Annotated in this window: 50 protein-coding genes and 1 pseudogene (1 of these 51 running past the window's edge); 38 read left to right on the top strand and 13 right to left on the bottom strand. The window is 59.2% G+C overall.

All coding sequences use genetic code 11. From position 1 onward, the window contains the following. The 31 genes from ACKWJN_RS13515 to ACKWJN_RS13365 all read left to right on the top strand — a co-directional run. Positions 1 to 1346 carry part of the coding region annotated (locus ACKWJN_RS13515) for an Ig-like domain-containing protein (protein ID WP_408597708.1) on the top strand (this coding region is incomplete at its 5' end). Its footprint begins 663 nt before the window's first position, so 1346 of the 2009 annotated nt are shown. Next, on the top strand, positions 1339 to 1806 hold the full coding sequence (locus ACKWJN_RS13510; RefSeq protein WP_408597706.1) for a CsgE family curli-type amyloid fiber assembly protein: 468 nt from the start codon (positions 1339 to 1341) through the stop codon (positions 1804 to 1806). The genes ACKWJN_RS13515 and ACKWJN_RS13510, both read left to right, overlap by 8 nt. Positions 1807 to 1819: 13 nt before the next feature. Further along, on the top strand, positions 1820 to 2254 hold the full coding sequence (locus ACKWJN_RS13505) for a curli assembly protein CsgF (protein WP_408597705.1): 435 nt from the start codon (positions 1820 to 1822) through the stop codon (positions 2252 to 2254). A gap of 34 nt (positions 2255 to 2288) precedes the next feature. Then, a complete protein-coding gene (locus ACKWJN_RS13500) occupies positions 2289 to 3557 on the top strand; it encodes a CsgG/HfaB family protein (protein ID WP_408597704.1) in 1269 nt (422 codons plus the stop codon). Positions 3558 to 3715: 158 nt separating this feature from the next. Continuing rightward, positions 3716 to 4036, top strand: a complete 321-nt coding sequence (locus tag ACKWJN_RS13495) for a hypothetical protein (protein WP_408597703.1) — start codon at positions 3716 to 3718, stop codon at positions 4034 to 4036. Between the two features lie 103 nt (positions 4037 to 4139). Further along, positions 4140 to 4676 carry a hypothetical protein gene (locus tag ACKWJN_RS13490; protein ID WP_408597702.1) on the top strand — a complete coding sequence of 179 codons (537 nt, stop codon included), beginning with the start codon at positions 4140 to 4142 and terminating at the stop codon, positions 4674 to 4676. Then, complete coding sequence (locus tag ACKWJN_RS13485; RefSeq protein ID WP_408597701.1) at positions 4673 to 5020, top strand: tetratricopeptide repeat protein; 348 nt, start codon at positions 4673 to 4675, stop codon at positions 5018 to 5020. Before ACKWJN_RS13490 ends, ACKWJN_RS13485 begins: the two co-directional genes overlap by 4 nt. 168 nt (positions 5021 to 5188) lie before the next feature. Further along, a complete protein-coding gene (locus tag ACKWJN_RS13480; protein WP_408597699.1) occupies positions 5189 to 5917 on the top strand; it encodes a response regulator in 729 nt (242 codons plus the stop codon). Further along, positions 5914 to 6663, top strand: a complete 750-nt coding sequence (locus ACKWJN_RS13475) for a helix-turn-helix transcriptional regulator (protein WP_408597698.1) — start codon at positions 5914 to 5916, stop codon at positions 6661 to 6663. The genes ACKWJN_RS13480 and ACKWJN_RS13475 overlap by 4 nt, the downstream gene beginning before the upstream one ends. Positions 6664 to 7011: 348 nt before the next feature. Next, entirely contained in the window at positions 7012 to 8427 is a 1416-nt protein-coding gene (locus ACKWJN_RS13470) for a hypothetical protein (protein WP_408597696.1), read from the top strand. Between the two features lie 366 nt (positions 8428 to 8793). Continuing rightward, the gene (locus ACKWJN_RS13465; protein ID WP_408597694.1) at positions 8794 to 10353 is read left to right on the top strand and encodes a hypothetical protein; all 1560 of its coding nucleotides are present in this window, start codon (positions 8794 to 8796) and stop codon (positions 10351 to 10353) included. Between the two features lie 171 nt (positions 10354 to 10524). Next, positions 10525 to 12135 carry a ShlB/FhaC/HecB family hemolysin secretion/activation protein gene (locus ACKWJN_RS13460; protein WP_408597693.1) on the top strand — a complete coding sequence of 537 codons (1611 nt, stop codon included), beginning with the start codon at positions 10525 to 10527 and terminating at the stop codon, positions 12133 to 12135. Positions 12136 to 12137: 2 nt separating this feature from the next. After that, positions 12138 to 22535 (top strand): filamentous haemagglutinin family protein, encoded by a 10398-nt coding sequence (locus ACKWJN_RS13455; RefSeq protein ID WP_408597692.1) that lies wholly within the window; start codon positions 12138 to 12140, stop codon positions 22533 to 22535. A gap of 50 nt (positions 22536 to 22585) precedes the next feature. Beyond that, positions 22586 to 24319 carry a DUF2341 domain-containing protein gene (locus ACKWJN_RS13450; RefSeq protein WP_408597691.1) on the top strand — a complete coding sequence of 578 codons (1734 nt, stop codon included), beginning with the start codon at positions 22586 to 22588 and terminating at the stop codon, positions 24317 to 24319. Between the two features lie 19 nt (positions 24320 to 24338). Further along, complete coding sequence (locus ACKWJN_RS13445; RefSeq protein ID WP_408597689.1) at positions 24339 to 24740, top strand: ExbD/TolR family protein; 402 nt, start codon at positions 24339 to 24341, stop codon at positions 24738 to 24740. Between the two features lie 15 nt (positions 24741 to 24755). Further along, on the top strand, positions 24756 to 25160 hold the full coding sequence (locus tag ACKWJN_RS13440; protein WP_408597687.1) for an ExbD/TolR family protein: 405 nt from the start codon (positions 24756 to 24758) through the stop codon (positions 25158 to 25160). A gap of 1 nt (position 25161) precedes the next feature. Continuing rightward, positions 25162 to 25812: a TonB family protein gene (locus ACKWJN_RS13435; protein ID WP_408597685.1), complete on the top strand. Its 651-nt coding sequence runs from the start codon at positions 25162 to 25164 to the stop codon at positions 25810 to 25812. Positions 25813 to 25858: 46 nt separating this feature from the next. Further along, positions 25859 to 27517: a putative porin gene (locus ACKWJN_RS13430; RefSeq protein ID WP_408597684.1), complete on the top strand. Its 1659-nt coding sequence runs from the start codon at positions 25859 to 25861 to the stop codon at positions 27515 to 27517. A 12-nt stretch (positions 27518 to 27529) separates the two neighbouring features. Then, complete coding sequence (locus ACKWJN_RS13425) at positions 27530 to 28159, top strand: hypothetical protein (protein WP_408597682.1); 630 nt, start codon at positions 27530 to 27532, stop codon at positions 28157 to 28159. A 112-nt stretch (positions 28160 to 28271) separates the two neighbouring features. Then, a complete protein-coding gene (gspG, locus tag ACKWJN_RS13420; RefSeq protein ID WP_408597681.1) occupies positions 28272 to 28694 on the top strand; it encodes a type II secretion system major pseudopilin GspG in 423 nt (140 codons plus the stop codon). An 8-nt stretch (positions 28695 to 28702) separates the two neighbouring features. Continuing rightward, on the top strand, positions 28703 to 29902 hold the full coding sequence (locus ACKWJN_RS13415) for a type II secretion system F family protein (protein WP_408597679.1): 1200 nt from the start codon (positions 28703 to 28705) through the stop codon (positions 29900 to 29902). Beyond that, a complete protein-coding gene (locus ACKWJN_RS13410; RefSeq protein ID WP_408597677.1) occupies positions 29902 to 31497 on the top strand; it encodes a GspE/PulE family protein in 1596 nt (531 codons plus the stop codon). Before ACKWJN_RS13415 ends, ACKWJN_RS13410 begins: the two co-directional genes overlap by 1 nt. Next, a complete protein-coding gene (locus ACKWJN_RS13405) occupies positions 31490 to 32263 on the top strand; it encodes a hypothetical protein (protein WP_408597676.1) in 774 nt (257 codons plus the stop codon). Before ACKWJN_RS13410 ends, ACKWJN_RS13405 begins: the two co-directional genes overlap by 8 nt. Beyond that, on the top strand, positions 32260 to 32811 hold the full coding sequence (locus ACKWJN_RS13400; protein ID WP_408597675.1) for a hypothetical protein: 552 nt from the start codon (positions 32260 to 32262) through the stop codon (positions 32809 to 32811). The genes ACKWJN_RS13405 and ACKWJN_RS13400 overlap by 4 nt, the downstream gene beginning before the upstream one ends. Beyond that, positions 32808 to 33404 carry a hypothetical protein gene (locus tag ACKWJN_RS13395; protein WP_408597673.1) on the top strand — a complete coding sequence of 199 codons (597 nt, stop codon included), beginning with the start codon at positions 32808 to 32810 and terminating at the stop codon, positions 33402 to 33404. Before ACKWJN_RS13400 ends, ACKWJN_RS13395 begins: the two co-directional genes overlap by 4 nt. After that, on the top strand, positions 33401 to 33952 hold the full coding sequence (locus tag ACKWJN_RS13390) for a hypothetical protein (protein WP_408597672.1): 552 nt from the start codon (positions 33401 to 33403) through the stop codon (positions 33950 to 33952). Before ACKWJN_RS13395 ends, ACKWJN_RS13390 begins: the two co-directional genes overlap by 4 nt. Then, on the top strand, positions 33949 to 35907 hold the full coding sequence (locus tag ACKWJN_RS13385; protein WP_408597670.1) for a secretin N-terminal domain-containing protein: 1959 nt from the start codon (positions 33949 to 33951) through the stop codon (positions 35905 to 35907). Before ACKWJN_RS13390 ends, ACKWJN_RS13385 begins: the two co-directional genes overlap by 4 nt. Next, positions 35897 to 36379, top strand: coding sequence for a type II secretion system protein (locus ACKWJN_RS13380; protein WP_408597668.1), 483 nt, complete (start codon positions 35897 to 35899; stop codon positions 36377 to 36379). The genes ACKWJN_RS13385 and ACKWJN_RS13380 overlap by 11 nt, the downstream gene beginning before the upstream one ends. A gap of 6 nt (positions 36380 to 36385) precedes the next feature. Next, positions 36386 to 36781 (top strand): type II secretion system protein, encoded by a 396-nt coding sequence (locus ACKWJN_RS13375; RefSeq protein WP_408597667.1) that lies wholly within the window; start codon positions 36386 to 36388, stop codon positions 36779 to 36781. Continuing rightward, positions 36778 to 37236 (top strand): type II secretion system protein, encoded by a 459-nt coding sequence (locus ACKWJN_RS13370; RefSeq protein ID WP_408597665.1) that lies wholly within the window; start codon positions 36778 to 36780, stop codon positions 37234 to 37236. Before ACKWJN_RS13375 ends, ACKWJN_RS13370 begins: the two co-directional genes overlap by 4 nt. Positions 37237 to 37568: 332 nt before the next feature. Then, on the top strand, positions 37569 to 37817 hold the full coding sequence (locus tag ACKWJN_RS13365; RefSeq protein ID WP_408597664.1) for a hypothetical protein: 249 nt from the start codon (positions 37569 to 37571) through the stop codon (positions 37815 to 37817). Between the two features lie 8 nt (positions 37818 to 37825). Here ACKWJN_RS13365 and ACKWJN_RS13360 read toward each other — a convergent pair whose 3' ends face one another. Next, positions 37826 to 38212: a diacylglycerol kinase gene (locus ACKWJN_RS13360; RefSeq protein WP_408597663.1), complete on the bottom strand. Its 387-nt coding sequence runs from the start codon at positions 38210 to 38212 to the stop codon at positions 37826 to 37828. Between the two features lie 131 nt (positions 38213 to 38343). On the opposite strand from ACKWJN_RS13360, the gene lplT reads away from it, so the two are divergent. After that, on the top strand, positions 38344 to 39606 hold the full coding sequence (lplT, locus tag ACKWJN_RS13355) for a lysophospholipid transporter LplT (RefSeq protein ID WP_408597662.1): 1263 nt from the start codon (positions 38344 to 38346) through the stop codon (positions 39604 to 39606). On the opposite strand, the gene ACKWJN_RS13350 is transcribed toward lplT, so the two are convergent. Next, positions 39603 to 40721, bottom strand: a complete 1119-nt coding sequence (locus ACKWJN_RS13350) for a glycosyltransferase family 4 protein (protein WP_408597661.1) — start codon at positions 40719 to 40721, stop codon at positions 39603 to 39605. The genes lplT and ACKWJN_RS13350 overlap by 4 nt on opposite strands. 217 nt (positions 40722 to 40938) lie before the next feature. Here ACKWJN_RS13350 and ACKWJN_RS13345 point away from each other — a divergent pair, with 217 nt between their 5' ends. Then, positions 40939 to 41547 carry a hypothetical protein gene (locus ACKWJN_RS13345; protein ID WP_408597659.1) on the top strand — a complete coding sequence of 203 codons (609 nt, stop codon included), beginning with the start codon at positions 40939 to 40941 and terminating at the stop codon, positions 41545 to 41547. Between the two features lie 58 nt (positions 41548 to 41605). On the opposite strand, the gene ACKWJN_RS13340 is transcribed toward ACKWJN_RS13345, so the two are convergent. Next, on the bottom strand, positions 41606 to 43126 hold the full coding sequence (locus tag ACKWJN_RS13340; protein WP_408597658.1) for an aminotransferase class III-fold pyridoxal phosphate-dependent enzyme: 1521 nt from the start codon (positions 43124 to 43126) through the stop codon (positions 41606 to 41608). Between the two features lie 167 nt (positions 43127 to 43293). Here ACKWJN_RS13340 and asd point away from each other — a divergent pair, with 167 nt between their 5' ends. The 3 genes from asd to ACKWJN_RS13325 all read left to right on the top strand — a co-directional run bounded on the left by asd (position 43294) and on the right by ACKWJN_RS13325 (position 45600). Next, on the top strand, positions 43294 to 44175 hold the full coding sequence (gene asd / locus ACKWJN_RS13335; RefSeq protein WP_408597656.1) for an archaetidylserine decarboxylase: 882 nt from the start codon (positions 43294 to 43296) through the stop codon (positions 44173 to 44175). Between the two features lie 8 nt (positions 44176 to 44183). Then, a complete protein-coding gene (locus tag ACKWJN_RS13330; RefSeq protein ID WP_408597654.1) occupies positions 44184 to 44477 on the top strand; it encodes a hypothetical protein in 294 nt (97 codons plus the stop codon). A 130-nt stretch (positions 44478 to 44607) separates the two neighbouring features. Further along, positions 44608 to 45600 carry a hypothetical protein gene (locus tag ACKWJN_RS13325; protein WP_408597652.1) on the top strand — a complete coding sequence of 331 codons (993 nt, stop codon included), beginning with the start codon at positions 44608 to 44610 and terminating at the stop codon, positions 45598 to 45600. A gap of 179 nt (positions 45601 to 45779) precedes the next feature. Here the strand turns inward: ACKWJN_RS13325 and arsB are convergent, their stop codons facing one another. The 10 genes from arsB to ACKWJN_RS13275 all read right to left on the bottom strand — a co-directional run bounded on the left by arsB (position 45780) and on the right by ACKWJN_RS13275 (position 56124). Further along, entirely contained in the window at positions 45780 to 46799 is a 1020-nt protein-coding gene (arsB, locus tag ACKWJN_RS13320; protein WP_408597650.1) for an ACR3 family arsenite efflux transporter, read from the bottom strand. Further along, on the bottom strand, positions 46796 to 47302 hold the full coding sequence (locus ACKWJN_RS13315) for an arsenate reductase ArsC (protein ID WP_408597649.1): 507 nt from the start codon (positions 47300 to 47302) through the stop codon (positions 46796 to 46798). Before ACKWJN_RS13315 ends, arsB begins: the two co-directional genes overlap by 4 nt. A gap of 82 nt (positions 47303 to 47384) precedes the next feature. Continuing rightward, complete coding sequence (locus ACKWJN_RS13310; protein ID WP_408597647.1) at positions 47385 to 48632, bottom strand: TolC family protein; 1248 nt, start codon at positions 48630 to 48632, stop codon at positions 47385 to 47387. Next, complete coding sequence (locus tag ACKWJN_RS13305) at positions 48629 to 51766, bottom strand: efflux RND transporter permease subunit (protein ID WP_408597646.1); 3138 nt, start codon at positions 51764 to 51766, stop codon at positions 48629 to 48631. Before ACKWJN_RS13305 ends, ACKWJN_RS13310 begins: the two co-directional genes overlap by 4 nt. Next, positions 51766 to 52890, bottom strand: coding sequence for an efflux RND transporter periplasmic adaptor subunit (locus ACKWJN_RS13300; RefSeq protein WP_408597644.1), 1125 nt, complete (start codon positions 52888 to 52890; stop codon positions 51766 to 51768). The genes ACKWJN_RS13305 and ACKWJN_RS13300 overlap by 1 nt, the downstream gene beginning before the upstream one ends. Before the next feature lie 103 nt (positions 52891 to 52993). Beyond that, a complete protein-coding gene (locus ACKWJN_RS13295) occupies positions 52994 to 53422 on the bottom strand; it encodes a hypothetical protein (RefSeq protein WP_408597643.1) in 429 nt (142 codons plus the stop codon). 39 nt (positions 53423 to 53461) lie between these two features. Beyond that, positions 53462 to 53797 carry a helix-turn-helix domain-containing protein gene (locus ACKWJN_RS13290; protein WP_408597642.1) on the bottom strand — a complete coding sequence of 112 codons (336 nt, stop codon included), beginning with the start codon at positions 53795 to 53797 and terminating at the stop codon, positions 53462 to 53464. Next, the gene (locus tag ACKWJN_RS13285) at positions 53794 to 54156 is read right to left on the bottom strand and encodes a type II toxin-antitoxin system RelE/ParE family toxin (RefSeq protein WP_408597640.1); all 363 of its coding nucleotides are present in this window, start codon (positions 54154 to 54156) and stop codon (positions 53794 to 53796) included. Before ACKWJN_RS13285 ends, ACKWJN_RS13290 begins: the two co-directional genes overlap by 4 nt. 48 nt (positions 54157 to 54204) lie before the next feature. After that, on the bottom strand, positions 54205 to 55206 hold the full coding sequence (locus tag ACKWJN_RS13280; RefSeq protein ID WP_408597638.1) for a Bug family tripartite tricarboxylate transporter substrate binding protein: 1002 nt from the start codon (positions 55204 to 55206) through the stop codon (positions 54205 to 54207). Positions 55207 to 55251: 45 nt separating this feature from the next. Beyond that, on the bottom strand, positions 55252 to 56124 hold the full coding sequence (locus tag ACKWJN_RS13275) for a dioxygenase (RefSeq protein ID WP_408597636.1): 873 nt from the start codon (positions 56122 to 56124) through the stop codon (positions 55252 to 55254). Positions 56125 to 56315: 191 nt separating this feature from the next. Here ACKWJN_RS13275 and ACKWJN_RS13270 point away from each other — a divergent pair, with 191 nt between their 5' ends. Continuing rightward, complete coding sequence (locus ACKWJN_RS13270) at positions 56316 to 57530, top strand: CaiB/BaiF CoA transferase family protein (protein ID WP_408597634.1); 1215 nt, start codon at positions 56316 to 56318, stop codon at positions 57528 to 57530. Beyond that, positions 57527 to 57671 (top strand): annotated as a pseudogene (locus ACKWJN_RS13265) (hydroxymethylglutaryl-CoA lyase); the annotation flags it as partial. The gene ACKWJN_RS13270 and the pseudogene ACKWJN_RS13265, both read left to right, overlap by 4 nt.

Below are 57671 nucleotides of genomic sequence, written 5' to 3'. Positions count from 1 at the left end.
ACGGCACGGTCATCGAGACCGATGCTGCCGACGATGGAACCTGGAGCGTCACCGCCGACAGCCTAGCCGACGGCACCTACACCCCTATGATCACCGTCACCGACATGGCCGGCAACGTGAGCGACCCGATCGAAGGCACGCCCTTCACTGTGGACACGGTTGCACCCACTCAAGCCACGGCCCATGTGGTGCACGACGCCGAGAACGACACGGGTTTGTATGCCGACGACAGCGTCACCAAAAACCCAGCACCCATGCTGGAAGGCATCACCGAAGCCCTCGCCACTGTGAGCGTGCTGGTGGCAGACGGTATCGATCCCTACACCACGCAAGCCGATGAAAACGGCTATTGGTCTGTCCAAGTCGACACCTTGGAAGATGGCTTGTACACGCCGATGATCACCGTGACTGATGTGGCAGGCAACATGAGCGAGCCCATCGAAGGCACGGCCTTCAGAGTGGCCACGGTCTCCACCCTGACCTTGCCTGAAATCTCAGATCCCTTGCTCTACACCAAAGGCCAAGCGGTCAACCTGAGCCTGTTTGATGCAGGCCATGTGTTGCAAGACGGGGAGGGCTGGGCAGACTATTCGGGTGCCCTGCCTGCAGGGTTGGTGTTGGCCAACAACAAACTTTCTGGCACCCCCACGGCCGCTGGCAGCACTTGGTTGGCTGAGACGCAGGCCGATGTGGCGGGCAACACCTCCACCACCTACCACCAGCTCGTGGTCACGGCGTCCAGCAAAACGCCTGCGGCGTCGATCACGCTCCTCAACTCAGATGCCACCAAGGCCGCCACTTATTACGGGACGTCGGGTGATGATGCCAATTTGAATTTGTTGAAGTCCATTGGCGATGTGGTCTTTGGCATGGCGGGCAACGACACCTTTAAGTTGTCCAGCGCCGACAGTCAAAATTTTGCCTACATTGATGGCGGCACGGGCATTGACCAACTGCGGTTCAGTTTGGCTGGACTGGCCTTGGATTTGGCAAATTTCAACAACCACGACGTCAACGGGCAAGTCGTGCAGCATGTGGAAGACATTTATGTCTCAGGCGTGGGTGCTTCGGTTGCGGTCAGTGCCAAAGACATTTACAACATCCACAGCGATTTGAAGGATGCCGTCAAAGGGTACGACACCCTCAAAATCACAGGCCTGACGGGTCGCGAAGTGAGCATTGACGGGTTGGAGCAGGTGGGTGCCCTCAACGGCTTCACCGACACCGGGGCCGTCAACAGTGGCACTACCAACTTGTTCAGCAAGTTCCAAGGTGCTTACACCGACGACTATGGCACTGACCATTGGGTGACCTTGCTGGTGCAAAAGGGGTTGACGATTGTTTGAGGTTGTTACCGGCCGCACACACAGCAAGGCCTGGGCTCAGGCACTGCTGTGCGCCTGCCTGTGTCTGGGTCTGACGGCGCAGGCCCAAACCGAGGACAGCTCAGAGCCCGCCTTGACCTCCCTCAAGCCCGAGCCCGAGTACGGCGGTGTGGTCACGCGCGAGGTGTTGACCACCATGGGGCAAAACTTCCATGCCAAGTTCACCGAGCTGTGGCAGACCAAAGACAACTTTGAAAAGTTCAATCTGCTCATCAAAGAGCGGCCATTCAAGCGCGGCGGCACCGAAATATTGGTGGTCTACACCGACCTGGTGATTTTTCGCCGTCAGGTGCCGCGTGATTTTTTAACGCTCGCGCGCATCAGCCAAGAGGCGGTTGATACGGCGGTGCAAAAAGTATCTGAAATCGACCTGCAAGCGACCTTGTTCAAAGACGTCGATCTGGCAGAGTCGGGCATTTAAGCAGAGGGTTTTCATGAAGCAATCTATTTTTGCCGGGTGGCTCTCGGTCGCCCTGTGTGCCGTGTTGGCAGCGCCTGTGCATGGCGGCGAACTGCGGTATGCCCCGGTCAACCCTCTGTTTGGCGGCAATCCGCTCAACGCCTCGGGCCTGCTGGCCATTGCCAACGCCAACAACGATTTCACGGCGCCCAAAACGCCCGATCCAACGCCCTTGGAAAAGTTCACCAACGCCATCGAGTCGGCCATTGCCAGCAAGTTGCAGTCTCAGGTGATCACCAGTTTGTTCGACGCCAAGGGCAACTTTTCACCGTCAGGCACTGAAACAGCCGTCGGTAATTTTGTGATCTCTATCAAGCCGGGTTCGGACGGCAACCTGTCCATCGTCACCAAAGACAAAACAACCGGGCAGAGCACAGAAATCAGCATCGGCAACATCTTGAACCAGTGACATGTTGAATCCAGAACATCCTCCAAGATGGCGTTTGTGTTGGCGGTCCCTCGCATGGGTGGCTGTGGCCCTGTTGTCGGCATGCAGCCAGTTGCCCATCTCCGCGCCGCGCACGGTCTCACCGGCCAATGCCCGCGAAGACGCGGTGCTCACCCCTGGCACCCGCGTCAGCCGCGAGTTGTTGCGCCTGCCTGCGCCCGAGTACCGCATCCCAGTGGGGGTGTACGCTTTTCGTGACCAGACGGGCCAGTTCAAGCCCCAGCCCGACAGCAACCTGTCGACCGCCGTCACCCAAGGTGCCGCGTCTTTATTGGTCAAAACCTTACTGGAGACAGGCTGGTTCATCCCCGTCGAACGCGAAGGCCTGCAAAACCTCTTGACCGAACGGCGGGTTGCCCGTGCGGTGGAGTTGCCGGGTGACCGGGGCCGTCCCGGCTCGAGTTTTCCGCAACTGCTGGCTGCCAACTACCTCATCGAAGGTGGCATCGTGGGCTACGAACAAAACGTGCGCACCGGCGGCGAAGGCGCCAACTACCTGGGCGTGGGGGGCGACGTCAAGTACCTGGTTGACCAAGTCACCATCAACTTGCGCTCGGTCGACGTGCGAACCAGCCAGGTGCTCTCCAGTGTGTCCATCACCAAGACCATTTACTCCCACTCCGTGAGCGGCAGCATCAACAAATACGTGGCTTGGAAAACGTTGCTGCAAACCGAGGGCGGCTTCACCAGCAACGAGCCCGGGCAGTTGGCCATCAAACAAGCCATCGAGTCGGGCGTGGTCCATTTGATTTTGCAAGGCCTGCGCTACGGTGCCTGGAACTTGCAGCAACCCCAAGACTGGTTCAACCCCGTCTTGCAAGCCTATGCCCGCGAGGCAGAGGCCCAACAAACCGGCTTCGACCTGCCTGCCCAGGCCGTGGTGCCCATGCCCAGAACTCTGGCCGACGCCATGGTGCTGCCGGCGCAAAAGCCCCAGCACCTGCTGGTCCCCTACAAAACCACAGAGCCTGCGGCCGTGCCGGCACCGCCTGCGCCACAGCCACAGCCTCAGCCACAGCCACAGCCACAGCCACAGCCACAGCCTGACTCCCAGCCACAGCCACAGCCTCAGCCTGATAACCTGCCCACACCGGTGGCGCCCACCCTGCAGAGTGGTACGCCCCGCGGCAATGCTTCAGGCATGACCGGCCTCAACACACCGCCACCAGAGGCAGCCAGTCCAATGCCTGGGGCTGCGCCAGCCACAGCCACCAAGGCGGTGGGGCCCGCTTTGACCCTGGGTGGCTCATCGACATCGCTGTGAAGCCGCAAGTGTGGCAGTTTTGCGGTATCAAACAGCCCATTCGGACTATTTCAAATCCCCAGTACTGTCAAAACTGATTCCTAAACTAATACCTGTCTAGTCGATCAAACCTTCAAGGATTGGCTGGCAATCAAACTAACTTCTTCAAAGGAATGATCATGAACTTCAAGAAAATCGCCCTCGTGGCCGCTATGTTGGCTGCAACTTCTTCTTTCGCTGCAACCGACTTCGACACCACCACTGCTGCTGATACCGACAGCGTGGTCGCATTGGCTGCAGCAGAATTTGCTGCCATTGGTACTTTGGCTGCTGACGGCAACGTGGCTTTGATCGCACAAGTTGGCGACACCAACATTGCTTCTATCGAGCAAAACGGCGCCACCAACTTCGCTGCAATCGCCCAAGCTGACTCTGGCGCCATCGCTGTGATCGTTCAGACTGGCTCGTCTAACCGCGCTGCAATCTACCAACACCAGTAATCTGTACTGAGGTTTGCGCATGGCAGAATGAGTTCTCTCAGGACTTGTTCTGCTTTTTTCATAGAACCCACAGACTCATGTCGCCCCTTTTTGGATTTTGAACATGAAACTTTTTTCAAGCACTCTGTTGGCAATTGCTTTGCTGTGGAGTACCGCCTTGCAAGCGGCTGATTTGTCCATGCTGACCGACTTCGGCGTGCCCGATATCCAGACCGAAACCATGGGTTTGGACGCGGCCTCGGGTGGCAACACAGCGGCCATTTTCCAGGCGGGTGACACCAACTTGGCCTCCATCGAGCAAACGGGTGGCGTCGACAACATTGCCCAAATCTGGCAGATCGGCAACGAAAACTCGGCCACCATCATCCAGGTGGGCGACACCAACCAAGCTCGCCTGTACCAGTCGGGCGATGGGCACATTGCCACCGTCTACCAAGAAGGTTCTGGCAACCAATTGGCCGTGGCGATGATGGAAGGTGCAGCCACCTTGTCTGCTTCGCAAATCGGCAACTACAACAAAATTGCCACCGTCTTGTATGGTGGTTCGAGTTTGTCGATTGAACAAGTGGGCGACTCAAACACGTTTTCTGCCACCTTGACCGCTGGCGCCAAAATGACCGTCAAGCAAACCGCGCAATGACGTCTCCCTCGCTGCTGATCACTGGCGCGCGCATGGTCGCACTCAGTGCGGCGCTCTGGGCCTTGCCACCTGTGGCACTCGCAGTTCAAACCCAGCAGCCCGACTTTCAAGCCGGACTGCAAGCGGTACAAGGGGCTGACCCTGTATCGGCTTTGTTTCATTTCCAAGTGCTCGCGGCCCAAGGCCATGCCGCTGCACAGTACAACTTGGCCCTGATGTATGCACACGGTCTCGGTGTGCCACGCAACCCAGCGCTGGCCACCACCTGGGCTCAGAAGTCGGCCGATGCTGGCTATGCCTTGGCCAAAGACTGGCTGCACAGCCCACAAGCACCCAAGCACTGATCATCCGGTGACTGACCGGCGAGCCGCCGATGCGCTTGCGCTGGTCGGCGCTGCTTGTGTGAAAAAACAATTTCAATAACTTTGTTGTTTTTGTCGTTTTTGTCATTTAGCTTTCGCAATTCTTGGTCATAGTTCGCGCCAACGCCTTTGGTGCATGCACAGGAACTCATGAACGTTGCCCGGAAAATTCTGATTGTTGAAGACGATCCCGCTTTGCAAGAGTTGTTGCGACTCAACCTGTCGCGTGCAGGCTACGAACCCCTGATGGCCTTGGGCCGTGACATGGCCATGACCTTGTTGGCCCAGTGGCGGCCGCAGTTGGTGCTGCTGGATTGGAACCTGCCAGACCACTCCGGCTTGGACCTGGTCAAGCGCATCCGCAAACTCTATGGCAACGATGTGTACCTGATCATGCTGACCGCCCGAGACGACGAACACGCCAAAATTCAGGCCTTTGATGCGGGCGTGGACGACTACCTGACCAAGCCTTTTCGCGTGCGTGAATTGCTGGCGCGCATCAACGGCAAAATGCGCCGGCTGGAGATGGACCAATCCCAGTCGCGGCTGGAAGTCAATGGCGTCATCATGGACTTGGCCACCGGCTTGACCGCCATTGGCGGCGAGCGCATGGACCTGTCCGTGCCTGAACACATGCTGTTGCGCACACTCATGAGCAAACCCATGCAAGTGTTCAGCCGCGCTGTCTTGCTGGAGTTGATCTATGCCGACGATGACGAAGCCACGGACAAACAGATCGACGAATTGGTGTCGCGCCTGCGCTTGAAAATGGACCGCCTTGGCCACCCCCGTTGCATTGAAACCATCCGCTCGGTGGGCTTTCGCATGCTCGACGGGCAAGAGCAACCCAAGGCCAAAACCAAGGCGGCTCAGGCATGAGCCGGGGGCAATGGCCGCAAGCCGAGGTGACCGACTACTTGTTGGCGGCCCTCGAATCGGCCCGCGATGTGCACAGCCTGTCGCAACTCTTCATGTGGGTGCGGGGTGCCTTGTGGGCCGTCTACCCCCACGAAGTGCTGGTGTTTGCGGTGCATGACGCCCAAGGGCGCTTGAGCTTCTCCGACGCCATGCACAGCGAGCCGCTGTCGGATCGGATCGTCAACGACTTGCTCGACCCCAGCCACGGCATGCTGCTGCGCCTGCAAAACTTTTGCCGCCAGTACAAACTCAAACACGTGCTCATGAACGCAGACGGGCGCAACGACGCCATGATCGACGAAGACATGAAAAAGCAGTGGAAAAAACTCAAGCTCGGCAGCATCTGGTGTGCCGACGCGGGCGACTTGGCGGGCAATGGTTCGGTCTGCTTTGCCTTGATTGGCCCGCAGGTCACAGAACATGCGGTGTGGATGCCCTTGGTCGAGGGTGCGCTGCACCTGGCTTTGATGCGGGTGGCGGCATCGCAGCGCCCGCTGGTGGCCTCCGACGACGCCTGGGCCAACGCCAACACTTACGGCTTGACCGTGCGGCAGCAAGAAATCTTGAAGTGGATCCGGCAAGGCAAAACCAACATCGAAATCGCCGCAATCGTGAACCTGAGCCCCTTCACGGTCAAAAATCACCTCAAAATTATTTTTCAAAAACTCGCGGTCAGCAACCGCGTGCAAGCCGCCGCCCACCAGTGAACCTGCTGTGTGACACAAGTCAATTCAAATTGACCCAAATGGACTAGCAAGTTGGCGTCATTTTTGGTGAATTTGTCAAATTAGCTCAGAAGAATAGCCTCTGTGAATTTGGTGAAGGTCACCGAATCATAGGTAAGGCTGCACTGAGAGTGCGGCCAAGCATTCTCAATCCAACCCAACGAGGTCTCTATGAAATTGAACAAAATTGCTTTCGCCGCCATGGCTTTGGCAAGCACAGGCGCTTTCGCTGTTACTGCTGCTCCTGTTTGCCCTACTGCACCAACCGCTGCTCAGCTGGTTGCCAAATGTGCTCCAGAGGTGACATTCTTTGTTGCTGGCGGTACAGCCATGCGCGATTCGTACAAGGTTGCAATGGCCGGGATGTTTGATCCCGCCATGCCTTTGGTTTACGTCAAAACTCTGAAAGAAGGTTCTACTACCTCGGAAAACAAAGACTTGTTCGCCATGTATGGCTACGCCAAGTCTACTGCTGCTGATGGCGTCAAAGGTAAGCGTCTGGCCATCATGGTCAACACGACGAACGGCTCCATGGCGGGTGTGAACCAGATTTTGACGGGCGCAAAACCTGTCGGCTCATTGATCAATGATGTCGATGGCAAGGAATACGAACTGGACATCGCCTTGCAATCTGCTGCCAACATGAAACTCAACAAGGATTTTGCACCAACCGGTTCTAGCTTGGTAACTGATGCTGTGGGTGAAAACGCTCTTTCAACTCCAGTTGTGGGCGTTAACTACAATTGGCCAGCTTCTACTGTTGCAGCACCTACGACCAACATGTTGATTTTGCCTTTCAAGGCATCTGCTGCCAGCCACGCAACAGGTTGGGGCATGGATGCCAACAAACTGGTGAACATTGCGTTCACCGACGTGCGTCCTTCAGAAGCCGTTCCTGGTCAAATCGCCAACAAAGGCAAGTGGGACAGCGTGAAGTTCCCATTCGTGCAAATCGCCATGCAAGGTTTCCAAGTGGCCGTCAACGCCAACCTGTACAACGCTTTGGTCACACGTGACATCGCCGAAGGCCGTCTGGCTTCTGCATGTGCCGGCGTGACTTCTGCTGCATGCCAACCTACGATTTTCTCTGCTGAGATGACCAGCTTGATGATGGGCAAGCGCCCAGCCGGTTGGAACGCTGCTACCCCTGTGACTTTGCAACGCCGCGTGGACTCCTCGGGTACCCAAGCTGCTTCGCAAATCTTTTTTGCCACTACGCCTAACCCCGCTTTGGTCAAGACACAATCTGCCTTCGCCTCTGTTTTGGGTGCCACTTTGAGTGATGCAGGCACTGTCGCTGGTCCTGATTCCGGTGTGAACATTGTGGTCAACAGCAGCAGCGACAACGTGGCTGCCAAAATTCCCTTGGATACCACAGGTTACTCTGTGGGGGTGTTGTCTTCTGACAAAGGTGCTTACACCACTGCCAGCAAAAACATTTTGTCTGTCAAGATCGACGGCTTCAGCCCCAACGTGTACGACAACTCTGGCGTTGTGACTTCCGACTCTTCTGCCAAAGCCACTTTGGCCAAAGGCTATCCATTCCAGTTTGAGTTCGGCGCCATCATCCCAACCGCAGCCAACAAAGCACCGCAAGCTGCTGTAGCCGCCATGTTCAAAGAAGCTTTGATTCTCAAAACCAACAACGTCAAGGGCGTGGTCTACAACGGTACGGACGCAGGTCAATCTGCTTACAGCCGCGGTGGCAACAACTTTGCACCTTTGAGCCAGTACGTCGCTAAGTAATCGCTCTAATGCTTGACATGCCTGCTTCAGTGGGTGTGTGAATGTGTGGAAACAGCCCTTCGGGGCTGTTTCTTTTTTTAAGTTTCGGCAAGGCCAAAACTCCAATGTCATAGCCGTGCAAAGGTTTGCAGCCATGCAGCCATGACATCGCCGGCCTCCATTTGCATGTTCAGATTTCACAACAATAAATTCACAATTCAAATTGACCCAAATGGACTAGCAAGTTGGCGTCTTTTTGGGTGAATTTGTCAAATTAGTATGAAGAATAGGAAATGTGGATTTGTCGAAACTCACTGAATCGAATCCTAAGTATGGCTGCTCTGAGCGAGGGGTCAACAACTCTCAATCCAACCCAAATAAGTCTCTATGGCATTGAACAAAATTGCTTTTGCAGTCCTGGCCATGGCCAGCGTCAGCGCTTTCGCTGCCTCTAAGGCTGCTTTGTGCGTAAGGGTACCAGTGACAGCTGAAGATTTGGTCAGCCAGTGTGCTCCTGAAGTAACGTTCTTCGCCGCTGGCGGCATAGCCATGCGCGACTTCTACAAATTCGCCATGTCCACCATGTTTGACCCAAGCAAGCCCGTGGTTTACATCAAGACATTGAATGCGGATGGCTCGACAGAGAACAAAAACCAGTTCGCCATGTACGGTTTTGGCAAGGCCGATGCCGACGCATCTATTGCTGGCAAGCGTTTGGCCATCATGGTCAACACACTCAACGGCTCCATGGCCGGCGTGAACATGCTCTTGTCTGGTGCCAAAACCGGCTCCTTGTTGAACAACGTGGACGGAAAAGAATACCAGCGAACCATCGCATTGCAATCAGTTGACAACATGGGCAAGGGAATTCCTTATTTTCCAGATGGCGCTGGTTTGACTGGTACAGATGGATCTCCTGCTTATATTTTGCCCAACGTTGCGGCCAACTTGCCTAACTTGAAATTGTTGACCCTGAACTACGGTATCAGCACGGCTGATCTGAAAACAGGTTGGGGAGTGGACAAGACCAAAACCGTTGGTATCGCCTTCACCGACGTGCGTCCTAACGAAGCAGTGCCAGGCCAGTTGGTTGGTGGCAAGTGGGATCGCAGGGGTTTTCCATACATTCCCATCGCGATGCAAGGTTTCCAAGTCATTGTCAACAACAACTTGTACAACGCTTTGGTCAAACGTGATATTGCAGAGCGTCGTTTGCCTTCTTCGTGTGAGGGCGTGATGGCTGTCGATTGCCAACCAACCATCTTCTCAGCCGAAATGACCAGCCTGATGATGGGCAAGCGCCCAGCCGGTTGGGACGCTGCCACGCCTGTGACTTTGCAACGCCGGGTTGACTCATCGGGCACCCAAGCTGCGGCGCAAATTTTCTTTGCTTCGGTTCCCAATCCAGATTTGGACAAGACTGTACGGGCTTTTGCCCCAGTTCTCGGTGCGAATTTGGTTGACGGTCAATTTGTCAGGGGTATGGATTCCAGCTTGACAATCGAGGTCAATTCCAACACCGATAGCGTCGTCAGCAAGGTTGCAAATTCAACCACTGCTGACGCTGGATATGTGTTGGGCGTTGTGTCTTCTGACAGAGGTTCCAATCCGTTGTTTTGTTCAGCATACTGTAGTTACATGAACATAAAAAGCTACTCCGTCAAGATTGACGGTTTCAGCCCAAATGCTGGGAATTTTGATTCTCCCACTGGCTTTGACATTACCAACAGAACTGCTTTGACCAAAGGCTATCCATTTCAGTTTGAGTTTGGCGTGGTGACCAACGCTAAGAACAAAGGCGCCCAGAAAGTTGTGGCCGATGCTTTCATTGCTGCAATGAGGAATGAAGCCATCTTTTATAGAGGTGTGGTTTTCAAAGGCACGGGCGCTGGTCAATCGCCTTACAGCCGCGGTGGCAACAACTTCAACCCTTTGAGCCAGTATTGATCGGTTGAGCATTTGACGCCCACCTCAGGGTGGGTGTGTGAATGTCTGGAAACAGCCCTTCGGGGCTGTTTCTTTTTTTACAAATTTAGAGATTTTGTTGGTATTGTCAAATTGCTGAAACACTGGTGGTTTCCAATGGACACATTGAAATTTGGGAACTTTGTTTTGGCCATGTCGTCGTTTCGCTGGGCACTGTGTGTGCGTGGATGTGCCGCAGTGTGGGCCCTGGGAATGGGCTTGGCATGGGCGCAGTCGCCCGCCAGCGGGCGCGGTGCCGTGTTTGACATTTGGGAATACGAAGTCCGTGGCAATAGCTTGCTGACTGCGGCGCAAATTGAACAAGCGGTTTCGCCCTATTTGGGTCCGCAACGCCAAATCACCGATGTCGATGCCGCGCGCAGCAGCTTGCAACAATGCTACCAAGACGCCGGCTACCTGAGTGTGCAGGTGCTGATTCCAGAGCAAAAAGTTGACGAAGGCGTGGTGCGCTTGAGCGTGGTGGAGGCCACTTTGTCGGCGCTTGACATCGCTGGCGCCCAATACAACACCCCCAGCCGCTTGGCTCAGGCGGTGTCGGCCTTGCAGCCGGGCAGTGTGCCCAATTTTTCAGTCTTGCAGGGGCAGTTGGACGAGCTCAACCGCCGTGCAGACCTCAAGGTCTCGCCGGTCCTCAAGGCCGGTGCCTTGCCAGGCACAGTGGCCGCGCAGCTGGACGTGGACGACCAACTGGCCTTGCACGGCAGCCTGGAAGTCAACACCAAACAAAGCCTCAACACCTCGGGGTTGCGCGTGGCCGCAGCCTTGCGCTACGACGACCTGTGGGCCTTGGGCCACAGCCTGGGGCTCAACTTTCAGTACACCCCAGAGGCGCCGCAAGAGGTGCGCGCCACCACGGTCAATTACAGCGTGCCCACAGGGCTCAAGGGCGAGAGTTTCAGCGCCTACCTCAGCCAATCGCGCAGCAACATGAACATTTGGGTGTACGAGGGCATGGGCGTGGTGGGCAACACCGACGTGACCGGTCTGCGCTACACCTGGCCGCTGTCTGCGCCCGAGGGGCAAGACCAAAACTTTTCGCTCAGTGTGGACCACCGCGACAGCCGTGGCATGACCCGCCAGCCCGGCAGCGAGGTGCCGCAACCCGCCATCCGCTACGCGCCGGTGGGCATGGTCTACCGCATCATCGACAAGCGCCACGAGCCCAGCCCCAGCGTGCTCGATGTCAGCAGCTTGTGGGGCGTGCGTGGCGTGGGCGGCTTGAACCAAGACACGGCCTTTGCCGCCAGCCGGCCCGGCGCCTCGGCCAACTTTGCGGTGTTGCGCATGAACTGGCAAAGCAGCCGCAGCCTAGGGGTGAGCAGCTTGGGCTACAAGCTCGATGCCCAACTCGCCAGCGGCCCCTTGCTCAGCAGCGAGCGCTTTTATGCCGGTGGGGTGGACTCGGTGCGGGGCTATTACGAAAGCGAGCGGGTGGCCGACCAAGGCCTGCGCGCTGCGCTGGAGTGGGGCAGCCCCTGGGTGCGCCAAACGGTGGGCACCGCGCCTTGGCGCTGGCAGTTGCTGGCTTTCACCGACGCCGCGTGGGTGCAAAACCTGCCACCGATCCAAACCGTCTCGCAAGCGCGCTTGTGGAGTGTGGGGGGTGGCATGCGCTGGCTGGGCCCGCGCGGTTTGGGCTTGAACATGGACGTGGCCCGTGCCTTGCAGGACGGCGACACGGCGGCACGCGGCACCCAACGCGGCGATTGGCGGGCGCATGTGCGCTTGTACACGGAGTTTTGACCATGGCCCCCTCACGCAACACCAATTCAGGCTGCTTCAAGCCACGCCCTTGCGTGTGGGCCTTGCTGTTGGCGGGTGTGGTGTCTGCCGGCACCTTGTCGGCGCAAACCGTGCCGCCCGCCTTGCCTGCCAACGCGATGCCGCAAGCGGCCAGCCAATGGCTGCAGCAAGGCCTGGGTGCGCAACGCACGGTCACGGGCAACCAGATGACGGTCAACCTGCAAGGCCCGGCCACGGTGCTCAACTGGAACAGCCTGGACGTGGGGAAAGAGGCCACCCTGAAATTTGGCATGGTCAACCCCACAGACCGCGTGCTCAACCTGGTGCAAGGCGGTGCCATCTTGAACCGCACCACCATCGACGGCGCGCTGCAAAGCAACGGTCAGGTTTACATCTACAACCCCAACGGCATTTTGTTCGGCAAAACCGCCACCGTGGATGTGAATGCCCTGCTGGCCACCAGCCTCAAGGTGGACACCCAGCGGTTCATGGACGGCTTGCTGTCCAAATCTGACTTGCCGCAGCTGCAAATGGACCCGCTCCTGGGCCGTTTGCCCGGTTCGGTGGTGGTTGAGGGCGACCTCACAGGCAGCCCCTTGCAACGCGCGGCCTTGACCGCTGCCCGCAACGGCTTTTTGTTGTTGGCCGCCCCCGAGGTGCGCAACAACGGCGTGCTGACCGCGCCCGATGGCCAAGTGGTGTTGGCCGCCGGCACGCGGGTGTTTTTGGCCGCGCCCACCAGCGCCGCCATGCGTGGTTTTTTGGTGGAGGTGGGCAGCCAAGATTTGCAGCTGCTCTCGGCCCAGGCAGACCAGCAGATGCAGCCCAGCGTCACCCACGCCGGCCAAATAGAGGTGCAGCGCGGCAACGCCACCCTGATGGGCCGCATGGTCAACCAAATGGGGTTGGTGTCGGCCAGCACCTCGGTCACCCTCAATGGCTCGATCTACCTCAAAGCCCAAGACGGTGCCGAGATGGTTGGCGAGTACGTCAAGGCTAAACAAGGCGGCAGCCTGGTGCTGGGCCCCTTGAGCCAAACCCGCATCAACCCGCTGCAAGAATACAAACGCGTCAACCTGAGCACCGGCCAAGAAGACACGGTGTTGAGCGCCGACTACCTGGCCTCTGACAGCCGCCCGGGCTTTTCCCTCACGCCCGTCACCACCACGGCGGCGTTGAAAAAATCCATAGTCGATCTCGCCGGTGAGCAAGTCACCCTGCAAGGTGGCAGCGCGGTGCTGGCCCCGGGGGGCGAGGTGAGCGTGTCGGGCAAGGTGTACACCCCCATTGGGGACAACCTGGGCAACAGCAGCCAGGTGGTCATGGAGGCTGGCAGCAGCATCGACGTGTCAGGCAGCAGCCAGGTGCCCAAGGACATGGCGTCTTTTGTGGTGGCCGGCGAGTTGCGCGGCGGTGAGTTGGCCGACAACCTGGTCTTGCGCGACTCTGCCTTGCGCGGGCAAACCGTGCGTTTTGACCTGCGCAAAGCCGACGGCATGGCGGTGGCCAATTTGTCGGGCTATGCCGCCCAAGCGGGCAAGACCATCGGCGAGTTGACCGCTGCCGGGGGCACGGTGAACATCCAGTCCGACGGACGGGTCAGCCTGCAAGCCGACAGCCGCATCAACGTGTCGGGCGGATGGGTGGATGTGCAGGGCGGCTATGTCAACACCTCCAAGCTCAGCCTGAATGGCAGGTTGTACGATTTAGAGACCGCACCCGCCAACCTGGCCTACACCGGCGTGGTGAACTTGGCCAACAGCTCGGCCAACTACGAGGCGGGCTACCGCGTGGGTTACAACGCCGGCCGCCTGCAGGTCGGTGCACCCCAGCTGCAACTGCAAGCCAGCCTCAAGGGCGACGCGGTACAAGGCCTGTTGCAGCGCAACCTGGCCGATGCTGCCACGCCCAAAGGCGCCAGCTTGCAAATTACTTTGACCGATCCCACGGGCCTTGGGGGAGGGAGTTTTTATGTCGGCCCGGTGCCGCAAGGGGCTCCAACAGACGCCGTGTCGATCGACGGCAATGCGGTGTTCCAAAAGGGCTTTCGCAGTTTCGGCTGGACGGTGCCAGGCGACCTGCGCGTCACCCAGGCTTTGAATTTGCCGCCCGTCAGCAGCCTGACCTTGGCCGCGCCCTTGGGCAGCTTGTATTGGGATGCCGGGCTGAGCTCGGCTGGCGGCAAGGTCACGGCCAGTGCCTTGTACAACTTATACGTGGCCAACAACACCCGGTTTGACTTGGCGGGCAGCTACCTCAACGACGCCGTCACCCTGCAAACCCAAGCTGGTGCCGCGCTGGCCACGCTGCAGCCCTACGCCATCCAAGGTGGCAGCTTGAATTTGTCGGCCCATGACCTGCAAGTGGGCCGTGGGGTGAGTGTGGACGTGTCGGGCGGCGCCTGGCTGAACGCCACCAACAAGCTGACGGCCGGTGCAGCGGGCAGCATCAGCTGGAAAGCGCAACCCGACCAGAGCACCCTGGACACCCGTTTGGCCCTAGGGCCTGACGTGGTGCTGTCGGGCTATGGCCTCAAGGCCGGTGGCACGCTGTCGCTGACCGGGCGCAACGTTTTTGTAGGTCAGCCCGCCCAAGGGCTGGCCGACAGTGCCGACCTGGTGTTGACGCCCGAGTGGCTCAACCAAGGCGGTTTTGGCAGCGTCAACCTCACGGCCAATGGCAATTTGACGGTGGTGGATGGCACGCAGTGGCAGTTGCAGGCCCGCAACTGGCGCTTGCCTTATGACCTGTGGAACCAACCCGCCACCGCCCGCATGGCCGCTGTGGCCACGGTGGACACCTTGCCCCTGGCCGACAGCTTGAGCAGCTGGGTGCGCCCAGGCATGAGCCTGAGCTTGGCGGCCACCAGCAAAGACCTGTCGGGCGACGAAGCGCTGGGCCGCGTGCGTTTGGGCGTGGATGCCCGCGTGTCGCTGGACCCAGGGTTGGACGCCGCACGCCCCTCAACAGTGACCTTCAATGGCCAGCACCAGGTGGAGGTCTTGGGCCAGGTGCAGGTGCCGGGCGGGCAGGTCAACCTGTACTTGGATGCCAAAGCCTCCAAGCCTTATGACGCCGCCCATGGCATTGACGTGGGACCACAGGCCAAACTGGATGTGGCCGGCACGGCCAACCGGTTGGTGCTGGACGCCACCGGCTTGGCCAGCGGCGAGGTGTTGAATGGTGGCAGCATCCGCATCGGCAGGCTCGAAAGCGGGCAACTGCTGCCGGCGGTGGGGTATGTGCGTTTGCAAGAGGGCGCCACGCTGGATGTGAGCGGTGCCGCCACCTCCCAGGCGCTGCGGCTGCGCGGCCCAGGCACGGTGACCGAGGCGCAGGTGTTGGCCAGCAGCGCTGGCAGCATTGACATGCAGGCCCGCGAGTCGCTGGCCCTGGGCGCCACCTTGGTGGCCAAGGCGGGCAACAGCGCCACGGCGGGGGGCAGCTTGTCGGTGGTGCTCGACCGCTTGGGCGACAACTCGGGCAGCAACTACCCGGCCATGGACCGGGTGGTGCGTTTGGATTCTGCGTTTGACGCCACCCGGGCGGCCACCGGTGTGGCCGTGGTGCCGGTGGGCAACTTGGCCAGCCAAGGCTTCACCCAGCTCAACATCAAGAGCGAAAACCAAATTGAAGTGGGGCATGGTGTGAACTTGGCGCTCGGCGCCAAGCTGGTGCTCGACGCGCCGCAACTGGCCATGGCAGGCGCCAGCACAGCGCAGCTGTCTGCGCCTTACGTGCGCTTGGGCAACACCGACGCCGCCTACCAAAACTCGGCCGCAGCCAGCACCGACGGCGCAGCGACTTTGAGTGTGACCGCGCGTGACCTGGACTTGCAAGGCGTGAGCAGCACCCAAGGCATTGGCGACCTGCGCCTGAGCGCCAGCAACGACCTGCGCTTGATCGGCGTGAGCCGCACGCCAGTGTCCGACGCCGAGGCCAGCCATGCCTTGGGCAGTTTGGATGCAGGTCGTCAGCTCAGCCTCACGGCGCAGCAAATTTACCCCAGCACCTTGTCCGAATTTGCCATCCGTTTGAACCCCAGCGTGGGGCCCAGCACCTTGACGCTGGCGCCATCGGCCGGCACGCCGGGGCCGGTGTTGTCGGTGGGCGGCTCGGTGAGCCTGCAAGCTGACCGCATCACCCAGGGCGGGCGTTTGCTGGCGCCCATGGGGCGCATTGCGTTGTTGGGCCAAGACGCCTTGGTGTTGTCCACTGGCAGCGTGACCTCGGTGGCAGGTGCGCCCGTGGCCTTGCTGGGGCGGGTGACCAACGGCAGCGATTGGAGCTACACCTTGGCCAACGGCCAAGAGATCCACCTGACCACCGACTTGAACCCCAACCCGGCCCTGGGACAGGCCGCCTTGCCAGCCAAAGGCATCGACCTGAGGTCGGCAGCGGTGCAGGTGCAAACCGGTGCGGTGGTGGACTTGTCGGGCGGTGGGGTGGTGAAAGCGCTGGAGTTTTTGCCCGGCCCTGGCGGTTCTAGCGACGTGTTGTCCAATGCTTGGGCGGTGTTGCCCGGTTTCAGCGCCAAAGTGGCGCCGGTCGATGCGGTGGACGCCACCGCTGGCTTGAAAGTCGGCGACCAGGTGTACCTGTCGGGTTTGCCGGGTCTGGCCGCAGGCTACTACACCTTGTTGCCGGGGCATTTTGCCTTGCTGCCCGGCGGTTTTGCGGTGCAAGCGCAAGCCGGCTTGCGCGACATGGCGGCGGCGTCCAACACCCGCAATGCCGACGGTTCGTGGACGGTGTCGGGCAGCCTGTCGTCAAGCACCGATGGCCGGGGCGACATGCGCACCCAAGGCTTCAGGGTGTTGCCGCCAGCGGTGATTCGCCAAAGCAGCGAATACCGCGACTACGATGCCAACACCTTTTTCGCCAGCGAGGCCACGCGCACCGGCAACGTCGACCCGGCCTTGCCAGCCAATGGCGGCCACTTGGTGGTGCAAGCCTTGGCCCCTGCGGTGGCCGGCACGGCGCCGGTGATCAGCCTGCAAGGCAACACCTACTTGGCGGGCGACGCAACAGGCAAAAAAGGCGAGGTGGACATCACCGCCCCGCAATTGGAGGTGGTGGCCACGGCCACACAAGACACGGGCACAGCCACCCGCTTGCTGGCCTCTGAAATCAGTGCCTTGAAGGCCGACAGCGTGTTGCTGGGCGGCCAACGCAGCCAGGCCGTTGACGGTGTGCATGTGCAGACCGAGGCCAGCGAGGTGCGCCTGTCCAACAGCGCCAGCCCCTTGGTGGGCAGTGCCTGGTGGCTGACCGCGCGCCAAGAAGTGCGCCTGAACGCCGGTGCCAGCCTGCAAGCCCTGGGGCGCCCTGACCATGTGGGGCAGCCGCTGTGGGTGGACGAATCGGCTGGGGCTTTCTTGGCCGTCAGCAGTGCACCGAATTTTGAAATGGCCCGTCCGAGCCGTTCTGCCACCGGCAGCGGTGGCTTGACCTTGCTGGGCAACTCGGACATCGCGTCCTCTGGCTCGGTGTGGATGGATGCCACCCGTTCGGTGAAGCTCGACGCCAACGTGCGGGTGTCTGACGGCGGCAGCTGGGGCCTGAGCGTGCCAGCCTTGAGCTTGGGCGATGCCGCGCCTGCGGCACCCGGCACAGCCCGGCTGAATGCCTCGTTCATCGCCCAGCTGAACCGTTTGGACCGCGTGTCCTTGCAGGCCGACCAGGCCGTGTCGGTGTATGGCGATGTGGCCTTGGGCTCACAGACGATGTCACAACTCGACCTGGGTGCGGCGGCTTTGAATGCCATGGCCAGTTCAGCCGGCGTGCCACGCTTGCAGCTGACGGCGCAACGCATGGGATTGGACGGCCGCAGCGCCAGCTTGAACGTGCCAACGGTGCCTGACGCGCAGGGCGCGATGCGCCTGAACACGGGCGTGCTGCGCCTGGGTGCTGGGCAGCTGAAGTTGCAAGGGTTGGCGACCACGGCCTTGACGGCGACCGGCGACATGTATGCCGCGGGCGCCGACGGTGTGCTCAGCACCGGCGGTGGTCTGACGGTGCAGGCACCGCGCTTGGATGCCTTGGACGGTGCCTCGCAGCAGCTGCAAGCCAACGCTGACCTGCAGCTGAGCGCGGGTGGGGTGTTGCGTGCCGATGCCGCAGCGGGCTTGGGCAGCAGCTGGGGTTTGTCGGGCCGCAATGTGAGCGTGGACACCTGGGTGTATGCGCCGTCGGGCGCCATCACGGTCAAGGCCTCCGACGCCGCCACCACGGGTGTGATGCTGACCACCGGCAGGTTGGACGTGCCCGGGGTGAGCCGTGCATTTGGCAGTGGGTTTGCCTACAGCCCGGCTGGACGCGTGGTGTTGGACGGTGGCGTGGGCAATGTGACACTGGGCCCCTTGGCCAGCCTGGACCTGTCGGCCACCGGCGCCGATGCGGGGGCGCTGACGGTGCGTGCCGTGGGGGGTGCCCAAAGCACGGTGAGTTTGGCGGGCGCGATCAAAGCGCAGGCCGTGACAGCGCCTGACAGCGGCTTGGATGCTGCGCCCCAGCAAGGCCGCTTCAGCCTGGACGTGCAGCGCATGGACGTGGCCGGCGCGTTTGACGCACTGAACACCAACTTGGACAGCGCAGGCATGACGGCCGCGCGCGATGTGCGCGTGCGCAACGGCGACCTGACGGTGGCGGGCAAGATGCGCGCACAAGACATCAGCATTGCAGTGGACAACGGCAATTTGACGGTGTCGGGCGAGCTCGACGCCCGCGGTGCCCATGGCGGCACCATTGCCTTGTATGCGGCCCAGGCCAACCCGGCGGGTGGCAACGGGCGTTTGACCCTGTCGCCCAGTGCACGCTTGTGGGCAAGCGCCACCGTGGCCGCCACCGCGTCGGCCGGGTCAGAGGGCGACGGAGGCCGGGTGGTGCTGGGTGCTGCCAATGCCAATGGACAAGATGCCTCGGCGGTGAACCAAGGCGCCAGCCTGTGGTTGCAGCCCGGCTCGCAGGTGGATGTGTCGGCGGCTGGCGCGGGCGATGCCGGCGCGCTGGTGTTGCGCGCGCCCCGCGTGAGCAATGGCAGCAGCAATGGCACCGAGGTGGCGGTGGGAGCCTTCAAAACCCAGGTGCTGGGCAGTGGCTCGACCACGCTAGAGGCCGTGCGCAGTTACCAGGCCAGCACCATCAGCGACCAGCCCGATGTGCTGGGCAGCAATGTGGATGCCGGCCTGACAGGGCGCATGGCCACCGATGCATTGCGTTTGACGGGCGCGCAAAGCGCCGTGCTGGCGCGCTTGTCGCCCTTGGCGGCGCAGACCCGGCTCACCCCTGGGGTGGAAGTGCGGTCCAGCGGGGATTTGACGGTGTCGGTGGGGGAGTCCAACCTTCAGGCCAACCAACGTGGTTGGAACTTGAACGACTGGCGGTTTGGCCAAGAAGCCGGCAGCCTGACCTTGCGCGCGGGGGCCAACCTGAAGGTGCTGGGGTCCATCAGCGACGGTTTTGTCAAACCCGACAACGCCGCACTGGCCATGCCAGATTGGCAACTCGACCGGTCGGCCAAGTCGTGGAACCTGCGTTTGGTGGGCGGTGCTGACCTGGGTGCAGCCCGTCCAGACGCCACCGTGGCCTCAACCCAACAGGGCGACGTGCGGCTGGACTTTGCCAGCCAAACCCCAGCGAGCAGCACGCCGGTGGCGCTGGTGCGCACGGGCACTGGACAGATCAGTCTGGCCGCCGGGCGCGATGTGGTGCTGGGCGTCTTGGTCTTGCGCGACCCCGATGGCCAAACCCAATACGACAAATATTTGGGTGCGGCGGTGTACACCGCTGGTCGCGCCAGTGACGTGGCCGGTGCGGCCACGCCCAAGAACATCGCCAACACGGCGTATGGCGCCAGCAGCACCGAGCTAACAGCCGCCGCCTTTGGGCGCGACGGCGGCAGCTTGCAAGTGACGGCTGGCCGCGATGTGGTGGGGGCCGTGGTGCCCCAGCTGGTGAACGACTGGCTGTTCCGCCAAGGACGCAGCCAGCTGGCGCCAGACGGGGTGCACCGCGTGTTTGAAACCGTGACGGCCCAAGGCGAGACCCAAACCCTGAACACCGCCTGGTGGGCCCGCACCGATTATTTGGGCAGTGGCTTGGCCACGCTGGGCGGCGGCAACCTGTCGGTCAATGCCGGTGGCTCGGTGAAAGATGTGATGGCCAGTGTGGCCACCAATGCGTATTTGCCCAGCGCCGTCGGCACAGGCTGGGTCGACGCCAGCCGCCTGCAAGAACAAGGCGGTGGTGACTTGAGCGTGCGCGCCGGCAAAGACGTGCTGGGCGGTCAGTTTTATGTGCAAAAAGGCCGGTTGGCGATTCGCGCCGACCGCGATGTGGCCGCAGGCAACACCTGGGTGGTGGACGTGCTCAAGCCCAACGAAACCGACAGCCAGGGCAACGAGGTGTCTGCCATGACGGCCTTGAAGCCCCTGCTGGCCCTGGGCAATGCCACGGCCGATGTGCAGGCGGGCGGCAATTTGGCGATTCAAGCCATTTACAACCCCACCTTGACACGCCAAAGCGTGGCCAACGTGGGCGCGGCGGTGGACCCAACCTCGAACTACTGGTTTGGCAGCCAAAGCGGCAACTTGCAATACCGGGCGCAGTACGGCCAGTACAGTGCCTTCAGCACCTATGGCGGCCAGAGCGCGGTGCGTTTGACCGCTTCAGGCGGGCAAGCGGTACTCGACAACGATGGCTTGTTGGTGGCCAACACCAGTCCCAGTTTGCCCAGTTACGACCCTTACGGGCAGTTCTCCAACGCGCTGTATGCCTGGTCTGCCCCCAAGCTCAAGGTGGTGTCGCTGGCGGGCGATGTGCTGTTGGGCCAGGGCATGGGCATGGCACCGAACGCCACAGGGCAGTTGGAGTTGATGGCCCAAGGCTCGGTGAAGCTGGGCACCTACGGTCCCTTGTACAGCGGGGTGGTGATGCTGGACGCCAACCCGGCCAGCATTTCGAACTGGGCCGCGCCGACTTTTTGGCTGAGCTCCGACATGGCCATGGTGACCGGCAGCAAAAACAACACGCTGGCCGCCCACACGCCCGGCCAGTTGCATGCCAACGACAGCGAGCCTGTGCGCCTGGTGGCCTTGACTGGCAATGTGGAGGTGTTGCCCATCCCCACCGACACCGACACCTTGCCCACCGCGGCGCTGGTATTGCCCAAAAAAGCCGAAATATCGGCCCAGCAAGATGTGGTGAACCTGAGTTTTGCCATTCAGCACAACGCGGCGACCGACCGCACCCAAGTGGTGGCCGGTCGCGATGTGGTGGACAGCACCGACACTGGCAAAGAAAACCCGGTTCGCCACGTGGTGACCGGCCCGGGCTTGCTGAGTCTGGTGGCTGGGCGCGACATTGACCTGGGCAACAGCAGGGGCGTGGTGACCCGTGGCAATTTGGACAACGTGTATTTGCCCGAGGGCGGCGCGGCGATTGACGCGGTGGCGGGTGCCAAGCTGGGCCCAGCTGATGTGGGACTGACGCCGGCGCAGTTTGAAGCCAAGGCGGCAGGTTTCATGGCCGATGTGGTGGCGGCAGCCAAAGTGTCGTTGACGGAGTTTGACCAAACCATTGCCAGTCGCTATGCGCCGGCTTCGTTTGCCAGCGGCAACATCAAGGTGTTTGGCAGCGAGTTCAAAACCGAACAAGGCGGCTCGGTCGGCTTGGCTGCGCCCAAGGGGTCGGTGATTGCGGGCTTGGTGAACATTCCCACGTATTTGGCAAGCAAGTCGCCGTCTGAAAACGGCTTGTTCACGATTCGGGGCGGCGCTTTGCGGGTGTTGGTGGGGCAAGACTTCATCGTCAACCAAGGGCGGGTGTTCACCCTGGGCGGGGGCGACATCAGCTTGGTGTCTGAGTACGGCAACATCGATGCGGGCCGGGGCAGCAAAACTGCGTCATCGGCACCGCCGCCGTTGCTGACCACCGACGCCAGCGGCAACACCAAGTTGGACATCTCAGGTTCGATCTCGGGCTCTGGCATTGCCACCTTGAAAACCTCAGACAGCCAGCCCCCCAGCAACGTGGTGGCGATTGCACCGCGCGGCATTTTTGACGCGGGTGACGCGGGCGTGCGCTCGACCGGCAAGGTGGAGATCACGGCGTCGCTGGTGCTCAACGGCAACAACATTTCTGCTGCCGCCGGTGTGACCGGCGCGGTGGCCATGGACAGCGGCAGCGCTGCCGCGCCGGCCCCCGCCAGCGCCACCACCGCGCCGCCCGCCGATGCGGCGCGCACCGCCACGGCGGCGCAGAGTTTGACGCTGTCGGTGGATGTGTTGGGCTATGGGGCCGAATCGGCGACCAGCGGTTCGGGCGAAGACGACAAGAACAAAGACAAAAACAAAGACGGCAATGCGGACACCAAAGAGGGTGGCGCTGCCAAAAAGTGACCTCAGTGACAAAAAACTTTAGACACGATGTTTGGAACGGACGGATGGATATGAAATTGATGAAACATGGTTTTTCAGCATTGCTGGCCTGTGCCCTGCTGGTGCCCGGTTGGGCCAGCGCCGACGATTGGGAACATGGCAAAAAACTCTCGTTTGACACCACCAACACCGGGGTCGAGGTGGACCAAGATGTGAGCCAGTTGCCAGTGCTGGTGCGTTTGCACAGCGGCAACTTCAAGTTTTCGGAGGCCAAGCCCGATGGGTCTGATTTGCGCTTTTTTGCCGCCGACAACAAGACCGCCTTGCCGCACCACATTGAAAGCTTTGACGCCACCAACGAGTTGGCCATGGTGTGGGTGAAGTTGCCCAAGCTCAAGGCCAAGTCGAAGTCGGATTCGCTGATGATGCGCTGGGGCAACAAAAAAGCCACTTCCGCAGACGACAGCAAGTCGGTGTTTGACGACGGGCACACGCTGGTCTTGAACTTTTCCGATGCCGACGGCGTGAAAGACGCCACCGGCAACACCAACCATGCCCGCGAATCGTCGGGCGTGGCGGTGGCAGCCGGGCCGATTGGCTCGGCCATGGGCTTCAACGGTGCGACACGGGTGGTGGTACCTGCTGCCCCGTCCTTGGTGCTCAAGCCAGCCACGGGGTGGACCATGACCACCTGGGTCAAGCCCAACAGTGTGGACAAAGCCAGCTTGCTGACGGTGGGCTCTGGCGCCAATGCGCTGAGCGTGGACGTGGTGGCGGGCACACCCACGGTGCGTTTTGGCAGCGGCACGGCCGCCAGCAATGCCAAGTTGCAGCCCGGTGTGTGGCAGCACTTGGCGCTGGTGTATGCCGGTGGCAAGGTGCAGTTTTTTGTCAACGGCAATGCCGCAGGTGAAGCCGCCTTGAACATGACCGACGCCTCTGGCGACGTGGTGGTGGGGTCTGGTTTGCGGGGCGAACTCGACGCCATGACTTTGGCCAATGTGCCGCGTTCACCGGCTTTCATCAAGGCGTTTGCGTCCAGCCAGGTGGGCGACAGCCTGATGCTGGGCTTTGCCGACGACGAGGGCGGCGAGGCCGAGGTGGCCTACTTTGCCATCTTGATTGGTGCGGTGACGATCGACGGTTGGGTGGTGATTGCCCTGCTGGGCGTGATGCTGATTTTGAGCGTGTGGGTGATGGTCACCAAAACCCAGATGCTGATGAAGTTTGACAAGTCCAACCAAGCTTTTTTGGCCTACTACAAAGAACATGCGGTGCGGATGTTGCAGCCCGGCAGTGCCGAGGGGTTGGCGCTCAAGACCATGGACAGCGTGCAGGGCTCGCCTTTGCTGGAAGCGTTTGAGCAGGGCATGCAAGAGATTGAGTCGCGCTTTCAGTTGCAAGCCGAGAAGGGTGCAGCCCATGCCTTGAGCGGACCGGCGGTGGACTCGATCCGCGCCACTTTGGACGCCTTGATGCTGCGGGTGAACCAGCGCCTCAACAGCGGCATTGTGTTGTTGACCATCGCCATTTCGGGGGGGCCGTTTTTGGGCTTGCTGGGCACGGTGGTGGGCGTGATGATCACCTTCGCGGCGATTGCCGCGGCCGGCGACGTGAACGTGAACGCGATTGCGCCCGGTATTGCTGCGGCGCTGGTGGCCACGGTGGCGGGCTTGGCAGTGGCGATTCCTGCGCTGTTTGCCTACAACTGGTTTGCCATCAAGATCAAAAACATCAGCTCGGATTTGGCGGTGTTTTCCGACGAGTTCTTGACCCGTTCCGCTGAACTGCACAACGACCACTGACCCCCTCAAGGCATTTGCTGTGCAAGTTCAAGAAGACAACGCGCCCTACGACGACATCAACGTCACGCCCATGTTGGATTTGGCGTACGTGTTGTTGGTGATTTTCATCATCATGACCACGGCGTCGGTGCAGGGTGTGAAGGTGGATTTGCCCAAAACCAAGGTGGTCGACAACCTGGCCAAAAAAGGCGTCAAGGCGGTGACGATTTCGCAAGCGGGCGACTTGTATTTGGACACTTACCCTGTGACGCCAGAGCAATTGGAGCAGCGACTTGGCGAAATGAAATCCGCCAATCCGGAGCAGTCGATTGTGGTCAAGGGCGACGCTCGCACGCAGTACGCCAAGGTGATGCTGGTGCTGGAGATTTTGAAGAAGGTGGACATCACCGAAATTGGCTTGGCCACCGGACGTGCCAAATGAGGGAGAACCACTGAGATGAAAGCCCAAGCTGAAACCAAACCCTACGACACGATCAACGTCACGCCGATGTTGGACTTGGCGTATGTGCTGTTGGTGATTTTCATCATCATGACCACGGCCTCGGTGCAGGGCTTGAAGATCAATTTGCCCAAGCCCAGCAACAAGCCCAGCACGGTGCAAAAAGAGGTGCGCATCATTCAGATCTTGCCCAACGGCAGTTTGCTGCTCAATGGCGCACCCATCACCTTGCCTGAACTCAACACCCGCTTGTCTTTGGCCGTGGCCAAGGACCCCCAGGCGCCCATCATGATCAAGGGCGACCCGCAGGCGCAGTACGAGAAGGTGATGGAGATTGTGGACATGGCGGCTGATTTGAGGATCAGCAATGTGGGCTTGGTGACAGCCCGGATTGGAACCTGACGTGGCGGCACTTTCACGACGCAATGTGGGCTTGCTGGCCGGCGGGGCTGCGGTGCTGGCTTTGATGGCTTGGGGGGTGTATTCGTTTGTCTCGAAGATCGATGACAAGCCGCGCCAAGCGCCCAAGATCAATTTGATGCCGAGCACGCCGCCACCGCCACCGCCTCCGCCCAAAGAAGAAAAGAAGCCAGAGCCGCCGAAAGACCTCAACAAGCCGCCACCGATGGAGCAGCCCAAGATGGCGCCTCCCGCCCCATCGGCCGATTTGAAGATGGACGGCCCCGCAGGGGATGGCCCGAGCGCGTTCACGGCCGGCAAGATCACCAACGAGGATTTGTCCAATGCGGGCAAAGGCTCGGGTGGCAGCGGTGCGTTCAGCCCGTTCACTTACTACGCCAACTTGATCAAGGCCGAGTTGCAGCGGCAGTTGACCCGCAACAAAGACCTGCGTGAGTTGGCATACAAGGCCGAGGTTCAGGTGTGGGTCAACCGTGATGGCAGTGTGAGCCGATTTGAATTGCTCAAGGGCAGCGGTGACTCGGAGTTGGATGGCTTGCTGAAACGGGCCATCTCGGAGGCCGCAGCCTTCAGCAGCGGGCCGCCCGAGAAGATGCCGCAGCCGATCCGGCTGCGCATTTCGACCGGCCGTTGACCTTGTGTGCGTGTGTGAGATCTTGATTTTTTTGAGGAATGCGATTGTGAAAAACTTAGTGGTGAACCATCGGTGGTCGGCTGTGGTGTTGGCGCTTGGGGCCTTGTGCGGTCCTGTGGCGAGCGCGCAAACCGCCCAAGAAGAGTTGCAACAACTGCGCGCGACCACGCAGGCATTGATCAACACCTTGGTGGAGAGCGGTTTGCTCACGCGTGAGAAGGCCGCCGCCATGCTCAAGCAGGTGCAACCCAGTGCAACCAGCGCGCCCGCTGCCCCAGTGGCTGCCGCCACGGCGCCTGCCCCCGAGGTGGGCAGTGATGGCAAGCGCGTGGTGCGGGTGCCTTATGTGCCGGAGTCGGTGCGCCAAGAGATGCGCGAGCAAATCAAGGCCGAGGTGTTGACCCAGGCCAAGACGGAACGCTGGGGCCAGCCCAATGCCTACCCCGAGTGGCTCAACCGTTTTCAACTGGACGGCGATGTGCGGGTGCGCGAGGAGGCAATTCGCTTGGGCGCAGACAACACCGCGCCAGCAGGTTTCAGGTTTGGCGAATACGCGCGTGCGGCGGATTTCGCGACGTCCAGTGCATCGTCCAATGGTTTGCCCAACAGCAACACCCAGTCGGACTTGCAGCGTTCACGGGTGCGCGCCCGCTTGGGTGTGGGCAGCAAAGTGTCGGACGAAGTGAGCATGGGCCTGCGCTTGTCCACCGGCAGCAGCACTGCAAGCCCGACCTCGACCAACCAGACCATGGGTCAGTCGTTCAACAAGTATGCGGTGGTGTTGGACCGGGTGTACTTGGAAATCAAGCCGAGCGCCGATTGGCGGCTGATGGCTGGGCGGATCAACAACCCGTTTTATTCCACCGATTTGGTGTACGCCGACGATTTGGGGTTTGAGGGCTTTGCCGCGCTGACCCAGCGCCCCTGGCAGGGCGGGCAGGCGTTTGCGTCGGCCGGCTATTTTCCGCTGACCGAGAGCAAGCCGGGGGTGAGCAATTCGCGCAGTTTGGTGGGGGTCCAACTGGGCAACGCCATGAAGCTGGCGAACCAAGACGAGTGGAAAGTGGGCTTGGCGGTGTACAGCTACCAAGGCATGGCCGGTGCGCGTGAGAGCGACACCACCCGAACCTCGCAAGCCGATTACGCCATCCGCTACGAATATGCCAACGGTTTTCGCCAACGCGGCAATACCTTGTTTCGGGTGAACGCGCCCAGTGACACCGCGTCGGTGTATGGCCTGGCTTCAGATTTCAAGGTGCTCAACCTGACGACGGCCTTGACGTTGAATCACCTGACGGGGCAGCCCATCACGGTGACGGGTGACTTTGTGAAAAACTTGGCGTTTGACCCCCAAAAGATCGCTGCGCGCACCGGCTCTGCATTGGCCGATGGCAAAGACACCGGCCTGATGCTGCGGGCTGCTTTTGGCCCAGGACAGGTGCATCACAAAGGGGAGTGGAATGCCTCGATGGGCTACCGGGTCTTGGGCAGCGACGCGGTCTTGGATGCCTTCACCAACTCTGATTTCGGTTTGGGGGGTACCAACAACAAGGGCTGGATTTTGCAAACCAGCTACGGCCTGTACCACAACACCTGGCTGACCGCGCGTTGGTTGTCGGCCAACCAACTCGATTCTTTTGCCCCTGGCACGACCACCAAGTTCTCGTCTGATATTTTTCAGCTCGACTTGAATGCCCGCTTTTAACGGGTGAACGCCATGTTGAAGTTTTTGACTCCCTCTCAAGGCCTCGAGGCCATGCGTTGCCTGAGCTTGGCAGGCCTGTTGTTGTTGGCAGCCAGCGCGATGGCCGCCGACGACAAAACGGCCAAGGCCTTGCAGCGCGCTCAGCAAAAAGCACAAATGCTGGAGCAAGAGAAGAACCAGTGGTTGTCTGAGAAAAGCCAGCTGCAAGACGACTTGCGCAAGTCCCAGGAGACGGCAGAGCGCTTGAAGTCTTCGTCCGTCAAGCTGGGCTCGGCGCAAAAAGAGCTGTCGGGCGTGCAAGAAGACAAGCAGCGCCTGAGCACCGAGTTGGAAGTGCTCAAGGCGGAGTTGACAGAGCTCAAGGGCCAATATGGGGTGGCACAGCAAGCCTCGCAGCAGCTGCGCACCGATTTGAACTTTTCACAGCAAAGCCTGATCGCCAAGTCCAAGGGCTTGGTCACCTGCGAAAACAACAACCTGGCGTTGTATGAGCTCAACAGCGACTTGTTGTTGCGCTACGAACAAGCCTACAAGTCGGCGTATTTGTTGAAGGGGGGGGTGTTCACCCAATTGGGTTTGGTGAACCAGGAAAACCAAGCCCAGTCAGACCGTGACAAGCTTCGCGGTTTGCTCGCTAAATGACAGTTTTCATGAAATTGTCATTAGAAGTGAATACATTGTGACTTTGGCAGTTTTGTAGATTACGGCAGGGCCGGAGGACTGCTTGTCGCAATGCAAACTCCACGGCCTTCTCATGTCCCATCGCCCCATTTCATCCAAAGAGTCAGGTTTCACTTTGTTGGAGTTGCTGGTGGTGATCGTCATCATCGGCATGTTGGCCTCGTATGTGGGGCCCAAGTACTTCGCGCAATTGGGCAAGTCGGAGGCGACCACGGCCAAGGCGCAAATTGAAGCCTTGGCCAAGGCCATGGACACTTTCCGTTTGGATGTGGGGCGCTACCCCACCTCGGATGAAGGCTTGAATGCGTTGAATGTGCAGCCCGATTCCGCCAAGGGCTGGAACGGCCCCTACTTGAAAAAAGGCGTGCCGCCGGACCCCTGGGGTCGCCCTTACACCTACACCTTTCCGGTGGGCAATGGTGATTTCCAAATTCAATCGCTGGGCAAAGACGGCCAGCGCGGCGGTACGGCTGAAAACGCCGACATCACGAACTGAGTTTGACGTTGAAGTTCCGAGCACGGGTGATCAATGCGCAGCAGCTGATCGTGGATCAGGTGTTGGATGCGCACGATCTGGATCGTGCGCGTGAGCAACTGTCGCAGCTGGGTTTGCGGGCGATTTCGATTGCGCCTGAGAGCTCGCTGCGCGGTGCTGTGCAGCGGGTGTTCGGCGGGGCACAGGTGAATTTTTCGGTGTTGATGTTCAGCCAAGAGTTGCTGGCCTTGTTGAACGCGGGCTTGGGCATTGTGGAGTCGACCGAGGCGCTGTACGAAAAAGAGTCTGACCCCGCACGGCGCCTGGTGTTTGAAAAACTGTTGCATGACTTGCGGGCCGGCAAGCGCTTTTCGGTGGCGTTGCAAGACCAAGCCGCGGTGTTTCCCCCGCTGTATGTGGGCGTGGTGCGGGCCGCCGAGGGCACCAGCGATTTGCCGCAGGCATTGCAGCGCTATGTGGACTACCAAAAACGCATTGAGATCGTGCGCAGCAAGGTGGTGAGTGCGTCGATCTATCCGGTCATTTTGTGCAGCGTGGGTTTGCTGGTGAGTTTGTTTTTGATGGTGTATGTGGTGCCCAAGTTTGCCGAGGTGTACCAAGGCGCGGGCCGTGAGTTGCCGTACATGTCGGCCCTGATGTTGTCGTGGGGCCGGTTTGCCGCCGAGCACACCTCGACTTTGTTGATGCTGCTGGCTGGCGCCGCGCTGGGTGGGGTGTTGCTGTGGCGGCACTTCCAAAAGCTGGGCGGCTGGGTGGTGCTGTTGGCCAAATTACCCAAGATTGGCGAGCGGGTTCGCATTTACGAGTTGTCGCGCCTGTACATGACCTTGGGGATGTTGCTGCAAGGCGGGATTTCGCTGGTCAAGGCGATGGAGGTGGTGGCCCACGTGGTGTCGTTGGAGATGCAGCAGAAGTTGGCCCGTTCGCGCCATGCGATTGAGTCGGGTGTGCCTTTGTCGTCGGCTTTTGAGGCCTCGGCGCTGACCACGCCAATTTCGTTGCGTTTGTTGATGGTGGGCGAGCGCACGGGGGATTTGGGCAAGATGCTGACCCAGTCGGCGCTGTTTTACGACGAAGAAATCACGCAGTGGATCGATCGCTTCATGCGCAGCTTTGAGCCTTTGTTGATGACCGCCATCGGTTTGGTGGTGGGTGTGATTGTGGTGTTGCTGTACATGCCAATTTTTGACTTGGCAGGGAGCTTTTGATGGCTGACGTGCTGACGCCACCTCGTTCGGAGCCTCGTCAGGCCTTGTCTGATTTAGCCGCGTCCTATGGTTTTCCGGTGATGGAGACGGCGCAGATGTTGGCCATGGAGGACGCATTTGATGTGTTGCCCTTGGCCAAGGCCATGAAACGCAAAGGTGTGTTGTTGCGTGAGGGCGGGGAGCTGTGGGCGGTGATCAGCGACCCACTGGACTTAGCCTTGCAAAGTTGGATGGAGCGCTGTGCCGCGGCTGCGGTGAAGTACGCCTTGGCCTTGCCAGAGGATATTTTGGCCTACCTGTCGCGCAAAGAAGAAGGCGCGCGCGCGACCGATGGCATGGGCAGCGAGACGGGCAGTTATTCGCGCGAGCGAAAACCAGCGGCGGTGCTGTCTTTGGCCGGTATGAGCGAGTCGGCAAGTCCAGCCGTGAAGTTGGTGAACTCGGTGTTGTACGACGCGCTGAAGGTGGCGGCATCTGACATCCACATCGAGTCCACACCCGGTGGGATGGAGGTGAAGTTTCGCATCGATGGCGTGTTGGACCATGCCTTGAGTGTGGCGGGTGTGGAAACCGCAGAACATGTGATTTCGCGTTTGAAGGTGTTGGCCGAGTTGGACATTGCCGAACGTCGGGTGCCCCAAGATGGCAGTTTCACGGTGGAGTCGAGTGGGCGCGACATTGACATGCGTTTGTCGGTGATGCCCAGCATCCATGGCGAAGATGCGGTGATTCGTGTGTTGGACAAGCGCGCCATGATTGAGTCGTACGGCGCGTTGACGCTGGAGGCTTTGGGTTTTGACGAGGCGGCCTTGGTGACTTTGCGCCGCTTGGCGGCCGAGCCTTATGGCATGTTGCTGGTGACGGGGCCGACGGGGTCGGGCAAGACCACCACCTTGTATGGCGCGTTGACAGAAATTCACGACGGCAAGAGCAAGATCATCACGATTGAAGATCCGGTGGAATACCAGTTGCCCGGCATTTTGCAAATCCCGGTGAATGAAAAAAAGGGGCTGACCTTTGCCAAGGGCCTTCGTTCGATTTTGCGGCATGACCCAGACAAGATCATGGTGGGCGAGATTCGAGACAACGAAACGGCCGAGATTGCGGTGCAGTCCGCGTTGACGGGGCACCTGGTGTTGACCACGGTCCACGCCAACAACGTGTTCGATGTGTTGGGTCGCTTCACGCACATGGGCATTGACCCGTACTCGTTTGTGTCAGCGCTGAATGGCATTTGGGCCCAGCGTTTGCTGCGGGTGAATTGCCCGCATTGTTCAGCGCCCCATGTCCCAAGTGCCTCTGAGTTGGCGCTGCTGCGCATCGAGGCCGAGGACTTGTCGCAGTGGAATTTCCGGGCCGGTGCGGGCTGTGGTGACTGCCGAGGCACGGGTTACAAGGGCCGTCGCGCGATTGCCGAGGTGCTGTTGTTGTCAGATGAGATCCGCGAGTTGATCATTGATCGGGCGCCGATTCGTGCGATCAAAGAGTTGGCGCGCAAAGCCGGGACGCGCACCTTGCGTGAAGTGGCGATGGCAATGGCGCAGCGTGGCGAGACCACGATTGCCGAAGTGAGCCGGGTGACGTTGCATGCGTGAGTTGTTGACCGCGCGTTGGGAGTTGGTGCTGTCGGCCCAGTCGTTTCGCTGGGTGCGCCGCTCCTTGTGGGGGCGCTGGCCCGCGCAGTGTGTGCAAGAGCAGTGGGTTGACCCGGCTTTGGGCGAGGCTGAACGCTGGGTGGCGTTGGCGCATTTTTTGGAGAATGCGCCGGTTCGTTACCAGCCAGTCCGCGTGTCCGTGGATGCCTCTTGGGTGTATGAGGCGACGGTTCAGCCCTTGGCCCAGGCCCAAAGCTGGCAGGACGTTCAAGCCTATTCAGCGATGCGCATGCAAGAGATTTTTGAGTTGTCGCAGCCTTTGGTGGTGGTGTGTGAACCCCCCAAGGACGGGCCATGCTGGGTCAGCGCGATGCCCGAGTCGACCTTGGCAGATTTGAAACGCCTGCTGTCTGCACAGCGTTTGGCCTTGGTGTCTTGCGTGCCCCAATGGACCTTGGTGTGGAACCATGTGCCGGTTGCGGCTCAGGTGGATGCGCTGCTGATGTTACAAGAGCAGTCCTCGCATTTGGTGTTGGCCCGAGCCGGGCGTGTGGTGGGTGTCAAGCACTGGACGTTTGCTGTGAACCGGTTGTCAGAGCCGGAGTTGCGCAGTGCGCTGGCACAAGAGGTCAAGCGGCTGTCGTTGCCGATGCCCGCGCGTTGGGGGGTGGTGGGCAGGTCGCGTTTGCCGCAGGTGGACGACTGGGTGTTTGAGCGGCTGGGCGATTGTGCCGATGTGCTGTCGGTGTGGGGGGTGAAGCCTTGACCCGCTTGGATGTTGATTTTGCCGATCGCGGTGTGTTGTTTTGGCTCTACCGCGCCAATTTGCGCGTATGCGCCATGGGCCTGCTGGCAGGCTTGGTGTTGTTGGCCGGTTGGTGGGAGTGGCGGGAGGTGAGCAGCGACTTGGCGCGTTTGGCGCAAGAGCGCGCGCGCATGGAGATGCGTCAAGAACGGCCTAAGCCGAAGACCGCGGCCCAGGCCGGGTTGACGTCTGAGCAATTGAAGGCCACGCATGCGGTGGTTCGGCAGTTGAATCAGCCATGGTTGACTTTGCTGGAGTCGCTGGAGACCACGCGCAAGGGTCGGGTGGCTCTTTTGGAGTTGCGTTTTGATCCTGTGCACGACAGGCTCAAGGGAATTGCTGAGGCCAAGAATTCGGTCGAGATGTTGCGCTTCATGTCGCAATTGAAGTCGCAGCCGGTATGGGGCAAGGTTGAGCTGACCTTGCATCAGATCAGCCAGACCGACCCCAACAAACCTTACCGGTTTGAGTTTTCTGCCGATTGGCGCCAAGAGGGAGAGGCGCCGTGAAGAAGCTGCTTTCTTGGGATCGAATTCAATGGGAGCACACGGTGTACCGCTTCAACCCGGTGTGGGCTGTGGTGGCGGCGCTGTGTGGGTGTGCACTGGTGTTGTGGTTGGGGGTGCTGCCCACCGCCGAGCGTGAACGCACGCAGCAACTTCAGGCGATCGACGTGCAACGCACGCAGTTCCTGCAAGCGCCTCAGGAGAGGGTGAGTCCCGAGGTGACGGGCCTCACGCAAACGCAAGATGTGCAAGCGGTATTGGGCCAAGTGACGGCGCTGGAGCATTACGTGAGCACCTTGTTGACCTTGGCACAGTCCTTGGAGATGACGGCAGTGACGGGCGAGTACAAATTGAGCTGTGACGCGCCAACCCAGTTGTGCCGCTACCGGGTTCGCTTGCCTTTGTTCGGTTCGTATTTACAAATCAAGACCTTTGTGGAGCAGAGTTTGTTGGCCCTGCCGATGGCAAGTTTGGATGAGCTGAGCATTCGCCGAGAAGCGATTGGGTCCAGTGAACTGGAGGCAGGTTTGGTGTTTTCTTTGCATCTGGCCTATCCCAAGCAAGCGGGCTGGCTGCCCAAGGAGGCCACGCCATGACCATGCGCTGGTTGTTGTGGCTGACGGCTTTGGCCTTGACCGCTTGGTTCAGCTTGGGCGGTGAGGACGGTGCCGGCGAGGGGGTGTCGGAGGCGGTGGTTCGCAGTGCGCCGGCGGGTGCGCCGACAGCCGAGGTGTCGAAAACCGTGCGTGTGGTCGCCAAGTCCAGCAGCCCCGAGCTGGGTTTGCACCGGCTCAAGTTGCGTGAGTCGCCCCAAAAGTCTTTTGACCCTGAGACGGTGGCCGACATGGCCGTCAAAGAGCCTCCGATTTTCCATGCCCAAACTTGGAATCCACCGCCACCCAAGGTGGTCAAAAAAGAAGAGCCGCCCAAGCCGCCGCCTTGGCCCTACACCTACTTGGGGCAACAGCTGTCGGGCGGTGTGTGGTGGGTTTATTTGACCCTGGGTGAGGAAACGCGCGCGATCAAAAAAGACCAAGTGCTGGACGGAAAGTACCGCATTGACAAGATTGACCCGCCACAGTTGTCTGTGACTTACCTGCCCTTGAACGAGGTGCAGACAGTGACCATTGGAGCATTGAAATGAGCAATTTAAAGACGCCTGGCAAAGACCTGCGTGGGGGGCGTGTGTGGCTGCTCACCGTCATGTTGGTGTTGAGTTTGGCTGGCTGTGCCGGGCATTCCGAGTTCCTTGAGGGCAAGCGTTTGCTGCAAGAGAACAAGATTGCCGAGGGTTTGACCCAGATGGAACAGGCGATTCGCAAGAACCCAAGTTCCAACGAATTCAAGGTGACTTATGCCTCGGCCAAAGACCGAGCCATTCAGGGCTTGTTGCGACACGCCGAACGCATGTTGCGTGCCCAGCGCTTGGATGTGGCAGAGCAGACGTACAAACAGGTGTTGTCGATCGATGCTGAAAACGACATGGCAGTTCAGGGCATGACGCAGGTCCAAACACAGCGGGGTTTGTCCCAAAAGTTGCAAAGTTTGCGCACGGCCAAGTTGGCAGGCGATTGGAAGCAGATGTTGGCGGTAGCCCAAAGCATGTTGGCGCAGCAGTCCGATCACTTGGAGGCCTTGAGTGCGCAGCAAGAGGCGCAGACACAGCTCACACCTGCGCCGGTGGAGGATGTGTTGGGCGGGGCTTTTCGCAAGCCCGCGAGTCTGGAGTTTCGCGATGCACCGTTGCGTCAGATTTTCGATGCCTTGTCGCTGTCTTCTAACCTCAACTTCATTTTCGACAAGGAGTTGAATAAGCCCGATTTGAAGGCGTCCATCACGTTGCGCGAGGGCACGGTAGAGACCGCCTTGACGCTGTTGTTGGCGGCCAATCAGTTGGACATGCAGGTGGTGAATGCCAACACGGTGTTGATTTTTCCTGCCACGGCGGCCAAGCAGAAAGATTACCAAGAGTTGACGGTGCGTATGTTTCCCATGATGCACGCCGATGCGAAGTTTGTGGCTGCTGCGATCAAGACCTTGTTCAAGGGGCGCGAACCGGTGGTGGACGACAAGTTGAATTTGCTGGTGGTCAGGGACACGCCGAGTGCGATCAAGGTGATCGAAAAATTGGTTCGTCTCTATGATGTGCCCGATGCCGAGGTGATGCTGGAGTTGGAAATTTTGGAGGTTAGCCGCACCAAGTTGCTGCAACTTGGCGTGGGCTGGCCAGAGAATTTGACTCTGTCTCCGCTGACCGAATCTGGCGGTACCAACCTGACTTTGAATGGTTTACGGCGTTTGAACGGCGACACCACCGGGGTTCAAATTGGCAATTTGGCTCTGAATTTGAGCGAGCAAAACGACTTGGTCAATGTGCTGGCCAATCCCAGAATTCGGGTGATCAACAAGGAGAAAGCCAAGGTGCTGATCGGTGACCGCGTGCCGGTGGTGACGGTGACCACATCACCCACAGGCGGGTTTGCGGAAAGCGTGACGTATGTGGATGTGGGCTTGAAGCTGGATGTGGAGCCCGTGATTTACCGCGGCAGTGACATTGCGATCAAGGTGTCGATGGAGGTGAGCACGATCTCAGGCTCTACGACCACCAAGCTGGGTACGGTGGCGTATTCGTTTGGCACCCGTTCTGCCAACACCACGCTGCGTTTGAAAGATGGTGAAACGCAGGTCCTGGCCGGCCTGATCAGTGATGAGGACCGAGATTCAGCCAAGAAGATCCCGGCCCTGGGTGATTTGCCGATGTTTGGCAAATTGTTTGGCACCAGCCGCGATCAGTCCAAGAAAACAGAGATCATTTTGTCGATCACGCCCCGTTTGGTGCGTAACCAAGTGGCGCGCGGCAGTGCTGATTTGGAGTTCCTGAGCGGTCCCGAGTCGCGCATCAAGCAGGGCGCGGGCGCTGCGTCTTCTGGCAGCGATGCGGGCTCTGCAGCTCCTGCTGCCAGCAACCCACCCAAGCCTGCTGCTATGCCCGTGGCGCCACCCGGGGTGCCGGTAGGCACGCCCACGGGTGTGCCACCTGGGCTTGCCCCGGTGGCTCCCGCGACCACGAGCGAAGAGGGCAAAGGCAATGCGCCTTGACCGTGTGCGGGGTTTCACCTTGATTGAGTTGTTGGTGACCTTGGCGATCATCGCCACCTTGTCGTTCTTGGTGGTGCCGGTGGTGCAGGTGTCGATGCAGCGTGCCAAAGAGGCCGAGTTGCGCACCGCATTGAAAGAAATTCGCCAAGCCATTGATGCCTACAAGCAGTCCAGCGATGCGGGAGAAATCATGGAGCCAGAGGGCTTGATTTCGGGTTACCCGCCGAATTTGAATCTGTTGGCAGACGGGGTGCGTTGGAAGGATGAAAAAGCCAAAGGTAAAAAGTATTTTTTACGCAAGTTGCCGCGTGATCCGATGAATGACAACCCCGATGTGTCCGCCGCAGACACCTGGGGCAAACGGTGTTATGACAGCGAGGCCTCCGAGCCGCGCGAAGGAGCCGATGTGTATGACGTGTATTCCTTGTCCAACAAGCAGGGCCTCAACGGCATTGCCTACCGCTGGTGGTGATGTGTGATGCGCCGATCTGTCCCACACGGCCCCAAGATGAGGGGGTTCACGTTGATCGAGTTGCTGGTGGTGTTGGCCATTGTCTCGATGCTGCTGACCTTGGCGGTACCCCGCTTTTTTTCCAGTGTAGACACGGCCAAAGAAACGATTTTGGTGGAGAACTTGCGTTTGACGCGTGAAACTTTGGACAAGTTCTATTCGGATCAGGGCCGCTATCCAGACAACTTGGACGAGTTGGTCGAGAGCCAGTACCTGAAGTACTTGCCCAACGACCCGGTGGTCAACAGCCGCAACGCTTGGGTGGTGGTGCCGCCGAAAGAGGGCATCAAAGGCAAGGTGTTTGACATTCGCAGCAGCGCGCCAGGAAAGAATCGCTTCGGCCAGCCGTTTGATCAGCTATGAAGCCCCTGAGTCGAGGCTATGCGCTGTTGTTGATGTTGCTGGCGCTGGCGGTGATCAGCATGTCAGCGGCGTCGTTTTTTCAATTGGGGCTGTTTGGCCAAAGACGCACGGCGGAGCTTGAGTTGCTGGAGAAGGGCGAGCGCATGGATGCGGCGCTGCTGAGTTTCGCCAAATTGTCAGCCACTGACCAGAATAGATTGCCAAAGAGCTTGGATGACTTGTTGCGCGACCCCCGATACCCGAAGTCGATCGTTCGGCACTTGAGGCAAATTGAGGTGGATCCGATGACGGGTCAAAAAGAGTGGGGCTTGGTGTGGTCTGAGGATGGCAAAGGCATTGTGGGTGTGCACAGTTTGTCTGAGCAAAAACCAGTCATGACATTGTTTGGCCCACAGTACGCCAAGTTCAAAGACTTGCCCCGTTACGCCGATTGGGTGTTTGGTCAAAACCCTTAGCCTGTGAACACCTCGTGTGCCGGGGTCATGAAAGGGACATGCAGGCTTCCTAGAATTTGTGCATGAACGAAACAGAAAAAAATACCATCAGCGATGACGGTCTTCGGTACAAGTCAAGGGTTGCAGGTTCCCCCTTTGATTCTGCAGGCCATCAAGGGTCGTTGAGTTGCATCCAATGCGGCCTGCATAAATCGCGCGCATTGGGTTCTTTTCGGCGGGTTGTCGGGAAAAGTACTTTCTTTTGCGCCGAGTGCAGTGGCAAAAAAATCGCTTAAGGATGGCTCGATTGAGATGCCATAATCGCAATCCATCTGGAATAAAAAGGACCTGCAATGCGTGCTATCAAAAAAGCCAGAAAGCTGATTGAACAAGACCCCGCAACAGCCACCGCAGTGGTGTTTGCCAAGTTGGTTTTGGCTTTGGAAGCGGAAGAAGACTTTTCATTCAAGCAGCTGTATGAGCTCGGGATTGATGACTTCGAATTGGCGATTGAACTCTTGAAAGATTGGCGCCTGGACCGCTATTACGAAGGAAAAGCCAAGGCACTGAGCTCCGCCTTGGTCGTCGCTTCAGCCCATTGAACTTGGGTTCACCCCAGCTTGACGCTGAGGGCGCTTCCCCAAATTCCCGCACACAGCAAGATGCTCAGCAGCACGGCAGCGCTGCCCAAATCTTTGCAGCGTTTAGACAAGTCGTGCCATTGAGGACCCACCCGGTCAATGGCAGATTCAAGTCCGGTGTTCAACAGCTCGACGATCAACACAATCACCACCGAGCCGATCAGCACAGAGATTTCGACCCAGTTATTTCCGACGAAAAATGACAATGGGATGAGTGCACAAGCCAGCCATATTTCTTGTCTGAAAGCGGGTTCGAACATGCCGGCCTTCAAGCCCTGCAAGGAGTAGCCCAAGGCGTGGATCACCCGGTTGAGTCCACGTCTTTTCTTTTGCGGGTTGTCATGTATTTCGCTCATGTTGATAATTTAAGAAATTTTTGTGACAGTGCCATGAAGGCCGATGGCATAGATCGTCATTGAATCGACTTCATTTTGTCTTATTTCTTTCACTGCGATGTGCCAACATCATCCAACAATGAAAGAAGTTGATGCCTAAAGGCTTTTACTACCTGATCGGTGCCCAGTTCGCCTCAGCGCTTGCAGACAATGCGCTGCTCATCTTAGGAATTTATTTTTTAACAGAGCAGGGCTACCCGGGTTGGTGGGCGCCCTTGTTGAAGTTCTCGTTGACTTTGGCCTATGTGCTGCTGGCATGTGTGGTGGGACCTTTGGCCGATGCCTTCAAAAAAAACCAGCTGATGGCTTGGATGAACGCACTCAAGATGTTGGGGGTCGTGGTGCTGCTCTCAGGGGCTCATCCTGTGTTTGCCTTTGCCATCATTGGGTTGGGTGCTTCTGTTTATGCCCCCTCTAAGTACGGTCTGGTCACCGAATCTGTCCCGCCTCGGTTGTTGGTTCGTGCCAATGCCTGGTTAGAGGTGTCGGTGGTGCTGTCGGTGATTTTTGGCATTGCATTGGGCGGCGCTTTGACGGGTCTTGCTCAGTCCTGGGGGGAGAGCGCAAGTGCGCAGAACGTGGCACGGAGCACGGTACTTGGGGTGCAGACCGACGCGGGGCCGTCGATGGCCTTGATCATTGGCATCTACCTGGTCGCTGCCGTGTTGAATTTCGGTCTCAAGCCCATGGCCAAACCGGTGACCCTGGTGCCCTTGTCGCTTCGCAGCATCAGCTTTGCCACGTTTTGGAAGTCCAACCAACAGCTCTGGCGTGACCCCTTGGGGGGCATGTCTTTGTATGTCACCACGCTGTATTGGGGCGTTGGCGCTGTCATGCAGTTTGCGGTGCTGCTGTGGGCGCAACAAACCTTAGGTCTGACGCTGAAGTCAGGCGCCTATTTGCAGGCCTTGGTGGCGGTGGGTGTGATTCTGGGTGCGTTTGTGGCAGGTCGTCGATTCAAGTTGCACTCAGCGCGTCAAGCCCTGCCTTGGGGATTGCTGTTGGCGGTGTTGCTGCCTGTGATTGTGGTGATTTCTGAGCCTGGTTGGGCCATCGGTTTGCTGTTGTGTGTGGGGTTTTCGGGCGGCATGTTGCTGGTGCCCATGAATGCGCTGCTTCAACACCGCGGCATGCAGGTGCTGAGTGCCGGCCGTTCGATTGCCGTGCAAGGCTTCAATGAAAACCTGTGCGTGCTGTTGATGTTGGCCGCTTACAGCGCCTTGTTGGCCTATGGGGTGTCACTGGCATTGATCATGCTGTTGATGGCCACACTGTTGGTTGCAGCGATCGCTCCGCTGTGTTTGCTGTTGTGGCGCCAATGGCGTGTGCCTGCGCGGCGCTCTGTGAAGGCTTAAGCGAGATCGATGGCGCGCTGAAAAATTGTCTCGACTTGCGCTGCAATTTCGTCCCAACCCAGGTGTTCGACGCTGACACGCGCGTGCTCTCGCGCCTGCGCGAGTGTGAAGGTGTCCTGTGTGACGTCAAGCGCACATTGGATGTAGGCTTTGGGGTCATCGCAGTCGGCGAGCCAGCCATTTTTTTTGTGGGTGATGAACTCACCCGCCGCTGCACAGTCAAAGGCTAAAACAGGTGTGCCACTGGCCAGAGACTCCAAGGTCACGTTGCCAAAGGTTTCGGTCAGACTGGAAAACAACACAAGGTCTGCCGAGGCATAGACTTTGGTGAGTTGTTGGTGGGTGCACATGCCAACAAACAGGGCCTCTGGGCATTTGGCTTGGGTGGCAGCGCGCATGGGGCCATCCCCAGCAAAGACCATCTGCACATTGCGGCCAGCCGCTCTCAGGGCTTGGTAGGTTTCAATGGTGAGGTCGAGATTTTTTTCTGCCGCCAATCGGCCAACTGACAGCATCACCAGGGTCTCGGGCTTGACGCCCCAGCTTTGACGCAAGGCTTCGTCGCGTTGGTTGGGGTGAAAAAATTGGGTGTCTACGCCACGTGCCACCACTTTCAAATTCTTAAAGCCCAAAGCTTCCAGTTGGTACTTCATGGCTTGGGTGGGCACCATGGTGAAGGCCGTACGGTTGTGGAACTTTTTCAAGTAAGCCATGATGGGCTTGGTCAACCAGCCTACGCCATAATGTTGGCAGTAGCTGTGAAAATTGGTGCGAAAGTCTGAAGTGACAGGCAGCCTCAATGTGTGGGCCGCTTGCAGGGCAGACCAGCTCAGGGGACCTTCGGTGGCAATGTGGACCAAGTCAGGGCGTCGTGTGCTCCAAGCCTTGATCAGTTCTTTTTTGCTGGGCAATCCGAGTTTGAGTTGGGGATACCGGGGAATAGGCAGTCCACGCAACAGAAGTTCCGACCAGCCTGTCTCTTCATAGCCTTTGTCGGTTTTGTTTTGGCGTGGACGAATCAACTGGATGGTGTGGTGGCGTTGACCCAAGTGATGGATCAGCTTGGACAAGGTGACTGCAACACCGTTGACTTCCGGAGGCCATGTTTCAGTCACAACTGCAACTCTGAGAGAGCGTTGAGCCGGTTCAAAAAGTTCAACGGTGATGGGGTTGTTGCTGGTGGCTTCCATACAGTCAATGGTTGCTGAGGAATTTAACAACTTCGTGACAAAAATATCTTTTTAATTTCAGCAGTGTGTCATTTGCTTTGTCACCAATTTTTCACACAAAAAACCCATGATTGAAACGTTTTACAACCTGTGAGGACACAACGTGAACAACTTTTTTGAAGCATTGCGTATTCAGCGCTGGGATGATCACCGTTACTACCACCATTGCCGCATCAACCAATCCTTGCACTTGCTCAGTGCGATTTGTTTTTTGATTTCTTATGGCTTGCTGCTGGTCGACCCCGCTTGGGCGGCTTTGCTGGCCTGGATGGTGTCCATGGTGGCACGCCAATCAGGGCACTTCTTTTTTGAGCCGCTGGGCTATGACCACGTCAACGACGCAAGCAACGACTTCAAAGAAGAAATCAAGGTGGGCTACAACTTGCGCCGCAAAGCGGTGCTGCTCAGCATTTGGGTTTTATTGCCATTGGTGATTTACTATTTCCCAGGCCAATTTGATGTGGTGCCAACCTACGACAACATGGTTGAATTCCTCCACGCAGTGGGCTATTCGTGGTTGTTTCTCGGCGTTGGGGGTTTGGTGTTCAGAACCATCCACCTGTGTTTCATCAAAGACACGCAAACAGGTTTGGTGTGGATGACCAAGATTTTGACCGACCCCTTCCATGACATTTACCTCTACCACAAGGCACCATTTCAATTGGTGCGTGGTCAGCGCTTTGACCAAGACTTTTTAAACGCCAGCCACTGATCTGTTGAATCCGGCTGAGCAAAGGGGGTTCGGGTCTGAGACCCGAACCCCTTTTCAATTACCGAAAGAAAGTTTCTTTCAAGATGCTGCGGCGAATGCCTTTGTTGGTCAGCATGGGCGACTGCCACCACCAGCCATCGGCTTTCATTTCTTGGGCAGCTTGCACAAATTTCTGCAATACAGCTTCAAAGTCAGCATCGCTGTAGTTCAGGCTGAAAATCAAGCGACCCGTGCCCACCCAACTCAATGCCAGCCCGTGGGTTCTGAGGTAGTACTGGAACATCCAGTTGTATCGGCTGGGCTCTGTGTAGAACAGTGTCCACACGCTCGACATGTTGGCCGCTTGAACTGGCAGGCCATGGGCGGCCATGGTGTCGTTGAAGCGTTTGCGTCGCGCATCCCAGCGGTCATCCAAGCCTTCGTAGATGGCTTGGATCTCAGGCGTTTCCAATTGGTCCAGGAACGCCGACATGGCACCCATCACACCGGGGTGCTCTTTGAAGGTGCCTCGTGCAAAGCAAATGTCTGCTGGACGATCGGTGTGAAAACGTTTCATCCATTGTTTTTTACCGCACACCACGCCGACCGGAAAACCGCCCCCCAGTGTTTTGCCGTAAGTGACCATGTCGGCCTGCACACCGAAATAGGCTTGCGCTCCGCCAGCTGCCAATCTGAAACCTAAAAACACTTCGTCAAAGATCAACACAATGCCGCTGTCTGTGCAGACCTGGCGGAGTTTTTTCAGCCACTGTGTGTAGGCCGGACGGTCATAGGCGGCTTTGCGGCTGCTGTCGATCAAGGTGGTGTCGCCAGGCGCGTTGACGTTGGGATGCAGCGCCTGCAAGGGGTTGACCAGCACGCAAGCAATGTCCTTGCGTGTGCGCAACACCTCCAGACTGTGCTCACTCATGTCACTCAAGGTGTAGGTCTCGCGCGGAGGCATGGGGTTGCCAGGGCCGGGCTGAACATCTTCCCACCAGCCGTGGTAGGAACCACAAAAGCGCACGATGTTTTTGCGCCGGGTGTGGTAGCGGGCCAAGCGAACCGCTTGCATCACCGCCTCGGTGCCCGACATGTGGAACGAGACCTCATCCATGCCTGATATTCTTTTAAGCCGTTCGGCATTGGCGGTGACACAGGGGTGGTAGGCCCCGAGCACGGGCCCCAAGACTTGGGTTTTGGCCATGCCTTCGGCCATGGTTTTTTTATAAAAATCGGCGCCAAACACATTCACGCCATAGGAGCCGGTGAGGTCGTAAAACGACTGGCCGTCCAAGTCGGTGACGCACACGCCTGACGATGATGCGAGGAACGAGCCCACCTTGAGGTGCGCTTGCACCAAAGGGCTGAACTGAAACGGCACTCGGTAAGCGGAGATGAATTGCATGTCCGAGATGTGTTCTCTGGCCTCGGCAGAGGCTGCAATGCTCAAGGGGTGACGTGAAGTCAGCAAGTCTGCGAGTTTGAAAAAACCTTGTTTGCGAAGATTTTCAATCTCAATCGGGGCGTTGTCACATTTAAAGAACGCTTGTTCGTCAAAATGGTAGCCGGGCAGCATGCGGGCCAATCGTTTAGCCATGCGTGAGTGCCCTGCCAATGAACGGTGCTTGGCCCGTGACAGTTGAAGCCGTCGATACACAGACGGCGCCAACGTCGCCAAAGCGCCCAAACTCATCCAAGTGGTGTTCACAGTCTTTTCCCAAGTTGTAGAGATACGCCTTTGTATTAAATTTAAGTGACAAGATGATGAAGATTCGAAGTAAATTCAACGACTGGTTGTGGCAAGAAGACCTCAACTTTTTGCTCACCAACCGCATCCCGCGCATCACCCTGACCCGCTTCATGGGGTGGTGGAGCCAGCTAGAGCACCCTTGGATCGTGAAAGGTTCACTGGCCGTGTGGCGTTGGTTCAGTGATTTGGACCTGAGCGAATCCAAGCACCAGCAATTCAAAAGCATTCATGCGTGTTTCACGCGCGAGTTGAAACCCGGGCTTCGACCCATCAACACCGATGCTGACGTGATGAGTTCGCCTTGCGACGCCATCGTCGGTGCTTGTGGCGAGATACGCGACGGCGTCGTCTACCAAGCCAAAGGTTTTCCGTACACCTTGGATGCGTTGTTGAGCGCCCCAGAGTTGGTGCAGCGTTGGTCTAACCAGTTAGAGGGGGGCACCTTCATCACGCTGCGCTTGACCAGCAGCATGTACCACCGCTTCCATGCGCCGTGTGATGCGCATCTGAGCCACGTGACCTACATCTCGGGTGACACCTGGAACGTCAACCCCATCGCCTTGAAACGCGTCCAAGCCTTATTTTGTAAAAACGAACGTGCGGTGTTGCAGATGACAAGCCGCGATGGCCTGCCGTTTTTCGTGGTTCCTGTGGCCGCTGTGTTGGTTGCCAGCATGCGGTTCCATGCGCTCGACGTGTTGTTGAATTTGCGCTACCCAGGCCCGAACGAGATCCCCTGCGATGCCCAGTATGTCAAGGGCCAAGAGATGGGGTGGTTCGAACACGGCTCCACCATTTTGATGTTCGTGCCGCCGGGTTATGAATTGGCCGAAGGCGTGATCAATGGGGAGAGGATTCGCATGGGCGAGGCATTGTTGCGACGTGTCGCTCCGTGAGGCCCTGCTTGAATGACATCAAGCGACGTTCTGCGATGAGTGACAGGGCGTTGAATTTTTTGAAAACCATCAAGCCCATTGAAACTATCAAAAACCCAAACACCATCATCAAGATCCCTTGGATGGATGGGTCAATCCTTGTCGATGTCACGATGCTTAGCGGCGGTAGCAGGGATAAACCGAGATCCATCACAGCAAGCGTTCCTAGCAAACTCAAGATGGGGAACAAAGCTGTTGCAACATTCACGACACCCAAGCAAAAACTCCATCTGGACCTGGTTTGTGTGGGTAAATTTTCATGAATTCTCATGCCCTGAGTGGACTTGAAAAATATGTCACTGGCAGGACAAATTTGTGAATTTTTTAATACGCATGGGTGTCATGCAGTTGCCAAACACCAAACAAACAATTGTTTAAAACGAGCACAACATCATGATCAAATTGATTTGGACTTTCATTTTTCTGTGCGTGTCATGCACGGCCAACGCAGTCGACTTTTCGTTTGGCTTGTGGGGCGATATGCCCTACGCCCGAAACAACGACGCACGACAAACCCAAGCAGTGATCGATAGCATCAACGCGGCCGATGTCTCGTTCTCTATCTTTGATGGTGATTTCAAAGACGGCAGCTCGGTATGCAATGACAGTCTGTACACCCAGACGCTGAAGACCTTCAACGCCATGCGCCGCCCCTTGGTCTATGTGCCTGGGGACAACGAGTGGACCGACTGCCACCGCATCAACAACGGTGGCTTTGACCCCCTTGAGCGTTTGACGCTGATTCGCAAGACCTTTTTTTCACAACCCATGAGCCTTGGGCAACAAACGCTTGCGCTTGAGCAGCAAGGAAAAGCAGCCGATAAGTTTTCTGAAAATACCCGTTTCACCTACCAAAACATCGTGTTTGTTGGGCTGAATGTGCCGGGTAGCAACAACAACTGGGTCAAGACTGCGCAAGCATGCACAGATCAAAGTGTCAGAACCCAAGTCGAGTGTGATGCTGCAAATACAGAATTTTCAGAGCGCGATGTTGCGAATATCGAATGGCTCAAGGATGCTTTCGCCAAGGCTAAATCGCAAGCAGCCAAAGGACTGGTGGTGGTGATCCAAGCCAATCCGGGTTTTGATTTGTCTGAGACATGGCCCTTGGATGAAACGACCTTGCCGGAGTATTCCGGCTATCGCAAGTGGATGTCCGCCTTGGTTGCACAAACCGAAGGCTTTGGTGGACAAGTGCTGTTGGTGCATGGCGACGACCATTTTTTCAAAGTCGACAAGCCCTTGTACTCACCCAACAAGTTGTTGAAAAATTTCACTCGCGTTCAAACCTTTGGCAGTCCGTCGAACCATTGGGTCAAGGTGACGGTCGATACTGCCACTCCGAATGTGTTTGCCATTCAACCCATCATCGTGAATGGGAACTGATGGCCAACGGAGAGTTGGACTCAGATCATGGACCCCACCCCATGGTGGTCAAGACGGCAGCCATGAAGGCCAGCAAGCCTGCCACCACCAAGCCCAAGGCGGTGAGCAGGCCTTGCCAGGGCTCATTCCATGGCATGGTGGGGCGCGCAATGGGTCTGTGGCATGCAGACCATGATGGGTTAGCCCCGTTCGTACCAGCCTTTGCTGCGGTTCACCACGGCCACGACCAGCAGCATCACCGGCACTTCAATCAACACCCCCACCACGGTGGCCAGCGCGGCACCGGAGTGAAAGCCAAACAAGCTGATGGCTGCGGCCACCGCCAACTCGAAAAAGTTAGACGCACCGATCAGGGCCGATGGGCAGGCGATGTTGTGCTTCTCGCCCAAGGCCCGGTTCAAGCCGTAGGCCAGGGCCGAATTGAAGATCACCTGAATCAAGATGGGCACTGCCAGCAAGGCAATCACCAAGGGTTGGGCCAAGATGGCCTCGCCTTGAAACGCAAACAGCAGCACCAAGGTGGCCAGCAAAGCGCCGATCGACCAAGGGCCAATGCGAGCCACCGCGTGCTCAAAATGTGCTTGGCTGCGCGTCAACAAGGCTTTGCGCCACCACTGCGCCAGCGCCACGGGGATCACGATGTACAGCACCACCGAGGTCAGCAGGGTGTCCCACGGGACGCTGATGGCCGATAAACCCAACAAAAACGCCACCAGCGGTGCAAAGGCCACCACCATGATGCTGTCGTTCAAAGCCACCTGTGACAAGGTGAACAAGGGGTCACCGTGGGTCAACCGACTCCACACAAACACCATCGCCGTGCAGGGTGCTGCCGCCAACAAAATCAAACCTGCGATGTAGCTGTCGAGTTGGTCGGCGGGCAACCATGGGGCAAATAAAGTGCGGATGAACAACCAAGCCAAAAATGCCATCGAGAAAGGTTTGACCAACCAGTTGACCAACAGCGTGACCCCAATGCCTTTGATGTGCTGGCGCACTTGGCCCAGGGCCGAGAAGTCCACCTTCATCAACATCGGAATGACCATCACCCAAATCAGCAGGCCCACAGGCAAGTTGACTTGGGCCACTTCCAAGTGGCCGATGGCTTGAAAGACCTCAGGCAACCATTGCCCCAAGGCAATGCCCACCACGATGCACAAAAACACCCATACGGTGAGGAAGCGTTCAAAAATATTCATACCGAGCTCAAAGCGCGGGCGCTGGTTTCAAGCACTGCGTGTGCCAGTTTGTCGGCGGGAAGGTTGATCAGCAGACTCAGTCGGCGTTGGATCGCATGCAGCGTGTGGCGAAAGGCTTCGAGTTTGTCTTCTTCGTTCTTGTCGCCTTCAGACGGGTCAGGGTAGCCCCAGTGGGCGGTGGCGGGGTGACCCGGCCACACAGGGCACACCTCGCCTGCGGCGTTGTCGCAGACGGTGATGATCAAGTCCATGTGCGGCGCATCGGCCCCAGCGAACTCGTCCCAGGTTTTGCTGTGCAAGCCTTCGGTGGCCACGCCTGCATGTGCCAGCACTTGCAACCCCAGCGGATGCGGTTGCTGGTTCTCGCGCGGGCTGGAGCCTGCCGAGTAGGCCTTGAAGCGCCCCTGGCCCATGTGGTTGAGCAAGGCCTCGGCCAAGATGCTGCGGGCCGAGTTGTGGGTGCACAAAAACAAAACGTTCAAAGCTTGGGTGCTGGTGGTCATGGAAACTTTCTTGGGTTGCATACAACCCAATATGGTACGAGTGGCGTGTGACCGCTTTGTATCTGGCCAGTGCGTGAGGCCTTCAATCGTCAAAGTCCCACATCTGATGCAAGTCCAAGCGCACACTGGCCAGCAATTCGATGACTTCTAGCCCCATCAGATCGGCGGCCAGTCGGTGGTCATGGGCCACGCGGGCGATGGTGAGCACCTCCGACATGCTGTGCTCGCCCAGCGTGAAGGCGGTACGCGACTTATTTGCCGCCAAGGTTTGCGCCTGTGCGGCCCATTGCCATTGCGCCGCAGCCAAGCGTTTGTGGTCGTACTGGGCCAAGGTGGCATCAAAGGCCGCGCTCAACAGGCGCTGCATCGCTGCCACCTTGTCGTCGGCCGCTTGGGCCTCTGCCAGCGCGGCAAGGCCCTGGTAGCGGCGCGCGTCGCCAGCCAAGGCAATGGCCACGCTCACGCCTGTGACCTGTTCGGCGCCGGCGCGGTCACGCGCGCTGAAGATGCCCACCGTGGGGTCGGGCCAACGGTCGCGGTCAATGCGTTGGGCCTGCAAACGCAAGCGTTGCGCATCGATGCGCAGCATGTTGAGCTCGTGGTTGGTTTGCAAAAATGCCGCTTGAAGCTCGGTGGGGTTGTCAAGCGCCGCAGGCACACCGCCACCCAGGCCGCGCTGTGCATCAAGGCCCACAGGCAAGGGCAGGCTGGGGTAGCGGCGTTGCAGCGCTGCTGCGGCGCTGTGCATGTCGGCTTGGCTGACGTGCCAAGCGGCTTGGGTGCGTTGCAACTCGGCGAGCGCGAGTTGCGCATCGAGCTGAGAAATTTCGCCGTGCTTCAAACGCACGCTGGCCAAGCGGTGCAGGGCTTGCGCCAACCCAAGCGTGTGGTTGGCATGGGCGTGCGTGGCGGCAGCGCGCAGGTAAGCAAACCAGTGCTTGAGCAACTCTCGGCTGGCTTCGTGCACGGCGTCGGCGTACTCAATGTCGGCCAAGGCTTGGGTCTGTTGCGCCAACTCGGCGTCGATGCCGCGTTTGCCCCACAAGCGCACCGGCCGCTCTAGGCTGATGCTGGTCTCGCCATAGTGCTCACCCGTGGCGTTGAGGCTGCGCCGCTGCTGCAAAGCGCGCAGGCTGAACTCAGCGCTGCCTGCGTCAATGGCTTGCGCGCGCAAGCCCAGTGCTTGCTTGCGGGCACGCGCTTGTTGCAACAGTGGGGATTGGATGAGTGCGTCTTTTGCAGCCACCTCAGCGGGCAAATACGCAGCCAACTCGGGGCTGGCATGCAAGGCCGTGCACAGCAGCCAGGTGAACCAAAACACATGTTTCATGGCTGTCTCCTTGTCGGGGCAAGCGACGGCGACGTGGCGCCGCCCGTGAGCTCACGCCAAGCTTCACCCAGGCTGTTGGCTGCGCCCAAGCGTTCAAAAATTTTGGGCAACAGCAGGAGTGTGAGCAGGGTGGAGGTCAGCAAACCGCCGGTCACCACCACCGCCAAGGGCCGTTGAATTTCCGAACCTGGGCCCGTGGCAAACAACAGCGGAATCATCCCAAGAGCGGTGATCACGGCTGTCATCAACACCGGGCGCAAGCGCCGCTCAGAGCCCAGACGCACCACGGTGGCGAGGTCTTCGCCTTCCAGCAAACGCTCGTTGAAGTGCGTCACCATCACCACGCCGTTGAGCACCGCAATGCCCAGCAGCGCAATGAAGCCCACCGAGGCAGGTACCGACAAATAGTCACCCGACACGGCCAGCGTCACCACCCCACCGACCAAGGCAAACGGGATGTTGATAAAAATAATGCCTGCCTGCACCACCGACCCAAAGGTGAACACCAAGATGGCAAAAATCAAACCCAGCGCAGCCGGTATCACCAGAGCCAAACGTGCCGCAGCGCGTTGCTGGTTTTCAAACTGACCGCCCCACACCACGCGCAATTGCTTGGGCAGGTTCAACGCGGCCACAGCCGCTTGTGCGTCTTGCACGTAGCCGCCCAAGTCGCGCCCGTCCACCGACACCTGCACCGTGGTGAAGCGCGCGCTTTGTTCGTGGTCCACCCGAATCGGGCCATCCACCACCGCGATGGTGGCCAAACTGCCTGCGGTCCAGTTGCTGCCATTGGGGGCCACCAGGCGCAGGTTTTTGAAGGCCTCTGGGCTGTGGCGCACGGCCTCATTGCCTTTGAGCGTGAGCGGCGCACGCACACCATCTTGCAGCACGTAGCCCAGCGCTTCGCCCTCGACTTGGTTCTTCAAGGCTTGCTGCACCGCCTCCACGCTCAGGCCGGCTTGACCCGCCAGCGTGCGGTTGACCTCGACCGACAGGTACTGCAAACCATCCCCCTTGGGGGCAATCACTTCGCCCGCACCGGGGATGGTGCGCATGGCCTCGGCCACGCGTTGTGCGGCTTCTTGCAACTGGGCCAGGTCGGTGCCAAAAATCTTGATGGCCACATCGCCGCGTGTGCCGGTCAACATTTCGGAAACCCGCATTTCAATCGGTTGCGTGAAGCCGTACACCAGCCCTGGAAACCCTTCGAGCACCGTGCGCAACTCGGCCACGATGTCTTCTTTGTTGCCACGCCATTCGCCCTTGGGCTTGAGCACCAAAAACGTGTCGGTCTCGTACAAGCCCATCGGGTCGAGCCCCAACTCGTCGGAGCCTGTGCGGGCCACCACCGCTTTGACTTCGGGCACGTTGGCCAAAATGGCTTGCTGCACCCGGGTGTCCATCTCCAATGAGGCTTCGAGCGAAATCGAGGGCAACTTTTGGAGTTGCACGATGATGTCGCCCTCGTCCATCGTGGGCATGAAGGTTTTGCCAATCACGCTGTACAAGCCAGCGGCCAACACCAGCGATGCCAGCGACGCGCCATACAGCCAGGTGGGGTAGCGCCACACATGGTCACGCACACGCACATAGCCACGGTGAATCCACTGCATCAAACGCGGCTCATGCGCGCCTTGTTCTTTGAGCAGCCAAGAGGCCAAGGCCACCACGACGGTGAAGGCCATCAGCAGCGACGCGGCCAGGGCCAAGATGATGGTCACCGCCACCGGCGAGAACAACTTGCCTTCCAGCCCCTGCAAACTCAGCAGCGGCAAAAACACCACGCAGATGATCAACACGCCCGCCACCACCGGTTTGACCACTTGGCGCACCGCGCCCATCAGCACCTCGGTGCGTGACAAGCCGTGGTGCATGCTGTGCGCCGCAAACGCGGTTTCGATGTTCTCCACCACCACCACCGACGCGTCCACCAGCATGCCCAGCGCAATGGCCAGGCCACCCAGGCTCATCAGGTTGGCGGTCAGCCCAAACGCATGCATGAGCATGAAGGTGCACAGCAAGGCCAAGGGCAGCGACACCGCCACCACCAGCGCGGCGCGCAAGCCACCCAAGAACACATACAGCGTCACGCACACCAGCACCGAGGCTTCCAGCAAGGCCTGGGTCACCGTGCCCGCTGCACGCGACACCAACTCGCCCCGGTTGTAAAACACCTGCACCCGCATGCCGGGGGGCAGGCGGGGTTGTAACTCGTCGAGCTTGGCGCTGACTTGTTCAACCAGTTCGCGCGCGTTCACGCCGCGCATGCCCAACACCAAGCCTTGCACGGCTTCGCCTTGGCCGTTCTTGGTCACTGCGCCGTAGCGTGTGAGGGCGCCTAGGCGCACCGTGGCCACGTCGTCCACATACACCTTCAAGTTGGGGTGGGCGGTGGCCAGACGCACGGTGCGCAAGTCATCAAGCGAGCGCACCGCACCCACCACCCGCACCACCAGCGATTCGTCGCCCAGCGTCAATCGACCCGCGCCGTCGTTGCTGTTGTTGGCCAGCAGCGCTTGGCGCAAGTCACCCATGCTCACGCCCAGGGCGGCCATGCGCTCGGGGTTGGGCACCACCTCCAGGGTTTGCACTTCGCCGCCCAGCGAGTTGACTTCGGCCACACCGGTGACGGTGCGCAGCTCAGGGCGAATCACCCAGTCCAGCACGCGGCGTTTTTCGGCCAGGCTGAAGCCGTCACCTTCGAGCGTGAACATGAACATCTCACTCAAGGGCGTGGTGATGGGGGCCAAGCCGCCGCTCACGCTGGCGGGCAAGTCACGCATCACATTGTTCAGGCGTTCAGACACTTGCTGACGCGCCCAGTAAATGTCGATGCCTTCGTCAAAGTCGATCGTGATGTCGGCAATGCCGTACTTGGAGACCGAGCGCACCACCCGTTTGTTGGGAATGCTCAGCAGCTCTTGCTCCACGGGTTTGACCACACGTTGCTCAATTTCTTCCGGCGTCATGCCTGGGATTTTCAAAATCAACTTGGCCTGGGTGGGCGAAATGTCGGGGAAGGCGTCAATGGGCAAGGTCAGCCACGCTTGCAAGCCGCCGAGCAACAAAGCCACCCCCAAGCCCAGCGTGAGGTTGCGGTAACGCAGGCTCAGGCGAATCAGGTGTTCAAACATCACTCGTCCTTTTGCAGCAAGGCGCGCAGCGCGGCAATGCCGCTGATGGCCACCTGCGCGTTGGCGGGCCAGTTGGCTTCGACCAAGGCCATGTCATCGTTGGACGACAGCACGCGCACCGGTTGCGCGGTAAAGCCTGCGCTTTGACGCACAAACACCAGCGACTGGTTGTTCCAAGGCGTCAGCGCCCGCGCAGGCAACAGCCAACGCGTGGCGTTGCTCGTCGGGCTCAGTGTTTTGGCTTGCACGGTGATGACCACCACCTCGCCCACTTGCAAGCGCCCAGGGTGGGTGACCACGGCCCGAGCTTTGGCCAGTTGGCTGGCGTCCACCGCGCGGCTCACGCCCACGATCTTGGCCTGTGCTTCGCGGCTGGGCACGCTCACTGCATCGCCCACTTGCAATTGCGCCGCTTTGTCGCTGGCGAGTTGGATGTCAAGTTGCAAGCTGCTGTCGTCGGCCAGCTTGAACAGCACCGCACCGGGCTCTACCCGTTGGCCCACGGCCGCAAACGCTTGGGTCACCACGCCGCCAATCGGTGCGGTCAAGGTGCCGCTGGCGTAGCCGCCCGTGCTTGTGTTGTCACGGTCTGAGTTGGCGCTGATGCCTGCTGCGCGCAGCTCGGCCTCGCGCGCTTGCACCAGCGCTTGTGCGGCTGCTTGCTTGCTGCGTGTGAGCTGCACCCGCACGGCGGGGATGATGCCCTCGTCCAGCATGGCTTGGTCGCGTTGCAGCGCGCTGTTGGCGTTCTTCAATTCCAACTGCGCCTCTTGCCATTGACGGCGTGCTTCGCCCAGCATCGGGCTGGTGAACTGGGCCAATGGGGCCCCGGCCTTGACACGGTCCCCCACGCCCACCCACAGGCGCGACAACTGGCCCGGGTAGGGCGCTGACACCGTCACATCTTTGCCGGGCAAGGTGTTGACCATGGCACTGGCCAACAGCTGAGCGGCTGAGGCTGCTTGAGGGGTGGCCACTTGCACGCCGAGTGCGGCTTGCTGCTTGGCGTCCAGCGCCAGCAGCTTGGGCTGCGTGGCCGGGGTTTGTGCGTGGCCAAAGCCCGCGCCGAGAAAGCAGCACAGTGTCAGACCTGAAAGAACTTTTGAACCGATTGAATTGGACATGCCCAACTCCTTCCAAACAAACCATGAATCAAACAAAGTCGCAATTTGCGACGGCCTGATCGCCACCACGGGTCATTCGACCTCATGGGTGTGACACAGGCATTTAAGCGTGTGTGTGGGGAAGGGGCGGCGCCAGTGCCGGTGGCGGCAGGCCTGCGCGATAGGGCGTGTGTGGGGTGTGGGCCGTGTGTTGCCACACTGTGGCAAGCAGGGGGGCAGGGTCCGCTGGGTTTGGGTGTACGGGGTGAGCGGCGGAACTGCTGAGGGGGTTGTGGTCTGGGTCGCTGACTTCGCGCGTGTGCGAGGTGGCCACCCCCAGCGCGGGCGACTCGGGCGTATCCGCCTGACTCAGCTCGGTGGTGTGTCCCAGATGCGGCAAGTGCGACACCGCCTGGCTGACCTCGTCCATGTGAAACCCGGTGCGACTGCTGCTGCCGTAATGCGCATGCAAAAACGGCCCGAGTGCCAACAACACCCAAAGGGTGTGCAGCAGCGCGAGCCGACAGCGGTGGAGCAGGGTGGGAGAGGTCACCCCTTCATTCTAGGTTTGTTCAGTTGCCAGTCGTGAGCCTCAAACAGCGGCCATCACCAAGTGGCCAATGCTGGACTTTGCAGGGCGCACGCTGATTTCAACGTCATAGCCGAGTCGTGTCAGGCAGTCCATGAGTTTGCGTTCGGAGAGGTTGCTGAAATCGCCACGCATCATGTCGGAGACTTTGGGTTGGGTGATGCCCATGCGTTTGGCCGCCTCTTGTTGGGTTAACGCTTGTTCACGCATGGCTTTTCTGATTTGAATGACCAAACCTGTCTTGATCTTGAGCTTTTCTGCATCGGCCAGGCCAAGGTCTGCAAACACATTGCCAGTACTTTCTAGGACTTCCACCCCAAGGATATGTCGCGTTTTCATTTGTTGAATTCCTTTTCCCATGCCTCGGCGATTTTGAGTCGGGCATGAATGATGTCCATGTCTTCTTTCGGGGTGGCAATGCCACGTTTGCTTTTTTTCTGAAAGCAATGAAGCACAAACACAGCCTCCACAAATTTCACGGTGTAGACCGCGCGGTAAGTACCTCCTGCGTCGTCTTCTACCACCTCCAACACACCGCCACCACCAAAACCTTTGAGTACTTTGGCCGCATCGTGTCTGTCGCCAGACTGCGCCAAAGACAAAGCAAAACCGAAAAATCGCCGGACATCCACCGGCAGCGCCATCAAATCTTTGTGGCTGCTGCCTATCCAACGAAGTGGCTTTTCTTGGCGCGGCATGTTGTCAAATATACCTGAAAAGGTATAAGTGTGCCTTGTCTTGCTGTGTCAGTCGGCCTTCGCCCCAGAGCTCTTCACCACCGCGGCCCACTTGGGCACTTCGGCGCGCAAGAAGCTGCCAAATTCGGACGCGCTGTTGCGGCTGCTGGACATGCCGAGCTGGGCGAATTTGTCCACGACGTCTTGCGACTCCATCGCGCGGTTGAGGGCGGCGTTGAACTTGTCAACCACGGCTTGGGGCGTGCCCGCAGGCAAGAAGAAGCCGAACCAGGTGTAGTCGTCAAACTCTTTGTAGCCAAACTCGGTGATCGAGGGCACCTCGGGCAACAGCGGCGAGCGGCTGGCGCTGGTCACGGCCAGGGCGCGCAGCTTGCCTGCTTTGATCATGGGCACGGCAGGCGGCATGGAGGTGCTGGCCATGGGCGTGTGCCCGGCCACCACCGCGTTGATGGCCGCTGCGGGCTGGTAGGGCACGTGGGTGATGTCCACCTTGGCGGCGGTTTTCAAACGCTCCATCGACAAGTGGGTGGTGGTGCCAATGCCCGACGAGGCATAGCTCATGGGGTGCTTCTTCGCCTCTTCCACCAACTCGGGCAAGGTTTTGGCCGACACGCTCGGGTTGACGGTGAAGATGTTGGGCGTCTTGGGGCCCAGCGCCAAGGGCGCAAAGTCTTTCAGTGCGTCGTAGCCGGCGTCGGCATACAGTGAGGGGTTGACGGCGTAGGCCACGCTGTGGACCAGCACGGTGTAGCCATCGGGCGCCGCGCGTTTGACTTGGCCCGTGGCAATGTTGCCGCCCGCACCGCCTTTGTTTTCGACGATGAAATTACCGCCCGTGATCTCGGACAGCTTTTGGGTCAGCGAGCGCGCCACGATGTCGGTGGAGGCGCCTGGGGCAAACGCCACCAGCAAGGTCACAGGCTTGGCCTTGGGCCACTCGGCTTGGGCCGATGCGTTCAGGCTCAGCACGCTGCACACAGCCGCCAAGCCGATGCTCGTCCAGGTGGTGGTGCGTGCCAGGGTGTGCAAACGGTGTGTGAGTTGGGCCATGTCTGTCTCCTCGTGGTGTTTGTGTCGGTGAAGGCGCGTCGCGTGTCAGCTGGCTTTGACCAGACAGAAGTCGAAGTTGACTTCCAAGAACGGCGTCTCGATGCCAAAGCGCTCGGCCACTGCCTTGTCGTGGGAGGGCACAAAAGGCACCACCAGGCCGGGGCGCACGCCAAACACGGTGTCGTTGTCGATGTAGTCCGAGCCTTCTGGGAACAACTCGGTCACCAAGCCCACATGGCCCGGTGCGCTGACGATCACGTGGTAATGCGCTGGACGCCAAATGCCACGGTTGCTGGCGTGCAGCAGTGCGCCCACAGGGCCGTCGGTGGGCACGGTGTAGGGGTGGGGGCGGATGGTGAGCAGGTTGAAGCTGCCATCGGCTTCGCATTGAATCTTGCAGCGCAGGTTGTGCGGGTCTTGCTCGGGGTCTTGCGCGGGGTACAGGCCGTTGTCGGCGTTTTGCCAAAAGTCAATTTGTGCGTTGGGGATGGGTTGGCCATCGACGCCCAGCACGCGGCCTTTGAACCAGGTGCGTTCCCCAGGCTGGCCGTCTGTCAAGTCGCTGCCATTGGGCTTGACTTTGGAGTCGTGGTTGTGGAAAGGCCCCAACACGCTGCTGGGCGTGCCGCCCACGGGTTGAGACACCACGTCGACCATGGACGAGATGCCCATGATGTCGGAGATCAGGCTGAACTCGTTGCGTTCGCCATCGGTGATGGCGGCGCTGGCGGTCAAAAACTCCAGGCCTTGCAACCACTCGGCTTTGGTCAGGTGCGACTCTTGCACAAAGGCATGCAGGTGCTTGACCAACAAGGCCATGACTTCGCCCAAGCGGGGGTTGCTGGCGGGGGCAAAACTGCGCATGGCAGCTTCGGTGACCGAGAGGGAGAGCTTGTCGTGGGTGGCGTCTGTCGTCATGGAAGGTCCTGAAAGAAAGGCTGAAAGCGGGCGGAAAGAAGACGGGAATCCAAAAATTGGTTTTATCGATAATATTCGAAATCAGTCTTATTTGTCGATAAAAGGCTGTTGCAATAGCGGCGTTCATGGGCGTCACGTGTGGCACATCGTTGCCTGCTTGGCCTGCCGCTTTGAGGCACACTCTTGGCCCTATGCCACACGACACATTTACCCCTTCCACAGGCCCGCTCAACGGGCTGCGCGTGATTGAACTTGGTCAGTTGATTGCCGGCCCGTTCGCCGCCAAAACCTTGGCCGACTTTGGCGCCGAGGTGATCAAGATCGAAACCCCTGGCAACGGCGACCCTTTGCGCAAATGGCGCTTGCTCAAAGACGGCACCTCGGTGTGGTGGCAGGTGCAGTCGCGCAACAAGCGTTCGGTGGCGCTGGACTTGAAGCAGCCGCCAGCGCAAGACATCGTGCGCCAGTTGGTGCGCGACGCCGATGTGCTGATTGAAAACTTCCGTCCCGGCGCCATGGAAGGCTGGGGCTTGGGGCCCGACGATTTGCACGCCATCAACCCGCGCTTGATCATGCTGCGCATCAGCGGCTACGGACAAACCGGCCCTTACCGCGACAAGCCGGGTTTTGGCGTGGTGGCCGAGGCCATGAGCGGTTTGCGTCACCTCACCGCCGAGCCCGGTCGCGTGCCAGTGCGCGTGGGCATCAGCTTGGGCGACACCTTGGCTTCGCTGCATGGCGTGATTGGCATCTTGATGGCGCTGCACGAGCGCCAACGCAGCGGCCAGGGCCAGGTGATTGATGTGGCCTTGTACGAAGCGGTCTTCAACTGCATGGAGAGTTTGCTGCCCGAGTACAGCGCGTTTGGGGCTGTGCGTGGGCCCGCCGGCAGCGCCTTGCCTGGCATTGCACCGACCAATGCGTACCGCTGCCGTGATGGGGGCTATGCCTTGATCGCGGGCAATGGCGACAGCATTTACAAGCGCCTGATGCATGCCGTGGGTCGCGACGATTTGGGGCAAGACCCCGCGTTGGCCGACAACGCCGGCCGCGTCCAGCGGGTGGACGAGATTGACGCCGCCCTGGGGGCCTGGGCGGCCGAGCGCACGGTGGACGAGGTGCTGGCCGTGTTGGACGCGGCCTCGGTGCCAGCCGGGCGCATTTACACCGTGGCCGACATTGCCGCCGACCCACACTACCAAGCCCGCGGCATGATTCAGCAAGTAGAGATGAACGACGGCACGTCCATGGCGGTGCCGGGCATCGTGCCCAAGCTCTCGCGCACGCCGGGTGGCCACCGCCGCAACGCACCTGCACTGGGCCAAGACACCGATGCGGTGCTCAGCAACATGGGCCTCACGCCCGAACAAATCCAAACCCTCAAAGACCAAGGCATCGTCGCATGACACGTATTTTTTTCAACGAAGTGGTGACCCGCGATGGCTTTCAGATCGAGCCCGAGTTCATCGCCACCGACGCCAAAGTGGCCTTGATCGACGCCTTGAGCCTGTGCGGTTACGCCAAGATCGAAGCCACCTCGTTTGTCT

It is taken from the genome of Limnohabitans sp., assembly GCF_046052825.1.
GTDB lineage: Bacteria > Pseudomonadota > Gammaproteobacteria > Burkholderiales > Burkholderiaceae_C > Limnohabitans.
The sequence above is the reverse complement of the archived record's forward strand: the minus strand, read 5'-3'. Positions and strand labels throughout refer to the sequence as shown.

Bases quoted from the DNA above. Each gene is read 5' to 3' on its own strand.
- ACKWJN_RS13505 (WP_408597705.1), top strand. From the start codon at position 1,820: ATGAAGCAATCTATTTTTGCCGGGTGGCTCTCGGTCGCCCTGTGTGCC.
- ACKWJN_RS13495 (WP_408597703.1), top strand. From the start codon at position 3,716: ATGAACTTCAAGAAAATCGCCCTCGTGGCCGCTATGTTGGCTGCAACT.
- ACKWJN_RS13490 (WP_408597702.1), top strand. From the start codon at position 4,140: ATGAAACTTTTTTCAAGCACTCTGTTGGCAATTGCTTTGCTGTGGAGT.
- ACKWJN_RS13485 (WP_408597701.1), top strand. From the start codon at position 4,673: ATGACGTCTCCCTCGCTGCTGATCACTGGCGCGCGCATGGTCGCACTC.
- ACKWJN_RS13480 (WP_408597699.1), top strand. From the start codon at position 5,189: ATGAACGTTGCCCGGAAAATTCTGATTGTTGAAGACGATCCCGCTTTG.
- ACKWJN_RS13475 (WP_408597698.1), top strand. From the start codon at position 5,914: ATGAGCCGGGGGCAATGGCCGCAAGCCGAGGTGACCGACTACTTGTTG.
- ACKWJN_RS13470 (WP_408597696.1), top strand. From the start codon at position 7,012: ATGCGCGATTCGTACAAGGTTGCAATGGCCGGGATGTTTGATCCCGCC.
- ACKWJN_RS13465 (WP_408597694.1), top strand. From the start codon at position 8,794: ATGGCATTGAACAAAATTGCTTTTGCAGTCCTGGCCATGGCCAGCGTC.
- ACKWJN_RS13460 (WP_408597693.1), top strand. From the start codon at position 10,525: ATGTCGTCGTTTCGCTGGGCACTGTGTGTGCGTGGATGTGCCGCAGTG.
- ACKWJN_RS13455 (WP_408597692.1), top strand. From the start codon at position 12,138: ATGGCCCCCTCACGCAACACCAATTCAGGCTGCTTCAAGCCACGCCCT.
- ACKWJN_RS13450 (WP_408597691.1), top strand. From the start codon at position 22,586: ATGAAATTGATGAAACATGGTTTTTCAGCATTGCTGGCCTGTGCCCTG.
- ACKWJN_RS13440 (WP_408597687.1), top strand. From the start codon at position 24,756: ATGAAAGCCCAAGCTGAAACCAAACCCTACGACACGATCAACGTCACG.
- ACKWJN_RS13425 (WP_408597682.1), top strand. From the start codon at position 27,530: ATGTTGAAGTTTTTGACTCCCTCTCAAGGCCTCGAGGCCATGCGTTGC.
- gspG (WP_408597681.1), top strand. From the start codon at position 28,272: ATGTCCCATCGCCCCATTTCATCCAAAGAGTCAGGTTTCACTTTGTTG.
- ACKWJN_RS13410 (WP_408597677.1), top strand. From the start codon at position 29,902: ATGGCTGACGTGCTGACGCCACCTCGTTCGGAGCCTCGTCAGGCCTTG.
- ACKWJN_RS13405 (WP_408597676.1), top strand. From the start codon at position 31,490: ATGCGTGAGTTGTTGACCGCGCGTTGGGAGTTGGTGCTGTCGGCCCAG.
- ACKWJN_RS13390 (WP_408597672.1), top strand. From the start codon at position 33,401: ATGACCATGCGCTGGTTGTTGTGGCTGACGGCTTTGGCCTTGACCGCT.
- ACKWJN_RS13385 (WP_408597670.1), top strand. From the start codon at position 33,949: ATGAGCAATTTAAAGACGCCTGGCAAAGACCTGCGTGGGGGGCGTGTG.
- ACKWJN_RS13380 (WP_408597668.1), top strand. From the start codon at position 35,897: ATGCGCCTTGACCGTGTGCGGGGTTTCACCTTGATTGAGTTGTTGGTG.
- ACKWJN_RS13375 (WP_408597667.1), top strand. From the start codon at position 36,386: ATGCGCCGATCTGTCCCACACGGCCCCAAGATGAGGGGGTTCACGTTG.
- ACKWJN_RS13370 (WP_408597665.1), top strand. From the start codon at position 36,778: ATGAAGCCCCTGAGTCGAGGCTATGCGCTGTTGTTGATGTTGCTGGCG.
- ACKWJN_RS13365 (WP_408597664.1), top strand. From the start codon at position 37,569: ATGCGTGCTATCAAAAAAGCCAGAAAGCTGATTGAACAAGACCCCGCA.
- ACKWJN_RS13360 (WP_408597663.1), bottom strand. From the start codon at position 38,212: ATGAGCGAAATACATGACAACCCGCAAAAGAAAAGACGTGGACTCAAC.
- lplT (WP_408597662.1), top strand. From the start codon at position 38,344: ATGCCTAAAGGCTTTTACTACCTGATCGGTGCCCAGTTCGCCTCAGCG.
- ACKWJN_RS13340 (WP_408597658.1), bottom strand. From the start codon at position 43,126: ATGGCTAAACGATTGGCCCGCATGCTGCCCGGCTACCATTTTGACGAA.
- asd (WP_408597656.1), top strand. From the start codon at position 43,294: ATGAAGATTCGAAGTAAATTCAACGACTGGTTGTGGCAAGAAGACCTC.
- ACKWJN_RS13325 (WP_408597652.1), top strand. From the start codon at position 44,608: ATGATCAAATTGATTTGGACTTTCATTTTTCTGTGCGTGTCATGCACG.
- arsB (WP_408597650.1), bottom strand. From the start codon at position 46,799: ATGAATATTTTTGAACGCTTCCTCACCGTATGGGTGTTTTTGTGCATC.
- ACKWJN_RS13315 (WP_408597649.1), bottom strand. From the start codon at position 47,302: ATGACCACCAGCACCCAAGCTTTGAACGTTTTGTTTTTGTGCACCCAC.
- ACKWJN_RS13310 (WP_408597647.1), bottom strand. From the start codon at position 48,632: ATGAAACATGTGTTTTGGTTCACCTGGCTGCTGTGCACGGCCTTGCAT.
- ACKWJN_RS13305 (WP_408597646.1), bottom strand. From the start codon at position 51,766: ATGTTTGAACACCTGATTCGCCTGAGCCTGCGTTACCGCAACCTCACG.
- ACKWJN_RS13300 (WP_408597644.1), bottom strand. From the start codon at position 52,890: ATGTCCAATTCAATCGGTTCAAAAGTTCTTTCAGGTCTGACACTGTGC.
- ACKWJN_RS13290 (WP_408597642.1), bottom strand. From the start codon at position 53,797: ATGAAAACGCGACATATCCTTGGGGTGGAAGTCCTAGAAAGTACTGGC.
- ACKWJN_RS13285 (WP_408597640.1), bottom strand. From the start codon at position 54,156: ATGCCGCGCCAAGAAAAGCCACTTCGTTGGATAGGCAGCAGCCACAAA.
- ACKWJN_RS13280 (WP_408597638.1), bottom strand. From the start codon at position 55,206: ATGGCCCAACTCACACACCGTTTGCACACCCTGGCACGCACCACCACC.
- ACKWJN_RS13275 (WP_408597636.1), bottom strand. From the start codon at position 56,124: ATGACGACAGACGCCACCCACGACAAGCTCTCCCTCTCGGTCACCGAA.
- ACKWJN_RS13270 (WP_408597634.1), top strand. From the start codon at position 56,316: ATGCCACACGACACATTTACCCCTTCCACAGGCCCGCTCAACGGGCTG.